This is a genomic window from Paenibacillus sp. FSL F4-0122 (assembly GCF_038002845.1).
Lineage (GTDB): Bacteria > Bacillota > Bacilli > Paenibacillales > Paenibacillaceae > Paenibacillus_AQ > Paenibacillus_AQ odorifer.
In genome coordinates this window covers 2,710,564-2,768,234 of the sequence record NZ_JBBODI010000001.1, presented here as the reverse complement: position 1 = coordinate 2,768,234, position 57,671 = coordinate 2,710,564, and the positions used below count along the sequence as shown (strand labels likewise).

The 57,671-nt window shown below is 45.8% G+C and carries 54 protein-coding genes and 1 riboswitch (2 of these 55 only partly in view); of the genes, 7 read left to right on the top strand and 47 right to left on the bottom strand.

Features of this window, described 5'->3' with window-relative positions; translation table 11 throughout:
• The 28 genes from fabZ to spoIIR form a co-directional block, all read right to left on the bottom strand.
• Positions 1 to 42, bottom strand: the start of a protein-coding gene (gene fabZ / locus MHH49_RS11840; RefSeq protein ID WP_036681536.1) for a 3-hydroxyacyl-ACP dehydratase FabZ. Its footprint begins 381 nt before the window's first position; the window shows 42 of its 423 coding nt (coding positions 1-42); the start codon lies at positions 40 to 42; its stop codon lies beyond the left edge, outside the window.
• A 263-nt stretch (positions 43 to 305) separates the two neighbouring features.
• A complete protein-coding gene (locus MHH49_RS11835) occupies positions 306 to 530 on the bottom strand; it encodes a DNA-directed RNA polymerase subunit beta (RefSeq protein WP_036681538.1) in 225 nt (74 codons plus the stop codon).
• 10 nt (positions 531 to 540) lie between these two features.
• Positions 541 to 1,362: a flagellar hook-basal body protein gene (locus tag MHH49_RS11830; protein ID WP_038573632.1), complete on the bottom strand. Its 822-nt coding sequence runs from the start codon at positions 1,360 to 1,362 to the stop codon at positions 541 to 543.
• Positions 1,363 to 1,414: 52 nt separating this feature from the next.
• Positions 1,415 to 2,293: a flagellar hook-basal body protein gene (locus MHH49_RS11825; RefSeq protein ID WP_038573634.1), complete on the bottom strand. Its 879-nt coding sequence runs from the start codon at positions 2,291 to 2,293 to the stop codon at positions 1,415 to 1,417.
• Between the two features lie 47 nt (positions 2,294 to 2,340).
• A complete protein-coding gene (locus tag MHH49_RS11820) occupies positions 2,341 to 3,339 on the bottom strand; it encodes a rod shape-determining protein (protein ID WP_036681546.1) in 999 nt (332 codons plus the stop codon).
• A gap of 129 nt (positions 3,340 to 3,468) precedes the next feature.
• Positions 3,469 to 3,756: a sporulation transcriptional regulator SpoIIID gene (spoIIID, locus tag MHH49_RS11815; RefSeq protein WP_036681548.1), complete on the bottom strand. Its 288-nt coding sequence runs from the start codon at positions 3,754 to 3,756 to the stop codon at positions 3,469 to 3,471.
• 272 nt (positions 3,757 to 4,028) lie between these two features.
• Entirely contained in the window at positions 4,029 to 4,772 is a 744-nt protein-coding gene (locus MHH49_RS11810) for a M23 family metallopeptidase (protein ID WP_036681550.1), read from the bottom strand.
• 61 nt (positions 4,773 to 4,833) lie between these two features.
• Positions 4,834 to 5,976, bottom strand: a complete 1,143-nt coding sequence (spoIID, locus tag MHH49_RS11805) for a stage II sporulation protein D (protein WP_038573638.1) — start codon at positions 5,974 to 5,976, stop codon at positions 4,834 to 4,836.
• A 216-nt stretch (positions 5,977 to 6,192) separates the two neighbouring features.
• Positions 6,193 to 7,569 (bottom strand): UDP-N-acetylglucosamine 1-carboxyvinyltransferase, encoded by a 1,377-nt coding sequence (murA, locus tag MHH49_RS11800; RefSeq protein ID WP_036681554.1) that lies wholly within the window; start codon positions 7,567 to 7,569, stop codon positions 6,193 to 6,195.
• Positions 7,570 to 7,768: 199 nt separating this feature from the next.
• The gene (locus MHH49_RS11795; RefSeq protein ID WP_036681556.1) at positions 7,769 to 8,026 is read right to left on the bottom strand and encodes a DUF1146 family protein; all 258 of its coding nucleotides are present in this window, start codon (positions 8,024 to 8,026) and stop codon (positions 7,769 to 7,771) included.
• A gap of 196 nt (positions 8,027 to 8,222) precedes the next feature.
• The gene (locus MHH49_RS11790) at positions 8,223 to 8,639 is read right to left on the bottom strand and encodes a F0F1 ATP synthase subunit epsilon (protein ID WP_036681559.1); all 417 of its coding nucleotides are present in this window, start codon (positions 8,637 to 8,639) and stop codon (positions 8,223 to 8,225) included.
• 102 nt (positions 8,640 to 8,741) lie between these two features.
• Positions 8,742 to 10,142, bottom strand: a complete 1,401-nt coding sequence (gene atpD / locus MHH49_RS11785) for a F0F1 ATP synthase subunit beta (protein WP_036681562.1) — start codon at positions 10,140 to 10,142, stop codon at positions 8,742 to 8,744.
• A gap of 239 nt (positions 10,143 to 10,381) precedes the next feature.
• The gene (gene atpG / locus MHH49_RS11780; protein WP_036681564.1) at positions 10,382 to 11,251 is read right to left on the bottom strand and encodes an ATP synthase F1 subunit gamma; all 870 of its coding nucleotides are present in this window, start codon (positions 11,249 to 11,251) and stop codon (positions 10,382 to 10,384) included.
• A gap of 150 nt (positions 11,252 to 11,401) precedes the next feature.
• On the bottom strand, positions 11,402 to 12,913 hold the full coding sequence (gene atpA / locus MHH49_RS11775; RefSeq protein ID WP_036681566.1) for a F0F1 ATP synthase subunit alpha: 1,512 nt from the start codon (positions 12,911 to 12,913) through the stop codon (positions 11,402 to 11,404).
• An 11-nt stretch (positions 12,914 to 12,924) separates the two neighbouring features.
• Entirely contained in the window at positions 12,925 to 13,476 is a 552-nt protein-coding gene (locus MHH49_RS11770) for a F0F1 ATP synthase subunit delta (RefSeq protein WP_036681568.1), read from the bottom strand.
• Complete coding sequence (gene atpF / locus MHH49_RS11765) at positions 13,473 to 13,961, bottom strand: F0F1 ATP synthase subunit B (RefSeq protein ID WP_036681571.1); 489 nt, start codon at positions 13,959 to 13,961, stop codon at positions 13,473 to 13,475. The genes MHH49_RS11770 and atpF overlap by 4 nt, the downstream gene beginning before the upstream one ends.
• 97 nt (positions 13,962 to 14,058) lie before the next feature.
• Positions 14,059 to 14,271, bottom strand: coding sequence for a F0F1 ATP synthase subunit C (gene atpE, locus MHH49_RS11760; RefSeq protein WP_036681574.1), 213 nt, complete (start codon positions 14,269 to 14,271; stop codon positions 14,059 to 14,061).
• A 105-nt stretch (positions 14,272 to 14,376) separates the two neighbouring features.
• Positions 14,377 to 15,144, bottom strand: a complete 768-nt coding sequence (gene atpB, locus MHH49_RS11755; protein WP_036681575.1) for a F0F1 ATP synthase subunit A — start codon at positions 15,142 to 15,144, stop codon at positions 14,377 to 14,379.
• Between the two features lie 29 nt (positions 15,145 to 15,173).
• Entirely contained in the window at positions 15,174 to 15,551 is a 378-nt protein-coding gene (locus MHH49_RS11750) for an ATP synthase subunit I (protein WP_036681578.1), read from the bottom strand.
• Positions 15,544 to 15,777: an AtpZ/AtpI family protein gene (locus tag MHH49_RS11745; RefSeq protein WP_036681579.1), complete on the bottom strand. Its 234-nt coding sequence runs from the start codon at positions 15,775 to 15,777 to the stop codon at positions 15,544 to 15,546. The genes MHH49_RS11750 and MHH49_RS11745 overlap by 8 nt, the downstream gene beginning before the upstream one ends.
• Positions 15,778 to 15,955: 178 nt before the next feature.
• Positions 15,956 to 17,116 (bottom strand): non-hydrolyzing UDP-N-acetylglucosamine 2-epimerase, encoded by a 1,161-nt coding sequence (gene wecB, locus MHH49_RS11740; protein ID WP_036681581.1) that lies wholly within the window; start codon positions 17,114 to 17,116, stop codon positions 15,956 to 15,958.
• Positions 17,117 to 17,174: 58 nt separating this feature from the next.
• Positions 17,175 to 17,804 carry a uracil phosphoribosyltransferase gene (gene upp / locus MHH49_RS11735; RefSeq protein ID WP_036681583.1) on the bottom strand — a complete coding sequence of 210 codons (630 nt, stop codon included), beginning with the start codon at positions 17,802 to 17,804 and terminating at the stop codon, positions 17,175 to 17,177.
• Positions 17,805 to 18,226: 422 nt separating this feature from the next.
• Positions 18,227 to 19,474 carry a serine hydroxymethyltransferase gene (gene glyA, locus MHH49_RS11730; RefSeq protein WP_038573642.1) on the bottom strand — a complete coding sequence of 416 codons (1,248 nt, stop codon included), beginning with the start codon at positions 19,472 to 19,474 and terminating at the stop codon, positions 18,227 to 18,229.
• Between the two features lie 115 nt (positions 19,475 to 19,589).
• Positions 19,590 to 20,174, bottom strand: coding sequence for a TIGR01440 family protein (locus MHH49_RS11725; RefSeq protein WP_076099682.1), 585 nt, complete (start codon positions 20,172 to 20,174; stop codon positions 19,590 to 19,592).
• Between the two features lie 74 nt (positions 20,175 to 20,248).
• A riboswitch (ZMP/ZTP riboswitch) is annotated at positions 20,249 to 20,331 on the bottom strand.
• A 48-nt stretch (positions 20,332 to 20,379) separates the two neighbouring features.
• Positions 20,380 to 20,967, bottom strand: a complete 588-nt coding sequence (locus MHH49_RS11720) for a low molecular weight protein arginine phosphatase (RefSeq protein WP_036681588.1) — start codon at positions 20,965 to 20,967, stop codon at positions 20,380 to 20,382.
• Positions 20,968 to 21,012: 45 nt separating this feature from the next.
• Complete coding sequence (locus MHH49_RS11715; protein WP_038573646.1) at positions 21,013 to 21,585, bottom strand: manganese efflux pump MntP; 573 nt, start codon at positions 21,583 to 21,585, stop codon at positions 21,013 to 21,015.
• 104 nt (positions 21,586 to 21,689) lie between these two features.
• On the bottom strand, positions 21,690 to 23,045 hold the full coding sequence (locus MHH49_RS11710; RefSeq protein ID WP_076099805.1) for an L-threonylcarbamoyladenylate synthase: 1,356 nt from the start codon (positions 23,043 to 23,045) through the stop codon (positions 21,690 to 21,692).
• Positions 23,046 to 23,149: 104 nt separating this feature from the next.
• Positions 23,150 to 23,893 carry a stage II sporulation protein R gene (gene spoIIR / locus MHH49_RS11705; RefSeq protein ID WP_076099806.1) on the bottom strand — a complete coding sequence of 248 codons (744 nt, stop codon included), beginning with the start codon at positions 23,891 to 23,893 and terminating at the stop codon, positions 23,150 to 23,152.
• A gap of 257 nt (positions 23,894 to 24,150) precedes the next feature.
• Between spoIIR and MHH49_RS11700 the strand changes: the two genes are divergently transcribed.
• Positions 24,151 to 24,753, top strand: a complete 603-nt coding sequence (locus MHH49_RS11700) for a hypothetical protein (protein WP_036681592.1) — start codon at positions 24,151 to 24,153, stop codon at positions 24,751 to 24,753.
• A gap of 264 nt (positions 24,754 to 25,017) precedes the next feature.
• On the opposite strand, the gene MHH49_RS11695 is transcribed toward MHH49_RS11700, so the two are convergent.
• From MHH49_RS11695 to fni, 7 genes are all read right to left on the bottom strand, one after another.
• The gene (locus MHH49_RS11695) at positions 25,018 to 26,205 is read right to left on the bottom strand and encodes an FtsW/RodA/SpoVE family cell cycle protein (protein ID WP_036681594.1); all 1,188 of its coding nucleotides are present in this window, start codon (positions 26,203 to 26,205) and stop codon (positions 25,018 to 25,020) included.
• A 139-nt stretch (positions 26,206 to 26,344) separates the two neighbouring features.
• Positions 26,345 to 27,334: a peptide chain release factor N(5)-glutamine methyltransferase gene (gene prmC / locus MHH49_RS11690; protein ID WP_076099683.1), complete on the bottom strand. Its 990-nt coding sequence runs from the start codon at positions 27,332 to 27,334 to the stop codon at positions 26,345 to 26,347.
• Positions 27,324 to 28,400 (bottom strand): peptide chain release factor 1, encoded by a 1,077-nt coding sequence (gene prfA, locus MHH49_RS11685; protein ID WP_036681601.1) that lies wholly within the window; start codon positions 28,398 to 28,400, stop codon positions 27,324 to 27,326. The genes prmC and prfA overlap by 11 nt, the downstream gene beginning before the upstream one ends.
• A 233-nt stretch (positions 28,401 to 28,633) precedes the next feature.
• Positions 28,634 to 29,734: a redox-regulated ATPase YchF gene (ychF, locus tag MHH49_RS11680; protein ID WP_036681604.1), complete on the bottom strand. Its 1,101-nt coding sequence runs from the start codon at positions 29,732 to 29,734 to the stop codon at positions 28,634 to 28,636.
• A 100-nt stretch (positions 29,735 to 29,834) separates the two neighbouring features.
• Positions 29,835 to 31,202 carry a S41 family peptidase gene (locus tag MHH49_RS11675; protein ID WP_143763750.1) on the bottom strand — a complete coding sequence of 456 codons (1,368 nt, stop codon included), beginning with the start codon at positions 31,200 to 31,202 and terminating at the stop codon, positions 29,835 to 29,837.
• A 168-nt stretch (positions 31,203 to 31,370) separates the two neighbouring features.
• Positions 31,371 to 31,841 (bottom strand): GNAT family N-acetyltransferase, encoded by a 471-nt coding sequence (locus tag MHH49_RS11670; protein WP_235219460.1) that lies wholly within the window; start codon positions 31,839 to 31,841, stop codon positions 31,371 to 31,373.
• Between the two features lie 36 nt (positions 31,842 to 31,877).
• Positions 31,878 to 33,017 (bottom strand): type 2 isopentenyl-diphosphate Delta-isomerase, encoded by a 1,140-nt coding sequence (fni, locus tag MHH49_RS11665; RefSeq protein ID WP_080742651.1) that lies wholly within the window; start codon positions 33,015 to 33,017, stop codon positions 31,878 to 31,880.
• A 388-nt stretch (positions 33,018 to 33,405) separates the two neighbouring features.
• On the opposite strand from fni, the gene MHH49_RS11660 reads away from it, so the two are divergent.
• Positions 33,406 to 34,836 carry a phospholipase D family protein gene (locus tag MHH49_RS11660; protein ID WP_063829806.1) on the top strand — a complete coding sequence of 477 codons (1,431 nt, stop codon included), beginning with the start codon at positions 33,406 to 33,408 and terminating at the stop codon, positions 34,834 to 34,836.
• A 50-nt stretch (positions 34,837 to 34,886) separates the two neighbouring features.
• Here the strand turns inward: MHH49_RS11660 and cls are convergent, their stop codons facing one another.
• Entirely contained in the window at positions 34,887 to 36,395 is a 1,509-nt protein-coding gene (gene cls / locus MHH49_RS11655) for a cardiolipin synthase (RefSeq protein ID WP_036681607.1), read from the bottom strand.
• Positions 36,396 to 36,622: 227 nt separating this feature from the next.
• Here cls and MHH49_RS11650 point away from each other — a divergent pair, with 227 nt between their 5' ends.
• Positions 36,623 to 37,540, top strand: coding sequence for a TetR/AcrR family transcriptional regulator (locus MHH49_RS11650; protein WP_036681609.1), 918 nt, complete (start codon positions 36,623 to 36,625; stop codon positions 37,538 to 37,540).
• A 115-nt stretch (positions 37,541 to 37,655) separates the two neighbouring features.
• Positions 37,656 to 40,814, top strand: coding sequence for an efflux RND transporter permease subunit (locus MHH49_RS11645; RefSeq protein ID WP_036681612.1), 3,159 nt, complete (start codon positions 37,656 to 37,658; stop codon positions 40,812 to 40,814).
• Between the two features lie 694 nt (positions 40,815 to 41,508).
• On the opposite strand, the gene MHH49_RS11640 is transcribed toward MHH49_RS11645, so the two are convergent.
• Positions 41,509 to 42,201 carry a TorD/DmsD family molecular chaperone gene (locus tag MHH49_RS11640; RefSeq protein ID WP_076123947.1) on the bottom strand — a complete coding sequence of 231 codons (693 nt, stop codon included), beginning with the start codon at positions 42,199 to 42,201 and terminating at the stop codon, positions 41,509 to 41,511.
• 416 nt (positions 42,202 to 42,617) lie between these two features.
• Between MHH49_RS11640 and moaA the strand changes: the two genes are divergently transcribed.
• Positions 42,618 to 43,619 carry a GTP 3',8-cyclase MoaA gene (gene moaA / locus MHH49_RS11635; protein ID WP_339188791.1) on the top strand — a complete coding sequence of 334 codons (1,002 nt, stop codon included), beginning with the start codon at positions 42,618 to 42,620 and terminating at the stop codon, positions 43,617 to 43,619.
• A 125-nt stretch (positions 43,620 to 43,744) separates the two neighbouring features.
• Here the strand turns inward: moaA and MHH49_RS31170 are convergent, their stop codons facing one another.
• From MHH49_RS31170 to MHH49_RS11620, 4 genes are read right to left on the bottom strand one after another with little or no spacing between them, the layout of a single operon-like run.
• The gene (locus tag MHH49_RS31170; RefSeq protein WP_081383200.1) at positions 43,745 to 43,849 is read right to left on the bottom strand and encodes an S-layer homology domain-containing protein; all 105 of its coding nucleotides are present in this window, start codon (positions 43,847 to 43,849) and stop codon (positions 43,745 to 43,747) included.
• Positions 43,850 to 43,882: 33 nt separating this feature from the next.
• Positions 43,883 to 44,935: a HAMP domain-containing sensor histidine kinase gene (locus MHH49_RS11630; protein ID WP_076192343.1), complete on the bottom strand. Its 1,053-nt coding sequence runs from the start codon at positions 44,933 to 44,935 to the stop codon at positions 43,883 to 43,885.
• Positions 44,932 to 45,609, bottom strand: coding sequence for a response regulator transcription factor (locus MHH49_RS11625; protein ID WP_076123953.1), 678 nt, complete (start codon positions 45,607 to 45,609; stop codon positions 44,932 to 44,934). The genes MHH49_RS11630 and MHH49_RS11625 overlap by 4 nt, the downstream gene beginning before the upstream one ends.
• Positions 45,539 to 47,395: an ABC transporter ATP-binding protein gene (locus MHH49_RS11620; protein ID WP_076192341.1), complete on the bottom strand. Its 1,857-nt coding sequence runs from the start codon at positions 47,393 to 47,395 to the stop codon at positions 45,539 to 45,541. The genes MHH49_RS11625 and MHH49_RS11620 overlap by 71 nt, the downstream gene beginning before the upstream one ends.
• Positions 47,396 to 47,757: 362 nt before the next feature.
• Between MHH49_RS11620 and MHH49_RS11615 the strand changes: the two genes are divergently transcribed.
• The gene (locus MHH49_RS11615; RefSeq protein WP_305953522.1) at positions 47,758 to 48,993 is read left to right on the top strand and encodes an MFS transporter; all 1,236 of its coding nucleotides are present in this window, start codon (positions 47,758 to 47,760) and stop codon (positions 48,991 to 48,993) included.
• An 85-nt stretch (positions 48,994 to 49,078) separates the two neighbouring features.
• Here MHH49_RS11615 and MHH49_RS11610 read toward each other — a convergent pair whose 3' ends face one another.
• On the bottom strand, positions 49,079 to 50,785 hold the full coding sequence (locus tag MHH49_RS11610) for a glutamine--tRNA ligase/YqeY domain fusion protein (protein WP_038574952.1): 1,707 nt from the start codon (positions 50,783 to 50,785) through the stop codon (positions 49,079 to 49,081).
• A gap of 230 nt (positions 50,786 to 51,015) precedes the next feature.
• On the opposite strand from MHH49_RS11610, the gene MHH49_RS11605 reads away from it, so the two are divergent.
• Positions 51,016 to 51,564, top strand: coding sequence for a GNAT family N-acetyltransferase (locus MHH49_RS11605; RefSeq protein ID WP_036681941.1), 549 nt, complete (start codon positions 51,016 to 51,018; stop codon positions 51,562 to 51,564).
• Between the two features lie 89 nt (positions 51,565 to 51,653).
• Here the strand turns inward: MHH49_RS11605 and MHH49_RS11600 are convergent, their stop codons facing one another.
• The 5 genes from MHH49_RS11600 to MHH49_RS11580 form a co-directional block, all read right to left on the bottom strand.
• Positions 51,654 to 52,298, bottom strand: coding sequence for an MOSC domain-containing protein (locus tag MHH49_RS11600; RefSeq protein WP_340011526.1), 645 nt, complete (start codon positions 52,296 to 52,298; stop codon positions 51,654 to 51,656).
• The gene (locus MHH49_RS11595) at positions 52,279 to 52,809 is read right to left on the bottom strand and encodes a GNAT family N-acetyltransferase (protein WP_076123959.1); all 531 of its coding nucleotides are present in this window, start codon (positions 52,807 to 52,809) and stop codon (positions 52,279 to 52,281) included. The genes MHH49_RS11600 and MHH49_RS11595 overlap by 20 nt, the downstream gene beginning before the upstream one ends.
• A gap of 68 nt (positions 52,810 to 52,877) precedes the next feature.
• Complete coding sequence (locus tag MHH49_RS11590) at positions 52,878 to 54,098, bottom strand: MFS transporter (RefSeq protein WP_076279115.1); 1,221 nt, start codon at positions 54,096 to 54,098, stop codon at positions 52,878 to 52,880.
• Positions 54,099 to 54,557: 459 nt separating this feature from the next.
• Positions 54,558 to 55,385 carry a formate/nitrite transporter family protein gene (locus MHH49_RS11585; protein WP_036681949.1) on the bottom strand — a complete coding sequence of 276 codons (828 nt, stop codon included), beginning with the start codon at positions 55,383 to 55,385 and terminating at the stop codon, positions 54,558 to 54,560.
• A 1,643-nt stretch (positions 55,386 to 57,028) separates the two neighbouring features.
• On the bottom strand, positions 57,029 to 57,671 hold the 3' end of the coding sequence (locus MHH49_RS11580; protein ID WP_076123965.1) for an FAD-dependent oxidoreductase. Its footprint extends 722 nt past the window's final position; the window shows 643 of its 1,365 coding nt (coding positions 723-1,365); its start codon lies off the right edge, out of view; its stop codon occupies positions 57,029 to 57,031.

Here is a 57,671-nt window from a genome sequence, read left to right as displayed (position 1 = left end):
CCGATGGGGGATGATTTCTTGAATTTGGTTGATATCCAGCATTATGACAAAACTCCTTTCGGATGTTGCACATTTTCTTTTATTCTTTGCCGAAATGCATAAAATTAGGCAGGTTCGGTAAAAACTATATTTATCCTTCACCAACTGCAGAAGTGGAGGTTGAGATAAGGGGCTTTCTCCACCGGATGCGGCAGCATGGCGGAGAGGGCCCTTTTTGCTGCCCGAGGCCCCCCACCATTATACATTTTTCAGCATAAAAAAGAAAACTCCCTTGTATAACAAGGGAGTGGTTAAATCATCTTCATTTATGGAGCAAAAACCAAATCATATACATGTCTCCACGTGCTCCACTGCAGAGCATCGCTTAACTCTTTCTTACCCAGGACAACGTAACCGACGGCCAGGCCGCCTCCAAGTGCAGCTACGAGAAGCAAGGGAATAAGAACCCATTGTATCATGGTCCATTTGGAGATCCCTCGTGGAGAGGGTTCTTTCTTCTCTTCCGATTTAACTTTTTCCTGTCGATCCATTCCTTCACCTCTACGCGCGCATGTTATTGGCTAGACCAAACATCTGATCACTGGACGAAAGTGCCCGAGCTACGAGTTGATACGTGCGTTGAATCTGCATCATTTCTGTCATTTCTGAGGTCATATCGACATTCGACTGCTCCAGCCATCCTGAGCGCACTCCAATTCCAGATGCCTCGCCTGCCGCTCTTTGTACAAAAGCCTGCTGTGCTGTAACTCCATCTGCAAGCATATAGAAATTCCCGTCGACAGCCTTTAAGGCATTCTGTGTCTTAGGTTCTACTATCATTATAGTACCCGCTACCTGAACAGGTCCATTCTCCGTCTTTTTCGTTAACACACGACCGGATTCATCGATAGCAGCATTCACACCTACAGGAACCGTTAGAGGTTTGCCCTCTGTATTTAAAACGGAGTTTCCTGTGTTATCAACCAATACCATCATCTTGGCATCAGTCGTGTCAGGAATAAAGTGAAAATCACCCTGACGTGTGTACGCCGTAGTACCATTGACCTGAACACCAAAAAGCCCGTTGCCCTGAATGGCTAAGTCGGTCGGACTCCCTGTTTCTTTAAGGGGACCCTCTTCCCAATTCGTTGAGATCGAAGGCACATAAGTCCCAAAACCCATATTAAAGCCTAGGGGTGTAGAACGGCCCGGTTGGTCATAATCATCCGATTGCTGTTGTACACGAGTCAGCACGTCCTCAAAAGAGCCCTGCTTGCTCTTATAACCATTGGTATCCATGTTGGCTAGATTATCCGCTATAATATCAAGCCGCTGCTGAAGGCTCGACATGGAGACTGCTGCACTAATCGTTGAGTTGTTCATAGATCAAACCTCCTATAAGCTCTACCTGTAAAGCTCATTTCCTAAGCACTGCCTAAACCCTGCCAACTTCACTTACAGCCTTCTGCAAGCTGCCATCATAATATTGAACAATCTTCTGGTTCGCTTCATAAGCCCGATAGGCGGCATTCAAATCCACAGTAACCTGAGTAGGATCTACATTGGAGCTTTCCAAGTAACCTTGGCGTACTTGCATGTTATCTGTTCCGTTAGAGAAACGGATATCTGCCGCCTCTACATCATCAGCGTGAAATACACCATTACCGTCACGTACAAGCTCCTGTGGCTTTGTTACTACACTCACACCAAGCTTGGTCCCTGTCGGAAGTCCTGTTACTGGATTAAGCAAATTACCCTGCCCGTCCACTTTAAGGGTGTCCTGATTTCCTGTCAAGACAAGGGGCTTGCCTGTGGAATCAAGAACCTTGAAGCCACCACTGCTCAGTACCTCTCCTGTAGCCGCGTTTATTGAGAAGCTCCCATTTCGCGTATACAGATTATTCCCTTCAGCATCCTGTACAGTAAAGAAGGCCTGTGGACGATAAACAACCTCACCCTCAGGGCTTACATATTTGCCCGAACCATCAAAGGAGATATTTTGACCTGTCACAGGATCAGCTACTTGCAAATCCGTAGATAAAGCAAAATCCATGGTCTTGCCGCTCTCCCTTAAATCACCCTGTAAATATTGGGATATCGACTGTTCTGCAAAAACCCCAGTGTTAAGACGCCCCACTGGCTTGGTATTGCCATTACTCATAGCAGAGATCAATACATCCGGAAAAGCATGATTGACACTGTCAACCTGCTTGTACCCCGTTGTATTCAAGTTAGCGATGTTCTGTGTTGCCGTATCATGTCTACGCTGCTGTGTAACCATACCTGCAGCGGCTGTATATAATCCTCTTATCATGAAGGTAGTCCCCTTCCGAATCTTTTGCTACCTTTTATATCGGCTGCTTAGAACTTTTTCTTAACGACCTTGTCCAAATTATCCAGCATTATTCCTGTTCCCTTAACTACACAATGCATCGGGTCTTCCGCTATCCACACCGGAACATGTAATTCTTCCGAGAGGAGCTCGTCCAATCCATTAAGTAAAGCGCCACCACCAGTTAGAACAACACCCCGGTCAATAATATCTGCTGATAGCTCAGGCGGTGTACGTTCCAGAACAGACTTAGCAGCTGCCACAATAGAAGAAACCGGATCCCATAGTGCTTCTTTTACCTCGCCTGAAGTAATAGTGAGCGTCTGAGGGAGTCCACTTACCATATCACGACCACGAATATCCATTTCAGCCTGCATCAGGCCTGGACGCACGGTGCCAATTGTAACCTTAATATCCTCTGCCGTACGTTCGCCGATTAACAGCTTATACTTTTGTTTAATATATCTTAAAATGGCCTCATCGAACTTGTCTCCTGCGACTTTAATCGAAGAAGCGGTAACGACGTCGCCCATAGAAAGTACGGCTACATCCGTCGTTCCGCCACCGATATCGACGACCATGTTCCCACTAGGCTGATAAATATCCATTCCCGCTCCGATTGCAGCGGCTTTTGGCTCTTCCTCCATAAAAACTTCCTTAGCCCCGCTCCGCTCCGCCGCTTCCCGTATGGACTTCTGTTCCACAGATGTAATATTTGTAGGGGCGCAAATCAGAATACGGGGCCGTGCGTACCAGGACCGGCCGCCAACGCGGTCGATAAAATACTTAAGCATCATTTCTGTGATTTCAAAATCTGCAATGACACCATCCCGGAGAGGACGGATTGTTATAATATTTCCAGGTGTACGTCCAACCATGCGACGTGCCTGTTCTCCCACCGCAAGGACTCTCTTCGTATCACTTTCAAGTGTGACCACGGAAGGTTCATCCAGAACGACTCCCCTTCCCTTAACATGTATGAGCACATTGGCCGTGCCGAGGTCGATTCCGATATCCTTGCTAAACATAATGAAAGAGCCCCCAAAGTGTTATTTTAATTGAAAAAACAGCAGTTAGTACTAAATTTAAAAATACCATACTTTAGGGGAAGTACACAATGTATTAAAGCTGAATATTTCCTTAAATTTCCGAAAATCTCATGGCTTTGATGCTACAGCAACCTCACGTTTTTTCCCCGTCGATTTTTTATATTTGATTTTTGTGGCTTCTCCCCCCCGAAGATGTCGGATGGACTTGTGATATTCGAGAATGTGCTTCACCTGATCGGCCAGATCAGGGTTGATCTCTGGCAGACGCTCAGTTAAATCTTTATGCACCGTGCTCTTTGAAACGCCAAATTCCTTGGCTATGGTCCGGACCGTATGCCTGGTTTCCACGATGCAGCGTCCGATTTTGATCGTACGTTCCTTGATGTAATCGTGCACGCTCCCGCCTCCCAACTGTGGATAGTTTGGTACATTATATGAGGGGCGGGCTTATATATTCGCGCTTTCAAGACATGACAAGCTATGGAGGGCTCATTTTATTTAATGGACAACCTAATAACCCGTGTTATTAGCATGATGAAAAGCCGTCGCTGTACCTTTAGGTCAACAACCGTTTCCCGCGTAAACAAAAGGCTCATCACAAACATAACCTTAAAAATCCCTATATACACAAAAAAATAGGGGGCTTTCGCCCCCTGCTATAGAAATTTTTATCGCTGTGGCAGTAAATCCGATGGATTGACTACTTTGCCATCTTCGTACACTTCAAAGTGTACATGATTTCCAAGGTTCTTTTCGATCTCACTGCGACCAGCTGTGGCAAGAGTATCTCCCTGCTTCACTACATCGCCTTGTTTAACTTTTGTTTCACCAAGACTTTGGTATACAGTCTTCAAATTACCTTGATGGGTAATTTCAATCACTTTACCTAATACCGCAACATCTTCCACTCTGGTCACTTCACCGCTGAGCGCTGCTTTGACATCGAACGTATTGTTGTCTTCACGGGCAATATCGATTCCGACATTAGGAATAAATTTGTCGTTATATTGCACCATAGCGGCAACGTGATTGTCCTCTGTACCATTCTCATCATAATACGGCTTAACTACTTCTACTTCACCTGGATTAGCTACTGGCCAAGTCATACTTTCCGTTGAAGCAACAACTTCAAGTGCATCTGGACCTCCGGTTGTTGTACCAGCTTCATTAGCGGAAGTTCCTACTTGCTGCGAAGTGGCGGCAGTGTCCTGGTTGAGCGGCTTTTGGCCGGCATCCTGATAGACCCACACCAAGGTTAGTATAATTGCCGCTGCCGCCGTGTAGACTGCTGGGAATACCCAACGTTTAGATACCAGTCTGTTCCATGAAGAAGGTTTTGCACCAGGTAAATCTCCCTGAGTTTTTTTGAGAGATTCATCTTGGTTTGTTTTGTTTTTGTCTTGTTCATTCATATGGTTATCACCTCAGTAACCAGTGTTACCGGGCTTTTCTCTTTTATACGTATCTTTCAAGTTATTTTTTCAGAAGAGTTGAGATTTGTGTAAATGAGATACCACTATAATAGTGTTTGAGAATTTGGGTAGCTGTTCCACCCTCTTTGGCCATCCCATTTGCCCCCCACTGACTCATCCCTACCCCATGCCCATTTCCGAAGGTCGTGATCAAGATCTTATTCCCCTTACGGCTCCAACTGAATTGGCTGGATCGTAGGCCTAGCTTCTCCCTCACTTCACGTCCAGTAAATATAGAGCCTCCAATAGAGATCTCTTTAATCCGATGTCCAGTGGTAAGAGACAACACTTCCATAGGTAATCTCGAAGATGATGAAATCTTCGTTGTAGTTCCTGAATTGGTAGTTTCTTTGGAGGCTGGAATGACTTTATCGTTCAGACCCAATCTAGTAAGTATTTCAGAAACAGTAAAAGTGTTAGTCACCGCATAGTTTGGGGTAATCTCTTTCTCCCAAGGACTCGTCACACTGCGCAGATAGGGAATCGCTGCATTCCAATACTCTTCTGAGTTCTCAGTATATCCTCCACTGGAGGCGAAAAAGGAGGCCGTTATCGGCTGCCCTTTATAAGTCATAATCACTCCGCGCGTCTCAAGGACCGCGCGCTGCAGCTTTGCGAGGTCGGCGCTTCTTCCGCCGAGCTTCCATTGCCGTTCCAGCGTGTCCTTAGATATGTAAGCCTGATGGCTTACCGTATCGGTTACATCCGCCTCCGGAACGGGTACGCCGCTTCTGTCGCCAGCCACCAGGCGGCGCATGATAAAGGTGCGGGCCGCTACGGCCTGCGCTTTGAGCGCTTCAAGCTCAAAGTCGGCCGGCATCTCGGCCGCTAGCACGCCGCGGACGTAGTCCTCCAGCGGCAATGTCTCTATTTGTCCGCTGTGCGACAAATAGACAGAGACGTTCGGCTGCGGCGCTTCCTGCGCAGCCGTCTCCGGCGCCGCCGGAGGGGCCGTGACCGCCGGCACGGCCACAGGCGCCGGTTGTCCCCGGTGTAGCGGGACAACCGCCAGCGGAATCAGCAGCGCCGCCAGGAAAGGCGCTGCGAGCCAGGCGACGGGAATGAGTCGCCTGCGCCGGGGAGCAAGGGGACGCGAATGCCAGCGCGTTGTCTTGTTTCTTCGCAAGTAGCGGAAATCTTTCATCTCTATGGCTCCTTCCGTGAATCACTGGTGATTCTTATAGATATGAAATTACAGCAACTGCTAGAACACAATTTGAGAGAAAGAGAGTTCCTGTCCTCAATCTATTACTAGACCGCAGGCTATTAAATTGCGCACAAAAAAATCCCCATCAGATGAGGATTCCATAAAAAAAGACCAAGCTGCAATCTGCAGCCTGGTCTCTCTTAATGAGTGATATTATACCCAAGTTGGTTGAACCTGAAAGCGTGGTTTAACCTCTTCGGTTTTAGTCGATTCACTCTTGGATACTTCCGGTTTAAGAACTTCATCCTTCACGGTTTGCGCTGAAGTATCCTCCATGGAAATGCGCCAAATTTCCGCACCCAGTCCGGACAACTTCTCAGCCAAATGAACATACCCGCGGTCAATATGATGAGTTCCGCTTACTTCAGTAGTGCCTTCAGCAACCAGACCTGCCAAAATAAGCGCAGCTCCCGCACGCAGATCCGTAGCACAAACCTTAGCTCCGACCAATTGTGCATTACCTGTAACGATCGCCGAGCGACCTTCGATCTTAATCTCAGCGTTCATATTGTGGAATTCATCCACATGCATAAACCGGTTCTCAAATACGGTTTCTGTAACGACACTGGTACCTTCAGAACGCAGCAATAATGCCATCATTTGCGACTGCATATCCGTAGGAAAACCTGGATACGGCAAAGTCTTCAAATCAACAGCTTTGAGAGGCTTGTCACTGATTACACGAATACCGTTCTCGTCGGGAATAATGGTTACACCCATTTCTTCCATCTTAGCAATAACAGGACCTAAGTGATCTGCAATTGCGCCTTCCACATATACATCGCCACCGGTAATTGCTGCAGCCGCCATGTACGTACCTGCTTCGATACGGTCAGGGATTACATGATGTTTGACCCCATGCAGACGTTCTACCCCTTCAATACGAATAACGCCTGTTCCCGCACCACGCACGATAGCGCCCATACCATTCAAGTAATTAGCTAGGTCTACAATCTCAGGCTCCTTAGCCGCATTCTCGATAACGGTCACGCCTTCAGCTAGTGTAGCTGCCATCATTATATTTTCGGTCGCACCTACGCTTGCTACATCCAAATACACTTTGGCACCGCGCAGGCGTCCGTTGCTTTTCGCTTCAATGTAGCCCTGGCCGAGACTAATCTCCGCACCCAGTGCTTCAAACCCTTTCAAATGCTGATCAATCGGTCGTGTACCAATGGCACAGCCGCCTGGCAGGGAAATTCTTGTCTGACCAAGTCTAGATAACAGTGGGCCCATGACTAAAAAAGACGCCCGCATTTTTCGAACCCATTCATAAGGTGCTTCACAGGAAGTGATGTTTGTAGCATCCACCTGGATAATATCGTTCTGATATGTAACCCCTGCACCCAGAGATTCCAACATTTTTGATATCGTCATCACATCATCAAGCGGAGGTGCGTCTACAATGACGCTTACTCCTTCTTCTGCCAATAGAGAGGCGGCTATGATCGGTAATACGGAATTTTTTGCGCCGCTAACTTTCACGCTCCCGGTCAATCTGTTGCCACCGCGGACGATAAATTTGCTCATTTTCGGTTTCCCTCCGCGTCCATTATTTCTTAAATTATTTTTTTAGATTAAAGTAATTGCAAAAAAGTTCTCTACTCCATCAATACGCCCATTTACTCGGGCATGTTCCTTAAAGTTCAGTGTTGACATAATAAAACCTTATTATTCGACACCTTTTGACCACTGCGACCTAAGACACTTATAACCAAACTACATCCCCTTAAAACATATATCGGATCATCCCACTCCAGCTCAGGTAATCCAGGAAGAACCCCGCTACAAAACGACCAAGTACAATGGCCAACAGCAAGTGCAGCAGCCTTCCCTGAGGACTCTTGGGATATCTTATGACCAAATCGAGCTTAAGGTTCTGCAATGCCCACCAAGATAATACAACACTGAGCAAAGATACAATCATTGAGACCATACTGCTGGTTCCAACTGCACTAGACAACCCACCCGACAATATATCCTCCATGCTAACCCTCCGTGTTCGTATTACTCGGAAATCGACTCTTATATCATACTTGTGAAGGGCAAAAGAATCCAGTACTTTTACAAATTTTTAAACAATTCAGCGCCATTATCCAAAATAATGAAGAAATTTTAACCTTTTTCAATAGATTACTATAATAAAAAAGCAGTCAAACCCATAAGGCTTGACTGCTTTTTTCCTACTGTTGTCCTTTTCCAGTGGACACTTTAATCCGTGTAACAGCGCGTTGCAGCGCCAATTCCGCACGGCGGTGATCGATATCATCTTGTTTGCTCCGAGTCTGGAGACGGCGCTGAGCCCGTTCTCTAGCCGCTTCGGCGCGCTCAACATCGATATCTGTTGGCAGCTCGGCACTTTCAGCCAGCACAGTTACTTTGTCCTTATGCACTTCAACGAATCCGCCATGAACGGCGATGGAGATCGTAACACCGTCCGATTTGACGGATAACGGAGCAACCTGAAGTGGAGTCACAAGCGGAATGTGTCCCGGCAAAATACCCAACTCGCCTTCGACCCCTCTTACAATCAAGCTATTCACTTGCTTGGAGTAAACGAGATGCTCCGGCGTGACAATTTCCAACAAAAAGGTATTCACTTCCATTCCTCCTTAAAGCTTTACATAGTAAAGCTCGCTTCGAAAGCATGCACTAAGCTTTACGAAGTAAAGCTTGCATCGAAAGCATTAGCTAAGCTCAGGTTACATCGATTTCGCTTTTTCTACTGCTTCTTCAATCGTACCTACAAATAGGAAAGCTGCTTCTGGAAGATCATCATGCTTACCATCCAGGATTTCCTTAAAGCTGCGTACAGTTTCTTTGATTGGTACATATTTACCCTTAAAGCCAGTGAACTGTTCAGCCACGTGGAACGGCTGCGACAGGAAGCGTTCAACTTTACGAGCACGAGCTACGATAACCTTATCATCCTCACTCAATTCATCCATACCCAAGATGGCAATAATGTCTTGAAGCTCGGTATAACGTTGCAACAATTGTTTAACACCTTGTGCTACGTTGTAATGTTCTTCGCCAACAATTTCTGGAGCTAGCAAACGCGAGCTGGAAGCCAGTGGATCAACCGCTGGGAAAATCCCCTTCTCGGAAATTTTACGCTCAAGGTTAGTTGTTGCATCCAAGTGAGCAAACGCTGTAGCCGGAGCAGGGTCAGTGTAGTCATCCGCCGGTACGTAGATTGCTTGAATCGATGTAACGGAACCTTTTTTAGTCGATGTGATACGCTCTTGCAGCTGGCCCATTTCAGTAGCCAAAGTCGGCTGATAACCAACCGCGGATGGCATACGGCCGAGAAGAGCGGATACTTCGGAACCCGCTTGGGTAAAGCGGAATATATTATCGATAAAGAGCAGCGTATCGCGGCCTTCCACATCACGGAAATATTCCGCCATGGTCAAACCGGTCAAAGCTACACGAAGACGTGCACCTGGAGGCTCGTTCATTTGTCCGAAGACCATTGCTGTCTTCTTAATAACGCCGGAATCCGTCATTTCGTGATAAAGGTCATTACCTTCACGAGTACGTTCACCGACACCTGCGAATACGGAAATACCACCGTGCTCTTGGGCAATGTTATTAATCAATTCTTGGATTGTTACTGTTTTACCTACGCCGGCACCGCCGAAGAGGCCGACTTTACCACCCTTAGCATAAGGTGCGAGCAAGTCGATAACTTTAATACCTGTTTCCAGGATTTCCGCTTGTGTTGACAATTCGTCAAATGTTGGTGCGAGACGGTGAATCGGGTTCTTTTTCTCAGCAAGAACTTCACCAGCGTTATCAATTGGATTACCAAGTACGTTAAATACACGGCCTAATGTCGCTTCCCCTACAGGAACCGAAATTGGACCTCCTTGATCGATCGCATCCAGTCCACGAACCAGACCATCAGTAGAAGACATCGCGATACAACGTACCAGATTGTCTCCCAAGTGATTGGAAACCTCAAGTGTTAGGTTAAGCTGACGACCATTGTCCAAGACGGTTTCAATTTTGATAGCGTTGAAAATCTCGGGCAACTGGCCGCGTTCAAATTCAATATCGACAACCGGACCCATAATGCTTACAACGCGTCCTTTGTTCATCTTCTTTTCCCTCCTCGAAAGCTGTTACATCAAGAAGAAACGACGTTGTCGTCATATAAAGATGACAACCGTTTCTCGTAGAAATATAAGCATTTCGTATAGTGTAAAACCTATACTTTCTTATATTGTAAGAAGAACTTACAGTGCCGTTCTTAAGGAACTATGTACCCTAAGCAAGCGGCACTGTTTCTCGTAAAATACAAGACAAGTTAAGCACTCGGTTTAACTTTTCTTGTATTTTAAGACTGCGCGTTCGCTCCGGCCACGATCTCGGTAATTTCCTGCGTAATTGCCGCCTGACGGGCACGGTTGTACGTAAGGGTAAGTTCTCCGATCATTTTCGACGCGTTCTTCGTTGCACTGCCCATAGCTGTCATTTTCGCACCCAGCTCACTGGCCTTGCCATCCAGAATTGCGCTATAAATCAAAGTTTCAGCGTACTTTGGAAGCAATACTTCTAGCACGCCTTCCGGTGAAGGTTCATATTCGTAGTTTGCAGAAGCTTCATGATGCTCTTGATTCCCTACTCCATCCATAGGCAACAGTCGCTCAACGGTTGGGATCTGGGTGATAGCATTGACGAATTGATTGTAACAAACATACAACTCATCATACGTACCATCTACAAACTGCTGTACTGCCGAATTCGCGATAGACTTGATGTCAGCAAACTTCGGCGCATCCGAAAGCTCAGTAACTTCCTGTACAATCGGATATTCACGGCGACGTAGAAAGTCACGGCCCTTACGACCAATAACAAACAATGCGTACTCATCTTTGGACTTATGCTTCTCCGCGATGAGCATCGTCACCTTACGCAAAATATTAGCGTTGTAACCACCTGCAAGCCCTCTATCAGAGGTAACGATTAGATAACCAGTCTTCTTCACAGGGCGGCTAACCAGCATAGGGTGTTGAACACCTTCTGTGCCAGCAGCAATGCTCGATACAACCTCTTTTAGCTTCTCAGCATAAGGACGGGCGGCAATTGCCTTCTCCTGAGCTTTTCTCAGCTTGGATGCGGCTACCATTTCCATCGCTTTTGTGATCTGTCTTGTGTTTTGAACACTCTTAATTTGACGTTTAATATCACGCATGCTTCTTGCCATGATTTCACCACCTTAAAGCTTTGACGGAGTCAAAGCTAACTTCGTAAGCATCATCTTAGCTTTGACGGAGTCAAAGCTACTTCATAAGCACAGCCTGAGCTTCGGCAGAGCCAAAGCTCACTTAGTAAAATCCGTTAAAGTCTATCTATATTAGCTAGTAGCGAAACCTCTTTTAAAGGTATCAATCGCTGCTTTTAGAGCGGCTTCGTTATCAGCTGTCAAATCTTTTGTATCCCTGATGGATTGAGCTACATCAGCAGCACTGCTATCCATGTAAGCAAGGAATTCCTTTTCAAAACGTTTTACGTCTTTAACTGGAATATCATCCAAATATCCTTTTACAGCTGTGTACAAGCTAAGCACTTGATGCTCAACAGACAACGGCTGATTCACACCTTGTTTCAGAACTTCCATCATACGTGCCCCGCGATTCAGACGGGCAAGTGTAGATTTATCAAGATCTGAGCCGAACTGTGAGAAGGCTTGAAGTTCGCGATATTGGGCAAGATCCAAACGGAGCGAGCCGGCTACCTTCTTCATCGCTTTGATTTGAGCGGAGCCCCCTACACGGGAAACGGAGATACCGACGTTGATCGCCGGACGTTGACCAGAGTAGAACAGATCGGATTCAAGGAAGATTTGACCATCTGTAATCGAGATTACGTTCGTAGGAATGTAAGCTGATACGTCCGATGCTTGTGTTTCGATAAATGGAAGTGCGGTTAATGAACCACCACCAAGCTCATCACTAAGCTTAGCTGCACGCTCCAAAAGACGGGAGTGCAAGTAGAATACGTCACCTGGGAATGCTTCACGACCCGGTGGACGACGAAGCAGCAAGGACAATTCGCGATAAGCCGAAGCTTGTTTCGAAAGGTCATCGTAAATGATCAGTACGTGCTCGCCCTTGTACATGAAGTATTCGCCCATTGCGCAGCCTGCGTATGGAGCAATATACAACAATGGGGACGGCTCGGAAGCCGATGCAGTTACAACGATTGTATATTCCAAAGCGCCATGACGGCGAAGAGTTTCTACAACCTGTGCTACTGTGGATTGCTTTTGACCAATGGCAACATAAATACATTTCATGCCGTTGCCTTTTTGGTTGATAATCGCGTCAATTGCGATTGCAGTCTTACCTGTTTGACGGTCACCAATGATAAGTTCGCGTTGTCCACGACCGATTGGTACCATCGCATCAATGGCTTTAAGACCTGTTTGCATCGGTTCATGTACCGATTTACGATCGATAACACCTGGTGCATTATTTTCTACAGGACGGAATTCAGTTGTAGCAATTGGGCCTTTGCCGTCAAGCGGCATACCAAGTGCGTTAACTACACGGCCGAGCAGAGCTTCACCAACAGGAACTTGCATAATTTGTCCTGTACGTTTTACTTGATCGCCTTCACGAATTTCCTTGTACTCACCCAGAATAACAACACCGACGTTGCTTTCTTCCAGATTGAGCGCCATGCCCACTACTCCGTTGGAGAACTCTAGCAATTCGCCTGCCATTGCGTTTTCCAGACCGTAGACACGGGCGATACCGTCGCCGACTTGAATGACGGTGCCGACTTCGGCAACTTCGATATCGGCTTTATATTCCTCAATTTGACTTTTGATCAAAGTGCTGATCTCTTCAGGTCTGATGCCCAATATCCTCACCCCTATCTTCTATGCTTATCATTAAAGGATTTCTCGAGACGCTCCAATTTGTTAGACAGACTGCCGTCATACAGCTTATCGCCGATATAAACTTTCAGTCCTCCCAACAGGCTTGGGTCCACCACATTCGTAATCCGGATTTTACGGTTTACGAGTTGGCCGAATTCTGCAGCTACAGCTGCTTTTTCTTCTTCACTTAAAGAATAAACAGAGTATACCTTAGCATCACCAATGCCAAGAGCGTCTCCTTCAATCTTGATATACGTATCCAGCAGATCGGCAAAAATATCGGTTCTGCCTCGCTCTACTAACAATTCTACAATGTTCATCACGATGGGAGAGAGCTTATCTTGAAGCGCTGTGCGCAGCACTTTCAGCTTGTCGGACTCCGAGATGCGCGGTGCAAGAATAAACCGCTTTATCTCTTGGTCGGAATGTAATAACCCAACCACTGCCTTGAGCTCTTCTTCTACTTCAAGGGTAATCCCTTTCTCTACCGCTGCACTGTACAATGCTCTAGCGTAGCGCTTGGCAACTACCGTATCGCGGCTCATGATTGGCCTCCTACCTCTTTGAGGTATTGGTTCACAAGTTGCTCCTGCTCGCCGCTAGCACTAACTTCTTTCTTAAGAAGTTTGGAAGCAATACGAACAGATGCCGTTCCAATTTCGCTGCGCAACTCTTCCACTGCTTTGTTCTTTTCGTTCTCGATATCGCGCACAGCCTCTTCTTTGACACGTGCTGCATCTGCTTTGGCTTGTGCCAAAGTTTGTTCTACCTGTAGATTGCTTGTGATTTGCGATTGTTGAATAATCTGTTGAGCTTCCTGGCGTGCACTGTTCAGCGCTTGCTTCTGCTCTTCCACATACGCGACCGCTTGTTCTCTAGTCTTCGCAGCTTCGTCCATTTGCTGCATTACCAGCTCACGGCGCTTCTCCATAACTGCAAAAAGTTTGCTGAACGCATACTTGCTAAGCAAGAAATATAAAATCCCAAAGGCGACAATTGAAAATACTATGTTTGTCCAAACAATATCCACTGAGGTCACTCCCTTCCGTTACCGCGTCATGCGGACGTATACAAAAGTAAGGCGCGGATGGCATCGGCCGTCCCCGCCAAACCGTAACTACGGTTTATTAAGTAAACATAATCAGGAATGCGATAACTGTTGCTGCCAACGGAATAACTTCGACGATACCTACACCAATAAACATTGTTGTTTGCAAAGCATTTTTCGCTTCTGGTTGACGAGCGATGGACTCAACTGTTCTACTAACGATCATACCGTTACCAAGACCTGCGCCAAGTGCACCCAATCCAACCGCTATTGCTGCTGCTAAAAATTCCATTTGTAAATATCCTCCTTTAATTTCGGTTCATATTTGTGTTTAATGATATAAGATATCTCCCACGAAGGAAAATCAGACGATAGCCGTTCTCTTCGCAGCAGTTCATTAATGTGCTTCTTCTTCGTGAATCGTCATCTGTGCGATATAAACCATCGTCAGAATCGTAAAGATAAACGCTTGTAGTGCCCCGACGAAAATACTGAAGCCCTGCCATACAGCCAGGAACGGAATACTGAGAATCCCCAGCTTCAAAATGACTGTAATTAGTACTTCTCCGGCGAAAATGTTAGCGAATAGACGAATAGCCAACGCTACAGGTTTTGCCAGGTTTTCGATAATGTTCAGTGGCAAAAAGATTGGAAACGGCTCGATGTAGTGTTTGAAATAATGTTTGCCGTTGAGCTTAATGCCCAGAAAGTTCATCAGTACAAATACTATGATTGCCAATCCTGCAGTGACATTAATGTCAGCAGTTGGCGACTTGTACCATAAAATTTCTGCATGCTCACCATTCGCCAAGTTCTTAGTTGCTTCAATCACGTGGCCAAACACTGTTACAGGTCCATGCGCCTCAGTTACAACGGAGAAAGGCAATCCAAGTAGATTGGAAACAAAGATAAACAGAATCAATGTCAACCCTAAAGATATGTAAGGTTTTCCTTTCTTCAGATCCATGGCACTGCTTATGACACCCTCTACAAATTCCACAACCCATTCCATGAAGTTCTGAAGCTTGGATGGATTTTCAACGGAAAGCTTACGAACCGAAAGCATAACCAGAACAAATACCACTGTACAACTGATCAGAAGCATCAACACGGCGGATAAATCTATCGGTATTCCCCCGACAAATATTTTCGGCATGTCATGCATAGTATCATCCCCCTTTCTCTTTAATCTGGTTAAAGCTTATTCTTCACACTCAGATATATCCCCGCAGGAATGGCGAGAAGCTGAGGAATGAATACGCCCGAAACAGTTGCTACCAGGGAGAAATGCTCAATCTTGACCGAGAACATGGTGACCAAAATTGCGAAGCTAATCCGTGTAACAAAACCGAGGCTGAAGGCATTCCCTTCGTTGCTCGCAATCGACTGCGTAACCCGTCGAACCTTGACGGCCAGATAACGAAAGTTTACCAATCCCGCCACCAGACCCAGAGTCATGCCCAGTGTAATTGCCCGGGTCTCATGATGAAGCACCCAGCCCATTAAGAGTCCTGCCATAAGGACGAGCGTAACTCTAGTGACGGTATTGATCATGGGAGTCATATTATCCATTCTGCTCCCCCAAAAATTTTTTAATTAACAAGGCGACATTCACAATTCCCAGAATCATTCCAGTTATAGTGCCAATGGCGAGCCAATATTTTGGCCCCTCCATCAGGTCTTTCAGCCATCTTGCCGCAAAAAAACCAATAAGAATGTAAGCGGCAAGCAAAGTGCCTGCACTTCCAATGACAAGCGCGGTCTGTAACAAGCTGTCCTTGCTATTTTGTTCTTTCATGGGCTACAATCCCAACTAATTTTACTGAATTTCCTGAGTCTTTGTCAATTCATTGAACATTGCCTAAAAACCCTTGAAAACATGAAAATAATCACAGCAAAACGTTCCAAAACCATATAAACCGTACAGTTTCACTGTATGTTGATTTTAATCAGATCAGATATTAGTTTAATTGAAATTATTTATTTTTTGTGAACATTCTGTGAAACTCTTCAGGACGTTCCTTATTAACACCAAAATGGTGCAAAATCGCATTGACAATCCGTTGGGAAGCCTTGCCATCTCCATACGGGTTGGCGGCCCGACTCATCGACTGATAGAGCTCATTATCAGTCAAAAGAGCATGTGTCCGTTGATACACCTTCTCCTCGTCCGTGCCCACAAGTTCCAGCGTTCCAGCCTCTATCCCTTCGGGACGCTCCGTTGTATCACGAAGCACAAGAACAGGCACTCCATAAGAAGGAGCTTCCTCTTGCAGACCGCCGGAATCGGTCAATATCAAGTGGGTATGCGGATAAAAATTATGCAGGTCCACGACATCCAGCGGATCAATCAGCTTAATTCTTGGATGTCCTCCCAGTATCTCATGTGCAGGTTCCTTAACGGCAGGACTCGGATGCACAGGGTAAACAATGGCGACATCTTCGAATTCATCAGCGATTCTTTTAATAGCTCGGAAGATATTACGATGCGGTTCACCTTGAGATTCTCTGCGGTGAGCAGTCATCAAAATAAGTCTTTTTCCTGAAGCAAAATCCAAAACAGGATGCCGGTAATCCGGCTGTACGGTATATTGAAACACATCAGTTACGGTGTTGCCTGTGATATAAATACTTGATTCTTTTTTGTTCTCGTGTCTCAGATTACTAGCTGACCAATCGGTTGGAGCGAAATGCAGATCGGCTAATACACCTGTTAATTGACGGTTCATTTCTTCAGGATAAGGAGACAATTTGTTCCATGTCCTAAGTCCTGCTTCTACGTGCCCAACCTGAATTTGCTGCAGGAAGGAAGCGTAACTAGCTAAAAACGTTGTTAAGGTGTCCCCATGCACCAGCACGAGGTCAGGCTTAACCTCCCTCAGTACAGGTTCCAAACCTTCAAGCACACGAATAGTAATCTCGTTCAAGGTCTGACGGTCCTTCATCACATCCAAATCGTAATCAGGGGTGATATTAAACACTTCCAACACTTGATCGAGCAGTTCTCTATGCTGCGCTGTTACACATACTATTGATTCGATATGCTCAGGATGCTTCTTCAGTTCAAGAACCAGAGGAGCCATCTTGATCGCCTCGGGGCGCACTCCGAAAATAGTCATTACTTTGATTTTGGACATAACCCCTACCCTCTCATCAAATATTCTCGCATTACTATACTTAATACTTAATTACTTATTACTTGGTTCCATAAAGACGGTCACCAGCATCACCAAGGCCTGGCACGATGTAACCATGTTCATTCAAATGATCATCAAGCGCTGCTACATAAATATCAACATCCGGATGAGCTTCCTGAACTGCAGCAACACCTTCTGGCGCTGCAATCAAGTTCATCATTTTGATCTGTGTACAACCACGGTTCTTCAGTGAGGTAATCGCAGCAATTGCAGATCCGCCTGTAGCAAGCATTGGGTCAATCACTATCAACTCACGTTCCTGTACATCAGTTGGAAGCTTGATATAATACTCCACTGGTTGAAGAGTGTCTGGATCACGGAAAAGCCCTACATGTCCTACTTTAGCCGCAGGTAGAAGCTTCAGTACACCTTCAAGCATACCTAAACCCGCACGAAGAATAGGAATAAGCCCCAGCATTCTTCCCGAAATCACTTTGCTTTCCGTCTCAGTGACCGGTGTCTGTACCGTAATTGTCTCTAGTGGAATATCACGTGTAATCTCATAAGCCATCAATGTGGCAACTTCGTCAACATGTTCTCTGAAATCCTTCGTGTTTGTTCTAACGTCGCGAATAAATGTTAGTTTGTGTTGAATTAAAGGATGATCGCAAATCACCAATTTTCCCATTTACTGTCCCTCCGGTAATTGTAAGTCTTGTCTATAGCCATAGAAAGCGCTTTGCTTCTCAGTGGCTAAATCCTGTCTATTATAGCACTCCCGCCGCTGCATTTCACCTCAGAATGGTACTTGAACTCACATTGAACATATTCCCTTGTATTTCCTTGTTTTTAAAGGTAATGATTGGCTTAATTAGGAAACCAATCACTTATAAAACCTAGATTATGTTGTGCAACTTTGGCTTTTTCATACTATTCACATTATTTTCACTAATTTTATTGAAAGTTCCATGAACTTTCAAGATTAATTTCATTCAATTTCATCTATTAACTGCAGTAATATTTGTGAACAATATGCAACAAAAAAGCCTCCATCAAACCCGGAAGAGGGTATGAATGGAGGCAGAATCATTTCTTATTGGAAGCAAAAATTTAGTATTTCAACTCTGGATAAAGAGGGTATTGGTCAGTCAACTCAGCCACTTGACGGGCAGATTCTGCCAAGTTTGCCTCATCCTTCGGATTCTTTAGAACATTAGCAATGATACGTCCAATAGTGACCATTGCCTGCTCGTCCATACCACGGGATGTGACTGCAGGTGTACCAATCCGAATACCGCTTGTTACAAAAGGACTTGTAGGATCAAATGGAATTGCGTTTTTATTCACAGTAATCCCGATGGAATCTAGTACTTTTTCCGCATCTTTTCCGGTAATGTTCAGATTACGGGTATCCAGCAGCATCAAGTGGTTATCTGTACCTCCGGATACAATGTTAACCCCTTCACTGATCAACGTTTCTGCAAGAACATTAGCGTTCTTCACTACATTTTGAGCATAAGTCTTAAAGGATGGCTGCAATGCTTCACCAAATGCGACTGCTTTTGAAGCAATTACATGCATCAAAGGTCCACCTTGGGAACCAGGGAATACCGCTTTATCAATAGCAGCTGCCCACGGCTGTCTGCACATAATCATACCTCCGCGGGGACCGCGCAAAGTCTTATGCGTAGTAGTTGTAACGAAATGAGCATGAGGAACCGGGCTCGGATGAAGACCAGCAGCAACCAATCCTGCGATATGGGCCATATCTACCATAAATAGCGCACCCACATCATTGGCGATAGCGCCAAGTTTTTCGAAATCAATAATACGCGGATAGGCACTGGCACCAGCTACAATCATTTTTGGACGGTGCTTGAAGGCTGCTTTACGTACTTCATCATAATCAATTAGGAAAGTATCTTCTTGTACTCCATAAGCAACGAAGTTATAAAGCAATCCTGAAGCATTAACTGGGCTACCGTGTGTCAAATGACCGCCGTGAGCCAAATTCATTCCAAGAACAGTGTCGCCAGGCTTAAGCGCAGCCAGATAAACTGCCATATTTGCTTGAGCGCCGGAATGTGGTTGTACGTTGACATGATCCGCGCCAAACAATTCTTTTGCACGATCACGAGCAAGGTTCTCAACGATATCTACATCTTCACAGCCACCATAATATCGTTTGCCTGGATAACCCTCTGCATATTTGTTCGTAAGCACGGAGCCCATAGCTTCCATTACGGCTTCGCTAACGATATTCTCTGAGGCAATAAGCTCAATGTTGGCACGCTGACGTTTCAGTTCCAGTTCCATCGCTTCCAGTACTGCCGGGTCACTCTTACGCAATTGTTCCATGTTCTTATTTCCTCCCTAGTGTGTGTAGATATGTTGTATTTAAGTAGAAACGATTTGCCCGCCATAAAGTGACTTAGGTCTACGTTTCTGCAAAAAATATAAAAACTAAAGTTCGTTAATCACAAAACTGTGAACCACTTTGTTCTGGAGCACGATATACCGCACGTTCCCCGCCAATTAGTGGGGGTCTGGTCCATGCCGCATTCACTCTGGCTGCTCCAATGTAGCGTAGAGTCGGACGGAAAGGAACGGCTACCCGCCGTAAATGCATTCCTATCAGAGTCTCGCCAATATCTAAACCAGCATGAGCTTCTATCGTTTCCGCCAAAACAGGATCTTTCATAGCGTGATAAGCAGCCGTAGCCATCGAACCTCCAGCACCTCGTATAGGTACAGCTGATACTTCCTTCAGACCAAGTGACTCTAGCAGAGAGCGTTCCATTACAAGTGCACGATTTAAATGCTCGCAGCACTGATACACCGGATGAAATCCTTTTTCCGCTGCTACTAAACGAACACCTTCAAGCAATTGTTCTGCAACTTCAAGTGCACCACCAGTTCCAATCCGGACACCAGCAACTTCACTTGTGCTCACTCCGACGACAACAATTTTGCCTGACCCAAGGTTACCAGCCTCCGCCAACTCTCTTAACACAGTGACGGTGGCTTCAGTTAATGATAGCTCTACAACTTCGTCCATCACTCTACCTCCTCAAACTTCAAACAAGCTTATTTTAAACAAAAAAGAGCAGTCCGCAGGTAGCTGCGGATTTGCTCTTTTGCCCAGGCGACCGGCCGTTTATTCCGATGCTCCATCGTGGTTTGATCCACATTTGTCGCCAGTTACATCGGAACCGATTATTTGTAACTTCATCTTAAAGCAAAGTGAACTGAAAATCAACCATTTACAAATGGCGGAAGGTTTCCAGCTTATCCAGCAAACTGAATAGCGCAGTGCGAATCTCAGCAGCAGTTAGCTCATAGTCCTCACGCGTGCCACCAAATGGATCAGAAATATCGAAGCTCGGAATACGCTGGCGAATCTCAATCATCCGCTGCAGATCCGTTGCATTCGGTTCACCACCAAGGGCTAAGCTCAACTCCGCATCTGCGTAAAGGCTGTCCAATTCCTTGATATCTTCCGTCACCGCATCTTCATCATGCACGTATTCCTTCAATGTATAGGTTTTCGTTACAGCATCCGGAAAATACTGCAGCAAATGCTGCTTATGCCCACCCGTCAAGGTCAGCACGAGGTCGGCCCAAGCGACAGCTTGACCTGTCAATTGTGACGACTCCATTGAATCATGAATTCCTTCTTCCTGCAGTATAGCTGCAGCATGTCTTGATATAGAAGTACCGGAAATGGCGGATACACCTGCAGACCGCACTTCCAGGTCGATTCCACGTTCCTTCGCGAGCTTTCGTAAAAGCCCCTCAGCCATAGGACTTCGGCATGTATTTCCGGTGCAGACGAATAAAATATGCAGCATGTTTTGCACCCCCATGAAATTAAATATTCTAATGCCGTTATTGTATCAAAAGATGAATAGCAAGCCAAACCCCAGAAGTATTGCACCGCCTAGTGCTTCTCCATAATCCCCGAGACCACGACTGACATGCCGTCCTATTAGCAACCCTAGAATCGACATTAGTCCCCCGCAGGCACCGAAGGCTAAGATGGTCAAAAGCACTCCATTCACAAACATCCCCAGTGATACACCCACGGAGAAAGAGTCAATACTCACACTGAGCGAAAGAAGTATCATCCCCCACAAGGTTCGATGATCCATAGCTCGCGAGCTTCCCGTATCCGGACGAAAGGAGTTGTACACCATATGCCCGCCCAAAAGAACTAGAAGACCTCCAGCAGCATAAGTCGTTACTTGACCTAACAAGTGTCCGACATAACTTCCTGTCAACAAACCCAGGAGAGGCATCAGCATATGAAAAACAGCAATGAGCAGACTCATTTGCAGAACATGCAGCAGACGAATACCTTTCATACCGATCCCTACACCGAGCGAAAAGGCATCCATCCCTAATGCAACCGCCATTATAGTAATGGTAACAATCTGCCCCCATTCGGTATATACATCTCCTAAGCCCATGCTTAACCCCCCAAGTCCGAAATATCTTGTACAACAACGATATGCGGACAAGGGGGTAATCATGACTTCATATAGGAGTCATATACGAAAAAGCAACGCCGTGGTTATCCGGCGTCGATGACGGATCCACCGGCGGCTTTCATAAGCCGGTTCATGATGGCAGCGCCGAGGCCCGTATACGGGCAAGCCTCGGCTAAGATGTAAGTCGCTCCCGCTTCATCGAACCGCCGCAAAGCGGCATATAGGGAGCGGGCCCCTTCCTCCGGCGAGGATAACGAGCCAAGGGAAAGGACACAGGCGGCAGGGTCGGCGGGATAAAGGGCCTTATGCTCCTCAAAGAGGAGCAGGCCCGTGATCTCGCCGTTTAGCTGCGCCGCCTGAAGTTGACTTGCGGCTTCGTCCGCCACGCGTTGCGGGGAAGAGCCGCGCACTACACCAAGCCAGCCGCGCGGCGCGTAGTGCGTGTACTTCATGCCCGGCGCGCGCGGCGCCGAAATGCCGCCAGCAGCATCCGCACCATGCTGCTCAATAGATGCGGATGCCCTTTCGAAAGGCTCACGATTGTTAACATTCAGGCAATCCGCTGAAGATTGTGCTGTAGTTGCTTTAGCTGTGATTGGCTCAGCAGTACTTAAATCAACAACAGAGATTGTCGTCCCCGAATCAGCCATGACAGTAGTAGTAGAGGCAGCAGTTGCCTCAGCATTACCGGGCTCTGAGCTTACAGCTTCTGCTCCCACCACTGCAGCCAATTGCTCCGAAGTAATCCCGCCGGGGCGCAGCACAGCAACTTTTCCGTCAGGCTGTACCTGCACGACTGTTGACTCTAGTCCCACTCCAGCAGCACCACCATCAAGGACGCCATCAATGTATCCAGCCAAATCTTCCATCACATGCGAAGCTAATGTCGGGCTCGGGCGACCCGAACGATTAGCACTGGGCGCCGCAACCGGACAACCTGCGGCACTTATCAGCGCCAGAGCTACCGGATGATCCGGCATCCGCACACCAACCGTATCCAAACCCGCCGTCACACAAGGCGACAGTACACCTTCACGAACAGGAAGCACAACTGTCAGCGGACCAGGCCAATAAGCTGCCATCAGCGCGGCCGCCTTAGGATGCACCTCTGCAACAAGCTCGTCCAAAGCTGCCGTATCCGAAATATGTACAATTAACGGATTGTCAGAGGGCCGTCCTTTTGCTGCAAAAACAGCCTCAACTGCCGACGTATTTCGGGCATCCGCCCCTAGCCCGTAGACGGTTTCGGTTGTAAAAGCCACTGTTCCGCCTTCGCGAAGCATTGTTGCTGCCTCCGCTATCGCCAGCTTGTCAGCTTCATTCGGCTGAAATACCTCAGAGTTCGTTCCCTCAACAGAATTCAACTTCCAGTATACAGTCTCAGCTCTATTTCCACTCCGCCGCTGAACGGCGAATAAAGGATTATTGTGTTCATTCATTCTCATCACAGGCTTTCTAGAAGATATAATTTATCTTAGCAAAAAACGGCCCCAGTAGGGAGCCGTGATAGATCTGCTTATAAAATAGTAACATATCTGGGGTCTTACGACCATAATCCACTGATCCAGTTCCAAAGGTTTTGCAGCAGCTCCCAGACGAAGAACCGTACCTCTGGCTCAGCAGCAGTTTCTCCTGATGAAGCACTTCCTGCCGAGGAATCAGCCTGCACTGTTTTTGCAGCTGCCGATTTCACCTTAGCACTGTTATCCGCACCAGCAGCAGACACTGTTTTTGTACCTTTGTCAGCAGCAGGTGCTGCCGCATCTCCAGAGCCCGCATCGATAAAGCAAAGCGGAGGAAACAGTACACACCACCAATTTTGTCCCTTGCCTGCACCAAGCGTGACCCGTACAGCTTCATACTCCCCAGCAGGATAGACGGTACCACCGTATAATTTGGTTGGAAAAGGGACTACGCCCAGCTCCACTTTATAGGAATATTCAATGCCCCGTTTCTCGAGCTCTGATCCAACCAAAGCGTTAAGCTCCGGCAGATGATTTCTAATCAGAGCACGTGCCTGCTCCAAGCTCTGCGGATCCTCAAGAGCAGATACCCACTGGTTCATTTGCTCCACAATTTTATCGCGAATTTGCCGTTTCACCAGCTGATCTTGCGCTCCGTCAGAATTAGCTAGAATACGTAACCGGATAGATTCTTGGGGAATAGATACTTCAGCTACTGCAGCATCGGTTTTTTGACCTTCCCAAGCCATCATGAGGACCATAAAAAAACAAATTAAAATGGCAGTATACTTAAAAGTTACACGTAAGGAATCTCTTTTATCCATATGATTATCGTTCATTTGTTGCAGCCCCTCTCCTCTTAACTCTCATGCTAGTAGTATGCCCGGAGATAAGAGACTGCAAACCTATGAATCTATGATTTTAAGAAACGAGCAGTTTCAGTGAGATCTTAACAGTCCTATAAAAGAAAATAAAGGGAATATTTTACTTTTTTAAATCATTATGATATAGTGGGTATATTCGGTATATTGCTTATATTTTTCTTTAATATCCAATTTATATAAATTTAAGGAGGTTCATTATGAAACTAGTAAAAACTGTATCTACTCTGACTTTGGCACTCATTGCTTCAACTTCCATTTATACTACAAGCTCATTTGCCGCAGAAACCTCTTCTAATCAAGTTGAACAAAGTGCTACGACCTCAGTCACCTCATCAGATACTACTTTTGTAAAAACAGTTACTGCTGATGAGATTGAATCGATTAAAGAAGAAGCAGCTCTAACTCAAAATATAAACCAGCCAAATTTTAATGAAAATAACAATAACTCATTAGGCATATTCTCCTATACGGAAGGTTTCACTTTTACAATGGATGGATGGGCTTCAGGCACACAAAAGAGAACGAATGGTGAAATAACTTTCACCTCAAATTCTGATGTCTATGCAACGATACATCAAAGAACTTCCTTTCCTACCGAAGCAGTTCCGATCATCTCTTATGAATTGATTAGCAAAAGTAGCGGTAAATCGGCAGGGGTTAGAAACGTGTCTTGGCCTTATGCAGAAAGCAGCCCGTATACTATCGGTTGGAGTAATGTTCTTCCAGGAACTTACTATTTACTAATCACTAATCTGGGACCCAATCAAATATTCGGCGGAGGATTCCTAAACGCTTACTGATAAGCGAAATTGAATACAATAAAATCGAGGCAGATTCCATGGGTGCTTCCATATTTTAATCCGACGGAAAGTAAGGCATAGAATTCCTGTAGCATTATTCATTAAAGCGAGATATATCCTATTGTAATATACCGAATTTAATAACTAACTAACAAAAGCGCATGCTGATAATCAGCATGCGCTTTTGTTAAGTTTCAAAAAATATTATCTCATTACTGATCTTTTTAGTATCAGGCTTCTTTCGGGTTCTCACCCTTGACTATTCTAAACACCTTTAACCGATACATGATTTATGACCGGGTCTGGAAGATCTTCTTCCTCTTGCTGACCATGCAGACGTACACTCATTACCAAACCAATGCTGGCCATGTTGATAAGCAGGGATGTACCTCCAAAGCTGATGAAAGGTAACGTGATACCTGTCAAAGGCATCAGACCAATAAACGCGCCAATATTCTCAAAAATCTGATATAGCATCATGGCGACAATTCCGACAATCAAGAACGGCCCGGCTCTATCCTTACACTCCAGCGCAATCAGAATCATTCGGTGAATGAGGATAAAGTACAGCAGCAGCAGCAGCGCCGCCCCCACAAAACCGAATTCCTCGGCAATTTGCACGAAAATGGAGTCCGAGTAGGTATATGGCACACGATTCGTTTGAACGGAATCTCCCTTCATATAGCCATCACCACTCATTCCTCCAGAAGCAATAGCAATTCTAGCATTGGTGGTATGATACTTAGCCTTTTCTGTTGCCTTTTCGGGAACAAGCCAAGGATCAAAACGTTCAATCCAGTGAGATCGCCCAATATCCGTAAGAAAGGTTTTAATTTCATCGTGATAATGGATATAACTCATAATTCCCGCAATCGCAGAACTAGCCACGATGACCAGCCCGATTAATGCATGCGTGTATTTAATATTGCCAATCCACAACAGACCCGCAAGAATCACAACGTAAGACAAGGCATTCCCAAGGTCATTTTGGGTAAGAACAATAAGAAATGGAAACAAGGTCAGAAGGCCGAGTGGCACAACATCCCGCCAGAACAGAAGCTTACTCTTATTCTTGCGGACAAGCATGGCCGCCAGAAAAAGAATTAATATCAACTTGAACAGCTCAGCAGGCTGCAGACTCAGTCCTCCAGGCAGGGTCAACCAGCCTTGTGCATTATTTTTAGTCTCGCCCAAAAAGCTGACGAGCACCAGCATCCCTATCCCAAACAAATAAATATATATCGCATATTTCACTAATATTCTGTAATCCAAAAAGGTCATTCCAATAAAAGCTACAAAACCAATAGCATAATACATCATCATACGAATATGATGTCCGTCCAGCTTCTCTCTTCCATGAGTAACACTATATATGGCGAAGATGCTGACCACCATGAGTAATAACAGAACGACTACAATAGCACCATCAATCTTTTTAATCTTCTGAAGCACGCTCTGCCTCCCTACTCTATATCCGGTCTTTCTTTATGATCCCCTGAGAAATCCTGCTAAATACTATTATAAAGGAAGTCGGATTGAAAATACAATTTCTCTACCCTGGACAAAGGAACCCTCTGCAAAGTAGGCAATATTATTTCGTTATGCCTAGCACATGACGCGGGATTCCAGCCAGATCATTAATGGTGATAATCTCCGTCCAATGGCCCGCTGCCGCAAGGAGTGCAGCGACTTGCTCAGCTTGACCGAAGCCAAGCTCAAAGCCGATCAGGCGCGGCGGTGCCGGGAGCAGCGTCAGCTGCTCCATCATGCGGCGGTACGGGTCCAGCCCGTCCGCTCCGCCATCCAGCGCAGTGCGCGGCTCATGGTCGCGCACCTCACGCTGCAGCCCGGCGATATCCTCGCCGGGGATGTACGGCGGGTTGGAGACGAGAATATCCGTCTCCATCCCCGCGAACGGCTCGAGCAGATCGCCGAGCCGAAAGTCCACAGCTGTGCCATTGCGCAAAGCGTTGCGCTCGGCCACAGCCAGAGCCGCCGGCGAAATATCGCCGGCGCAGACCCTCCACGCCGGCGCTTCCGCCGCCAACGTGACGGAGATCGCTCCGCTGCCGGCGCCGATGTCGACGGCGGTCAGCGGTCTTGCGGCGCGCACGTCCCCCGCGCCGCCTCCGCTGCGGGCCGTATCTCCGCCCGCGCTATCCAGCGCCGCTTCGCCCGGCGTTACAACGCCGTTCGGCCAAAGCTCCGCGCCGTAACGTAAAATCGCCTCGACAAGCAGCTCCGTCTCCGGCCGCGGAATAAGCACGTCAGGCGTCACCTCAAAAGGCCGCCCGTAAAATTCTTGCTCGCCGATGATATACTGCACCGGCTCACCAGCGCCCCGGCGGGTAACTCCCGCCTCAAATGCTTCCTTAACCGCTGCTGGAAAAGGATCTGCCAACGCCATGTAATAAGCTGCGCCAGACACTCCAAGCACATGCTCCAGCAGCAATTGTGCACTGCGCTGCGGTTCATTGCAGCCGCTCCGGCTCAAAAAAGAAGAAGCCTCCGCAAAGGCTTCCCGGATGCTTTTGACTTCCGACATGACATATACGCCATCGTTCAAAGCATTATTCTCCATTATCCATATTATCCATCAAGTCAGCTTGTTCAGCGATTGAAAGGGCTGAGATAATTTCAGTGATTTCTCCGTTCATAACCTGCTCCAAACGGTGCAGTGTCAGGCCAATACGATGGTCTGTAACCCGGCTCTGCGGGAAGTTATACGTCCGAATGCGCTCACTACGGTCACCCGTACCTACTTTACTCTTCCGTTCACCAGCATACTTCGCTTCTTCTTCCTGCCGTTTCATATCAGAGATACGGGCACGAAGCACTTGCAGCGCTTTTTCTTTATTGGAGTTCTGTGACTTACCGTCCTGACAGGTAGCAACGATGCCTGTAGGTACATGGGTTACACGTACTGCAGACTTGGTCGTATTTACAGACTGTCCGCCTGCACCACTTGAACAGAAGGTATCTACGCGAATATCTTTATCATGGATCTCGATCTCAAAAGCCTCAGCTTCCGGCATCACAGACACCGTAGAAGTAGAGGTATGAATACGACCTCCGGATTCGGTCGCTGGGATACGTTGTACGCGATGCGCACCACTTTCGTATTTCAGCTTACTGTATGCACCACGGCCGTTAATAAGGAAGATTACCTCTTTGAATCCACCAAGATCACTCGCGTTAACATCCATTAACTCAACGCGCCATCCTTGTGCATCAGCATAACGAGTGTACATCCGGTAAAGATCTGAAGCGAACAATGCTGCTTCATCTCCACCCGCTGCACCACGAATTTCAACGATTACGTTCTTATCATCATTCGGGTCTTTAGGCAGCAGCAACACGCGGATTCTCTCTTCCAGCTCCACTTGACGTTTGGAAAGGTCATCAATTTCCATCTTGACCATTTCTTTCATCTCATCATCAAGCTTTTCGCCTTGCATCTGCTTAGCAGCTTCAAGCTCTTCCATTACGCTCTTATATTCAGTATACGCCTCAAATGCAGGCTGTAGGTCTGATTGTTCTTTGGAATAGTCCCTCAGTTTCTTACTGTCGTTTGCAACATCCGGATCACAAAGCAGTTCACTGAGCTTCTCATAGCGGTCCGCCAGGGATTGCAATCGGTCCAACAAGGGAATTCACCTCTCCTGATTCAATTTCAAATTCGCAAATATAACATCAAATTTGTACTGTCATAAAAATAGATATACGACTTTATATTATACCAAAGATATTGTGAAATGGCTACAGTTCCGTACGCACAATACCTTAATAAAAAGCTTATATTTTTAAAAAGGATCATCCCAGCAATAGAAACTCCCACTGCTCGAGATGACCCCTATATCATTCGTACACTTAAACCTTCTTAAACGTTAAAACGGAAATGCATTACGTCGCCGTCTTGCACCAAATATTCTTTACCTTCAAGACGCAGTTGACCACGTTCCTTCGCACCGTTCATGGAACCAGCTGCCACAAGATCCGCGTAAGCCACTACTTCAGCACGGATAAATCCCCGTTCGAAATCTGTATGAATCACACCGGCAGCTCCAGGTGCTTTGGTGCCGCGGCGAATCGTCCACGCCCGAACTTCCTGAACGCCTGCTGTGAAATACGTATACAAGCCAAGCAGTTTATAAGCCGCTTTAATCAACCGGTTAAGCCCGGATTCTTCCAGTCCCAGCTCTTCCAGGAACATAGCTTTATCTTCACCTTCAAGCTCAGCAATTTCTGCTTCCACCTTAGCACTGATCGGAACAACTTCTGCACCTTCAGTAGCTGCAAAATCGCGAACTTGCTGTACATAAGGATTGTCCTCAGCACTTGCCACTTCATCTTCACTTACATTCGCCGCATACAGCACTGGCTTCAATGTTAACAAATGAAGATCACGGATAATAAGCTTCTCGTCATCAGACAATTCTATACTGCGTGCAGGTTTATCTTCGTAGAGCACTTCTTTGACGCGTTCTAGCAGCTCAACTTCTTGAGCGTATTTCTTGTCGCCGCCTTTGATATTCTTACGGGAACGCTCAATCCGCTTCTCAATGCTCTCAATATCAGCAAGAATCAACTCCAGATTAATGGTCTGGATGTCGCTGATCGGATTTACCTTTCCATCAACGTGGGTAACGTTCTCATCTTCAAAACAACGAACCACATGCACGATAGCATCTACTTCACGGATATGGGCCAGGAACTTGTTGCCTAGTCCCTCTCCTTTACTGGCACCACGCACGAGACCAGCAATATCAACAAATTCAAAAGCAGTAGGTACGGTCTTGTTCGGCTGTACCAGCTCAGTCAGTTTATCAAGACGTTCGTCTGGAACTTCAACAACACCAACGTTAGGGTCAATGGTACAAAAAGGGTAGTTAGCGGATTCTGCTCCCGCTTGCGTTATCGCATTAAACAATGTGGATTTTCCTACGTTAGGAAGACCGACGATTCCAGCTTTCAAAGCCATTTATATGACAACTCCTATTTTCAGCTAAATTGATCATCCGAATAAGCTATACGATCTAAACCATTATATATTAGAACATATTCGCCAGCAACACCGGATGTCAGGCAGATGTGTCCGAACGCGCAAGCTCTAATACCTTTTTTATCGCCGGCTGGTCCAGTAATGGCTTAGATTTATCCGGATCAACCTCCACATCAGGCACAGTCTTTACCTCTTCATTACAACTTCCATCAGAATTCAGACCCATTTCAAAGGAAAACCTGAAGAGATAACCGCTATTAGGCAATGCAACAACAAGCGGATCTATCCCTAGTCCATCCCCACCTGTCCTGCCGCCTACAACCGTTGCAAACCCGGTGCCTTTTACAAAGGCTGCAAGACCTTCCGATGATGAATACACAGAGCTATCTACCAGCAAATAGATTTTCCCTTTAAATCCAACAGATTTATTAGGGGTTACTACATCATTTGTTTTTCTATATGTCTTAAACATCTTTAAAGCTTCGGTTGGCAGCTTGGGCAGTTGCTCATCTTTGATGCCAGCAATAGGTTGTTGCCCCTTTGTAATCTGACGTGCTTGCATAAAGGTCTCCGCATATTTGCCTCTTGTATAAAGTAAGTATGTATTGTATTCGATAGGTTTATTGATCAACATAGGGACAAGATGAATTCTCCAATAATTACTGTTTCCTCCCCCATTTCCGCGGATATCTAATATTAATGTCTTATAGTCCTTTACCTCTATTAAAAAATCATGGATCTCGGAGCTGTCCATCTCCATGAGACTCCCGTCAAAGCTTTGCATGCCGAGATAAGCGATTCGATCGGGCTCTATAATGACTTTTTTTACATTCCCAGAAGTCTTTTTTGTTACATCTCCTACTCCATCTCCACCATTATGCATATCGTTATTGATATCATTAGAGCTTTGCTGCTCCGCTAAAGGTTTCTGGTTGTAACGGGCCAATACGTTAGGCTGCTGAAACACGTTGACCCAAGGCTCAAAACCAAAACCTAACTGAGCATACGTATGTAGATACCAGGGGTATTCTTCCTTGGATATAAAATTTGTATGCCCATTGTTTAATCTGCTAAGGACAAATCTCATACGTTTCAAAAACTCATCATCCGATTTCACGGCTGCTATTTTATTGCGGTATTCCTCTTTTTTTGCAAGCCAATCCTCTCCATTGAGACGTTTATTCACCTCTAAGAAAGGATAGTTCTCCTCAATAATCTTCCACATGTAATCAAAATCCTCTAGCCTTTGTTCTACCGTCAATGAAGGCAAAGCTATTTCTGATTGATCTTCAACTACAGCTGAAGAGGCTAGCGGTGCAACCGGACTTGCCTGGACTTGCTCAGACTCAGATTTCTTCTTTCCTGGTAAATCGCCACTGTTGCAGCTGACCAGTAATAGTAATACTACTGCAGAAACAACCACCCACGATACAGTCCTTGGCCTCACCTTAATCCCCCCTTTTCTCTCTTTATGACTTAATCCATTTTCAGGAATTTATTTTTTAATCATATTTTCCTAATCATCCTAAATCAAATATATTTATCACAATTATTTACATAATAATTCAGTAGAACAACAAAAAAGGACCTCTTTCGAGGTCCTCACACTTATGGACTATAGATCTTTAGACATTGTGATGTCAGTTACGATATATCCCATTTTTTTGTATAACTCAAATGCGCGATTGTTCTGGCCGAAGACGTGTAACCCGATTTTGGTAACATTCATCTCCCGGGCTTCTTCATCGAGTGCGATCATAGCCTGCTTGCCATAACCCTTACTCTGGAACGGTTCAAAAACATAAAAATCATAAATGAAAGCCTCGCGGCCGCCTCGGCCTTCACTTACGTTAAACCAGATATAACCAACCTGTTCATCACTGCTTATTTCTACTATAGAATATAGATAAGCACCATCTGTGTGCAGCCCTTTTGGCAAAGAGCGTGTTATGGCTTCCTCAGACAGCTTCATCGCGATCTCCGGATCCCAAGCACCGGCGCTGATCTTATCTTCCGCATAATCCCGGGTAGCTTGACCTAAGAAAAATTGAAAGGCCGACTCATCCATATGGACCAGTTTAATCATAATCTTACTCACTTCCTCGCTTCAATATTTACCATCCTATTTACGTATTAAACGGGAAGTACCACGTAAAGTTGCTAAATCTGGAGCGCCAATACCAAACATTGCTATTTTTAGCTCCAGCTCAACCTGTGCCAATGCAGCATCCAGCGCCTCTTCAGAATCGACAGCCGGCCCTAACAGATTGCGGCCAAAGCCTGCCAGATCAGCTCCAAGTGCCAGTGCTTTCGCTGCATCCACGCCATGTTTTAGTCCGCCGCTGCCAATCAAAGCGCCCTGCGGGGAAACTGCGCGCACCTCTGTGATACAATCAGCTGTTGGAGTACCCCAATCTGCGAAAGCCTCCGCCGCTGCCCGCCGTATAGGATCTACACTGCGGAACTTCTCCACCTGACTCCAGGATGTCCCGCCTGCACCCGCAACATCAATAAAAGCCGCACCTGCATTATAAAGACGTGCAGCTGCATCTCCATCAATGCCCCAGCCTACTTCTTTCACACCTACAGGGACTTCAAGTGCACGGCATACCTTCTCTATCTGGGATAGCAAAGAGGCAAAACCAGTGTTCCCTTCCGGTTGAAAGACCTCTTGCAGCCCATTCAGATGCAGTACAAGAAAATCAGCACCTGCGATATCCACAGCCCGGCGACATTCCTCAATCCCAAAACCATAGGACAGCTGTACAGCACCAATATTGGCGATAACCGGAATATCAGGTGCTTGATCCCGCACATAAAAGGTCGCCGTAAGCTCAGAGCGCTCCACTGCCGCCCGGACCGAGCCTACACCCAGCGCCCAACCACGACGCTGTGCAGCTGTGGCCAACCGGGCGTTAATCGCTCCTGTAGCTGCGCTGCCACCTGTCATCGAGCTGATGAGCAGCGGTGTACGCAGCTTGCGATCCAAAAACGTAGTCTGCAATGATATATCGTCAAAATTCAGCTCTGGAAGAGCATTATGCTGAAATCTGTAATGTTCAAACCCTGTAGTCACACCGACGCCACCTACTTCTTCATTTAGGCAAAGGCGTACATGTTCAATTTTGCGTTCGCCTGTCTTCGATGTAGGCAATAAAGATCTTTTGTCAGAAGCCTCTACAGCCGGCAGGTCCTTGCCATGATCTGCGCCAGACTGCCTAGTCGCATCATATGGCACGGCCTCTTCTGGCGTATGATTCATGCTGCGTTCCTCCTATTCCCAAACTCGATTTATTATAACATATCCCTACAGATGAATTTACAATATGAGGTTAGCGATTACAATTCTCCGGCTTAGTAATCATTAATTTCATAAACTTCGTACTAATCGTTCAAACTCATTATAGCTAGCTGAATGTTATTTATTAATGTTAAGGATATTTGGGCTGCTTCATTTCGCTCCACTAGGTGTTAATAGGTTGGTAATACACCGGAGCATAACAATCACAAGGAAGTGCTCTGCAATAATTTCAGGAGGAACTTCCATGAATTCAGATCGTCAGCAACCCGTTCACCCCTATAAACCTAAAGAAATAAACTACGCTCCCGGTTTAACTACGAAGAAACGTTCCGGTTCACGCCGCCGCACAATGGCGTTATGGACTGTCTTCATTCTAATCCTCTGGCTAATCGGCGTAATGACTTACCAGACGCACAAACCTTTACCCAGCGGCATTTCCTATGAAAGCCCTATATACAGAACGAATCATGTATCCTTCTGGCACGACCTAACCTATTCGGACGGTACAGCCACGGGCACTCAAGAGAGTCAGATTCTTTCGAGGATTCTACAAATTATCGAGGAGTCCAAAGAATTTTTGGTGATTGACCTCTTCCTTTTCAATGATTATACCCATAAAGATCAGTCATTTCCTCCGGTCAGCCGAATGTTGACGGACAAGCTTATCTTACAAAAAACAACTTATCCCGAGATGGAGATCGTCTTCATTACGGATGAGGTTAATACCAATTACAACTCTGCACCCAACCATCTTCTGGAAGAATTGAAGGCTGCGGGGATTAAAGTGATTTTGACCGATGTAAATGCTCTACGCGATTCTACGCCTGCTTATTCCGCTGTCTGGCGTACCTTTATTCAATGGTTCGGACAGTCGGGCGAAGGCCGGATTCCCAATCTTATGGCCAGCGGAGGACCGGATATTACCGCACGTTCTTATTTGAAGCTACTTAATGTGAAGGCTAACCACCGTAAGGTGGTTATTAGTGAGAATACCGCTCTAGTCTCCTCAGGAAATATCCATGATGCCAGCGCCTATCATTCCAATATCGCTCTGGAAGTACAAGGCCCAATTATTGCTGATATTCTCCAGACGGAACAAGCCGCGGCCAATCTTTCGGCTGCAGGGCCACTACTCACTTATGAGCCAGACTTCACCAAGGAGAAGGATCAGCACTCTGAAGAATCTATGGGAGTCCGCTATTTAACGGAAGGAAAGGTATATAAATATGCAAGACAAGCCCTCCAATCTGCACAGGAGGGTGACACCATTTGGATGGGTATGTTCTACCTTGCCGATGATGCAATTCTCGATGAATTGGTAGAAGCTACCGAACGAGGGGCTACGGTAAGATTGATACTGGACCCCAATCAGAACGCCTTCGGTCGTGATAAAATCGGCATTCCTAACCGTCCAGTTGCCATGAACCTGAACAAGCGCACGAACGGAAAAATCTCTATTCGCTGGTACAACACGACCAAAGAACAATATCACTCGAAGCTGCTTTTCATTGCCAAACAGACTGGAAGTTCCATCATTCTTGGCGGTTCCACCAATTTCACGACACGCAATCTGGATGACTACAACCTGGAGAATAATCTGTGGGTATCTGTAAAACAAGATCAGCCTCTTTATGCCCAGATGGAAGCCTACTTCAATCGACTGTGGAATAACGAGGACCATGAGTATACCCTACCTTTTGAGGCTTATCAGGGCGAAGTGACCTGGTTCAAATATATCCTGTTCCGGTTGCAGACCACCTTGGGCTTAACTACTTTTTAAAGCAAAAACCACCGCAGATGAGGCACAACACCCTCTGAGGTGGTTTTTGGTTATAGTAACGGCGACATAAGTCGAGCAGCAGATTCCAGTATACGGATCACCATACGCTTATTCATAAATTCCTCATGCTCAATTAAGCTGGTAGATAATAAATCCCGCTCAAAATCAGCCACAATACGAGCAACACTCTCCGTCTGAATCAGTAATGCATTCACTTCAAAATTAAGGTGGAAGCTGCGCATATCCATATTGGCCGTACCGATTGTTGCTATTTCACCATCGACGATAAGCAGCTTAGAGTGGATAAATCCCTTTTCATATTCATAAATCTTCACGCCAGCTTCCAGCAACGCCGGGAAATAAGAATGTGAAGCCAGAAAAGGAATCCATTTATCCGGCTTAGCCGGGAATAACAATCGCACATCTAAACCAGAAATAGCGGCTACACGCAGTGCAGTTAAGATGTCCTCATCAGGAATAAAATATGGACTGGCAATCCACACCGATTTCTCGGCAGAAGTGATCATGGAGAAGAAAATGTTTTTGAGCGCACGACGTTCGTTATCCGGTCCGCTAGCAATAATCTGTACGGCTCCATCACCTGTCATAAAGCGAAGTTGTGGAGTGAGGTAGTCTTGCTCCAGTATTTTTTCACCCGTAGTGTGCATCCAATCTTGCAGGAAAATAATTTGCATCGTCCGTACCGCTTCGCCTCTAACCAACATATGTGTGTCACGCCAAAATCCATAAGTCTTACTGCGGCTTAAATATTCATCGCCTACATTGAGACCACCCATGAATCCGACATCTCCGTCGATCACAACAATTTTACGGTGATTCCGGTAATTCACACGGCTGGAAAAAAAGGATGTTGAATTTCCGTAAGAAGCCACCTGAACTCCGGCGTCACTCATTTCCTTCAAAAAAGCTTTGGAAAGCTGAAAACTGCCAACGGCATCATACATAAATCTGACTGCAACACCGGCACGAGCTTTATCGATCAGAATTTGTTTAATGCGTGTTCCAATGTGGTCCGCCCGGAAGATGTAATACTCCATATGAATGTGATGCTTAGCTTGACGAAGCTCCAACAATAACGTACCAAACGTCTCTTCACCATTAGTGAGGATACGAGTTTCTGATGCAAAGGAAATAGGAGTACGTGCTAAAGTCTTGGATAACAGCAACAGTTTTTGGCGCGAGGGATCAAAGACTGACCAATCTTGGTGCGTACGTAAAGCGTCATTCTCAATTCTTTCGTAGGCCATAAGGTCTCTTTGTGCCTTTTTATCATATTTACGGCGTTTGAACACATTTTGCCCAAATAGAAAATAGAAGACCAGTCCCAGCACTGGGATCAACGCAAGCAATAAGATCCATGACATTGTTGTAGAAGGATTACGGTTCTCCATAAAAATAGCCAAGCTAATCGAAATAACTGTCAGAGTGGAGAAGATACTAATAATCGTTCCCGCAGTACTCCCAAAAATGCCGAAACCAAAATAATAAAATGCTATGAATGCCCCAATGATAATTATAGATTGAAGTCCTCTTCTCATACTCTACCTACCTTCTTATTCATACAAGCAACACGAAATTGACACATTTTATATATTACATGAAGAACCCTTTTCTTCCTAGCTAATTACTGTGCAAAAGTCTATTTACGACAAAACTGTAACCCTTCAGTTCCGATATTTGTATTGCCTGGTTGGATGGAATATAATAATTTTGACCAACTAGTCAATTATAGAACCCAGTAGTCAGAAAGGAGGTTAATCCTTTAATGAATGATAAAACTATTGACAAGCAGGAACAAATTATTAAGATCGCCATGCAGTTATTCGCTGTGAAAGGCTCCTCGTCCACATCCATGCAAGAGATCGCTGAATTATGTGGGATTTCGAAGGGCAGTTTGTATCTGGTATTTAAATCAAAAGAAGAACTGGAGCGCAGTATCTTCCTTTATTGTTATCGGATGATTCGTGATCCCTTGTTACGTGAAGAACAGGAAACCCGACGAACACCACGTGAGAAGCTTAGGAATCAGATAGAAATTCTGCTAAGTCACGTGTACGAATTGCGCGAGTTCTTGCAGCGTCAAATTCAGGAGGTTGCGGGCAAAGGATTTGATACTGAAGTCCCGGACTGGCTGCGGAGAAACAACGCTTCCTTCTTAAGATGGTTCCAGGTGAAGATGGAGTTGCTCTATGGAAAAGACGTCGTTCCCTATACCGGAGATTTATGTATGATCGGACATGGTCTCATCAAGTCTTATATTGCGGTTATTTTTCGTAAGGATACGCAGGTACCCATTGCCGATATGGCAGATCATCTAATGAATCTAATGGATATGATTGTGTCTGGCTTACTCACTAGTAAACAGGTTCCACTAATCAACTCTGCTACTTTAGCGAACTGGATGGCGGAGAATGAGGAGAATAAACGAAAGAATCCATTACAGCTCATTAAAGAAATGAAGACTGTGGTCAGTAAATTAAATAGTATAGAATCCGAAGAAGCAGCCGATCTGCTGGAATCGCTCAATATTCTGGAAGGTGAGGTGCTTATACCTCACCCACGAAAAGCAATCATTCAGGGGATGCTGTCCAACCTCCAATCCTGCTCTGAGCTCACAGCAGAATTAGAAGAGCTGAGGAAGCTAATTGCCTCAATTCCGCACAATTCATGTGTATTTCGTTAATTGACTCTAAGAAGAGTTCGGTAGAGAGAAAGTCATGGATAGTGAGTATTATGAATTTTTATAATGGCGCCTTATTTCGTAAAGAAAAGGGCCGAGAGGAGCAGAAACGAAACTTATGAAAAGCTTAATTAATTTCTCGCTCAGGAACAAATTTGCCATTTGGCTTCTGACGATAATTATTGTGTTTGCCGGTTTATATAGCGGACTGACGATGAAGCAAGAAACCTTGCCTAATATTAGTATACCCTATCTTAGCGTAACAACCATTTATCCGGGGGCCGCACCAGAAGGCGTCGTTAATGATGTCAGCAAACCGTTGGAGCAAAAGCTCCGCAATGTGGATGGTGTAAAGACGATCACCTCCACTTCTCTGGAGAATGCCTCCAGTATCCAAATTGAATTCGATTACGGAACAAATCTGGATAATGCTACAGCAGCAGTGCGCGAATCGCTAAATGAGGTCTCATTGCCAGACAATGTGCAGAAGCCTTCCATTTCCCGTTTTAGCCTTAGCTCAATGCCTGTCGTTTCGCTCAGTCTTTCCAATGGAGATACCCAGGACCTTGAGGAATTGACACGTATTGCTGAGAACGATATTCGCCCAGCCCTAGAGGATGTTGAGGGTGTGGCTTCTATTCAAATCTCTGGTCAATACGTCAAAGAAGTATCACTTAAATTCAATCAAGATAAGCTCAGCCAATATGGACTGACTGAAGATACCGTTAAAGGTATCATTCAAGGCTCTTCCCTCCGTGTTCCACTAGGACTATTCGAGATGGACAAGGCTCAAAAAGCAGTTGTCGTGGACGGCAACATCACTACCGTTGAAGATCTTAAAAATGTGACCATACCGGTAATGCCAACTGGCGCTAACGCTGCAGGTGCTGGAGCTACCGGCGCTGGTGCTGCTAACGGAGCTGCTGGTGCAGGTGCTGGAAATGCTGCTCCTGGCGGAGCTGCAAGTATGGGACTTCCAACCGTGAAGCTCGGAGAGTTGGCCACGATTGAGGTTGTGGGGAATTCCGAATCCATCTCCCGTACAAATGGTAAAGAATCGATCGGTATTCAGATTGTCAAAGCCAATGATGCCAACACTGTTGATGTTGTAAATGGCGTTAAAGACAAAACTGAAGAATTAAAAGCACAATATAAAGGCATTGACCTTACTGTTCTGCTTGACCAAGGTAAGCCCATTGAGGACTCCGTAAATACGATGTTGTCCAAAGCTGTGTTTGGTGCCTTATTCGCAGTAATTATCATTTTGGTGTTCCTGCGGAATATTCGTTCGACGATTATTTCTATCATCTCTATTCCATTATCACTGCTGATTGCAGTGCTGTGTCTGCGGCAGATGGACATTACGCTTAATATGATGACACTTGGAGCGATGACGGTCGCGATCGGGCGGGTAGTCGATGACTCGATTGTAGTTATAGAGAACATATATCGACGGCTCTCCTTATCTGGTGAGAAACTGAAGGGCAGAGAATTAATCAGTGCAGCCACGCGTGAAATGTTCGTGCCTATCATGTCATCTACAATTGTAACCATCGCGGTGTTCTTACCACTTGCTTTGGTTAGTGGTATGGTTGGTGAGCTGTTCTTGCCTTTCGCTCTAACCATGGTCTTCGCCCTGCTCGCTTCATTAGTAGTTGCGATTACCCTAGTTCCTGCAATGGCTCACTCGTTGTTCCGTAATGGATTGAAAGGTAAAAAAACTCACAGCGAGAAACCAGACAAACTTTCTGCTGGTTATCAAAAGATTCTGAACTGGTGTCTTTCTCATAAACTCGTTACGTTTGGAGTTGCCGTTCTTCTCCTTGCGGGCAGCTTATTCTTAATCAAGCCTATTGGTGTAAGCTTCATGCCATCCCAAGAGGATAAAACTGTAATGCTTACTTATTCACCAAAGGCTGGACAACGGATTGAGGAAGTTCAAGAACAAGGTCTGAAAGCTGAAAAATACATTTTAGCGCAGAAGCATATAGACAAAATGCAATATTCCATCGGCGGTGGAAGCCCGATGGGTATGGGTGGATCCAGCAATTCAGGACTATTTTTCATCGTTTATGATAGTGATACTCCTGATTTCGAAGCTGTTAAAGAGAAACTTATTGAAGGTTTGACCGCAGAAGTGCCAGATGGTGTATGGGGTGACATGTCCGCTCTGATGAGTGGAGGCATGGGTGGAAGCACTCTGACCGTGAATGTATTCGGAGATGAACTGGATCAGCTGAAGCCAGTCGCGGATGAGATTGCCTCAATCGTACAGGCTGACACCACTAATTTCAAAGACGCGGAAACAAGTCTCAAAGAAGCTTACGATCAATATACGATTGTAGCGGATCAACAGAAGCTTAGCTCCCTTGGACTTACAGCCGGACAAATTGCGATGAAGCTGAGTCCAGCAGGCACACGTCCAGTGCTCACAGAAGTAGAATTGGACGGCAAGAACTACAAAGTCTATATCGAAACAGATAAAGAAACGTACAAGAGCATTAAAGAAATGGAAGAGGCTACTTTGACATCGCCACTAGGCATCTCCGTGCCAATCGGGCAAGTCGCTAAAATTGAAAATGGCTCCTCCCCTGACTCGATTACTCGTATGGACGGTAAAATGAAGGTAGATGTTACTGCCGAAATTATTTCGAGTGACGTGAATAGCGCTTCGAACAGCGTGAAAGAAAAAGTAGACGCTATGGAATTGCCTGATGGTGTAACTGTTACCTTCGGCGGTGTAACCGAGCAGATCAATGATACGTTTGGTCAATTAGGAATTGCTATGGCGGCCGCTATTGCCATCGTATACTTCGTGCTTGTGGTTACATTTGGCGGTGGATTAGCACCATTCGCTATCCTGTTCTCACTTCCTTTCACAGTGATTGGGGTACTCGTTGCCCTGCTGATCGCTGGGGAAACCTTAAACGTGTCCTCGCTCATGGGTGCGCTGATGTTGATTGGTATCGTAGTAACGAATGCGATTGTCCTCATCGACCGCGTTATTCATAAGGAAAAAGAAGGACTCACTACGCGTCAAGCCTTGCTTGAAGCAGGTGGCACACGTTTACGTCCAATCCTGATGACTGCCCTTGCAACGATTGGTGCATTGCTGCCATTGGTTACTGGACTTGAAAACAGTGCAGGAATTATCTCTAAGGGGCTCGGCGTGACCGTAATCGGTGGTTTGGTCAGCTCCACGCTGCTGACACTTGTAGTAGTGCCAGTCGTGTATGAATTCCTGATGAAATTCCGCAGCAAAAAGGTAATTGATTAGAACTATGATGTGAACAAGTAAATTAGATTTAAACAAGAGGCTGTCTCCAAAGTAGTGAATTCTACTTATGAGGCAGCTTCTTTTTTTAGAAAATAGGCTGTACATTGGATTCTTACTTTAGCAAATAGACTGTGCGCCACGCCTAGTGGTGTTCTATGCCATTAGGTTGAACGGTGTGTGGAGAGCGGTGGATGATGTGCGTTTGTGCGTAGCGGAGGGCGATATACCGTGAGCGCTGGATGATATATGAGGAGCGGTGAGCGGTGAACGATGTGCAATTTATGGTGGGTGTTTGCGATGTGTGATATACGGCGGTGATCTGCGTTGGTCGTTTGGACGGCATACATTTGTGTTTACTGCGTTCTGTGTTTGTACGATGTGCGGAGTGGATCTTAAACTAATTAGGGAAAAACTCCCTGAAAAAAGCTGATATTCGCTCTAAATGCACGAAATTAGGGAATTCCTCCCTGATAATAAGGGGAATTTCTTTAATTACCATCGAAACAGCTAAACTTAAGGGAGCTTTTCCCTAATTATTAGTCTGATGACTGAAAACCCCAGAATTTCAGGGAGAAATTGCCCAATTAGTCTATCGGTGCTTCAGTTAATCATCATTTAGTGCTTCACAACGATTCTTTTCCCCATGCTCAGCACGCAAAAGCCCGGCCTAATGGATAGGTCGGGCTTTCTAATATTAAATGCTTGTAGCTGCACTGCTCTCCAATGAAGCTCTCCAGGAACGAAGCATTTGCAGATCAAGTGGCAGAAACTCCTCAAGCATATGAGAGAGGCCTAGATATAGCGGACTATCTGTTGCTGCATTTAGTTTCTGACAGAACTGCGGTGTCCATTGAAGTAGATGCTTTTCCAAAAAGGACTCCTGAATATCAAGCAGCTCCATAGCACTTCTTATTGAAAAACTATTGTAAAGCATACGCTCATGCATGACTGCCATAAATTCGAGCTCAATAGCAATATGATCATCGGCTTCACCATTACACTTATTGAATACAATTCCAGCGGAGGTGTACACATCTGCAAGCACGTTGCAGAAATCCTCCGAACGACCTAAAATCGCTGCTTCGCGCAATTTAAAAGAACTAACGGACTGTTCTTGCATAAGCCGTTTATATTCTTTGCTCTCTTTCTCGCATATCATTGGCAGCTTGTTCGGTTCCTGACTCAAATAGCGCTTCAGCTCCCGACCGCCTTCCGTCATCTCAGCCGCTACACTCATCTGGCGATTGCGGCTCCATTGAGCCACTAGAGAGAGTGATGGTTTTCTACCCAAAAAATCCACTAAAAGCTGATATATTAATCCCCGACTTTCCAACCAACGGCTAAAAGCCTCCGGAACGGTGAGCGATGGAACAGTATGTGTACTCATTTTGCAAATCCTCCTCAATGGTTTCCCGGTCACTCTCCGTCACATTACCGACGTGCGGTTTCCGGTATCCTATCTGTTTTCGCAAAAGTGAACGTTAAAACTAATCCGCACCTAGATTATATCGGATATTAAAAGCGCTTTCCGTGAGCATTCTATGTCTAAAAACTTTATTTGTCGTACTTTTGTCACACTTTCCGTTGTTCAATATGCGTTATCTTCTTATCTAGTTTGTCCAGTTTTATGTAATGAAACCCTGTCGTCCAGAACTTTGCTCATTGACGTGAAACCAAGCGATCTTTAAAATTCTAAACAAGTATAAACAACTTTGCGTTCTGTCCTATTAGGGACGTTATGCGTGTATACGAGAAAGTATAAGAGCAATTTATCAGCCAGATTTAAAGGAAGGGAGCAACGCCATGGAGCCGCTGACGGACCCTTTTGGACGTTTACACGATTACATCCGCATTTCGGTTACCGACCGCTGCAACCTGCGTTGCATCTATTGTATGCCAGCGGAAGGGATGCAATTCCAACCGCAGGACGAGATTCTGAGTTACGAGGAAATTACCGCAGTCGTTAAGTCACTAGCCCCTCTTGGATTACGTAAAGTACGACTAACTGGTGGAGAACCTCTTGTCCGCAAAGATCTGGAAAAGCTTGTTGCTATGATATCTGCGATCCCAGGTATAGAAGATATTTCGCTGACTACAAATGGTTTAATGCTTCCAGCCAAAGCAGCACAGCTAAAAGAAGCCGGTCTGTCACGGGTAAACATCAGCCTAGACTCCTTACGGCAGGATCGATTTTCTATGATTACTCGTGGCGGCGAAGTCGCCAAGGTATTAAAGGGGATCGAGGCCGCACAAGCCGCCGGACTTCAACCGATAAAGCTTAACGTTGTATTGATGAAAGGAATTAATGACGACGAAATCAAAGACTTCATCTCCCTTACGCTGGAGAGTCCTCTAAATGTACGCTTTATAGAATACATGCCGATTGGCAGTGCTACTGATGCTTGGCGCCAAACTTATCTGCCTCTGGAAAGGGTTGTAGAAGCTTGTACTGAGGCTGGTTGGGAAACGGAAGCGGCAGAAATGCCCTCCGGGAATGGCCCTTCCCAGAATCGGCGGGTTGTCGGAGCCCCTGGTACATTCGGCCTGATTCATCCGGTGAGCGAGCACTTCTGCGATAATTGCAACCGCCTGAGACTTACCGCAGATGGGCACATCAAAGCTTGCCTATATTGGGCAGATGAATACAATGTCCGCCCTTTGATAAGCGATCCTGCTGCTGTGCAGGCCTTATTCCGGAAAGCGCTGGGCAACAAACCCCATAATCATGAAATGGCCTTAGCTCTGGAGAAAAAAGCACAGAGCCACACGCCGACAGCTCGGCGCATGTCTCAAATTGGTGGATAAACGTCCATCCCGGTATTATAGTTCCTCTTTTAATTGCATAAATACAAAAAACGCCGCTTTCCCACTGAACGATCTGGGAAAGCGGCGTTGTGCTTAAAGCTTAGCGATGAGCTATTCAATCACTATTAGAGAGATAGAGCTTCGAGCAGCTTAGAAATAGTCGCCGCCGCCTCGGCTCTTGTAGCCTTTTTCTCAGGACGGAAGGTATTGTCTTCGAATCCACCCAGAATACCGGCTTCAGCTGTTTTTCACATACAGCAAGTTTATTTCATTCGTACTGGCAAGCTCACCTTGAACGCTGTCCCATCCCCCGGGCGACTATTTGCAGTTACCTTACCTTCATGCAGCTCAACGATTTTTTTAACCAATGACAGACCTAGTCCACTACCGCCACCACTTGCGGTTCTAGCTTTATCTGCCTTATAGAAACGCTCGAAGATCCGAGGCAGATCTTCCTCCGAGATGCCAATCCCACTATCTTGAATCTCCACCTCTACCTGCTCATCGACCATGCGAAGGCTAATATGGATGCAACCGTTCTGCGGAGTAAACTTGATACTGTTATGCAGCAGATTAGTCCAAACCTGACTCATTAAATCTTTTACAGCAGATACATTCACTTCTTCCAGTTCAGCCTCTACCTCTATTTTTTTCTCCAACCACTGTGGTTCAGAAGCCAGAATCGTATCTCTAAGCTGCTTATCCAGGCGGTAAATCTGATTTTCAAACGGAAAATTGCCCGATTCAAGCGCGGACAGCTTCAATAAATTATCACTGAGCCCAGATACGCGGGTACTCTCAGCCACTATAATATTAAGGTAGTGCCTCCTGCTCTTCACACTCAGAGTTTCATCCTGCAGCGCAAGAGCAAACCCCCGAATAGAGGTTAGCGGAGATTGAATTTCATGCGATACATTAGAGATAAAATCCTGACGCATGGTCTCCATCTGGCTCAGTTCGCTGGCCATTACGTTGATACTCTCTACAATCTCACCGAAATCACCGTAGTCCTTTGTATTATCCAGTACCACATTGAAATCACCCTTAGCAATCCGCCCTAAACCTTCGATAATTGATTTATAAAAAACACGTTCCCAGCCCCGGAATAACTTGGAGGTTACCAATGCCATCAAAAACAAAATCACAATTCCGACCATCACGCCGATTAACTGGGTCAAATACTCCGAAGAGGGGCGTCCAACCCTGCCATATATCCAGTTCATCAAGAAATAAGCTGCACTCCAGCTAATCCCAACACCACCGAAGTAAATAAAAGTCATCCCAATCCGCTTAAGAAGCTCCTTAAACCGGTTCATGCCTCTGCCTCCAGCCGATAGCCTAATCCGCGGATGGTGCGAATAACAAACCCGTATTTATCAGGAGCGAACCGTTCGCGCAAACGGTTGATATGCACATCGAGCGTCCGCTCATTCCCTTCAAAATCATAACCCCATATCTCTTCGATTAGCCTGTCTCTAGTCAATGTCTGCCCCGGATAGCTGCCCAGCTTAAATAACAGCTCAAATTCCTTAAGTGGCAAAGTGACTTCTCCATACGCTGAGGATACCTCGTAGGTTTTACGATTCATTCGCAGCCGGCCAATCCCCACACTTTGTGCAGCAGAGATTTGGTAACGTTTGAGCAGCGCCTTTACTCGCGCAATAAGCACCACTGGCTCAAAGGGTTTGACGAGATAGTCATCACTTCCCAGCTCAAAGCCCTTCACAATTTGTGAGGTCTCTCCCTTAGCCGTCAGCATCAATATCGGAAAATCATAGGTTTGGCGCATCTTCCGGCACAGCTCCCAGCCATCCAAATTGGGCATCATCACATCAATAATGGCTAAGTCTATGTTATGGCTCTCCAGAATCTGAAGAGCCTCCAGTCCATCAGAAGCTCCATAGATGTCATCCATCCCCTCAGCTCTCAGAAATACTTCTACCAATTCGCGGATGTGCGGATCGTCGTCCGCTACTAGTATTTTTGTCATGTATCACTGGAGCCTCCTCTTTATTGTCTTGAATCTCAAGGTTATTCATCTGCAGCTGCTGGGTGGCAAATTCACGATATAGCTCATGGTTTTCCAGCAGTTCTTCATGTCTTCCCATCCCGGTAATCTGGCCCTTTTCCATAAAAATAATCTGCTCAGCATTTACAACAGTAGCCAAACGGTGCGCAATTACAATCGTAGTCCGGCCCTTCATCAAATTGGACAGTGCCTTCTGCACTACGGCCTCTGATTGGCTATCCAGACTGGAGGTCGCCTCATCAAGCATAAGAATCTTTGGATTCCGCAGCAGCGCTCTAGCAATAGCAATCCGTTGCCGCTGTCCACCCGAGAGCTTCACACCTCTCTCACCGACATCCGTATTATATCCTTCAGGAAGCTCATCGATAAAGCCATCTGCATAAGCCATTGCTGCTGCTGCGCGCATCTCCTCCATGCTAACGTCTCGATCCAATCCATAGGTTAAATTCTCAGCAATCGTACCTGCCAACAATGGGCTTTCCTGTGAGACGTACCCGATCAGTTTCCGCCATGAGCGTAATGAGAAGGTTGACACTGGTTTATCGCCTAGCTTAACCATACCTTTCTGAGGCTCATAGAATCGTTCGAGCAGTGAAAATAATGTAGTCTTGCCTCCCCCGCTCGGTCCAACAATAGCCGTCACCTGACCCGGAAGCATCCGGAAGCTTACATCGGTTAGCACATTCTCACCATTTTTATATCCAAAGCTTAGATCTTCTACCGAGATAGGACCCTCTGCACCGTTCGCCTCTTCCTGGCCCTCATATACCTCCTCTTCTGCTGCCAGGGTTTCAATAATGCGCTCTGATGCCCCTTTAGCTTTCTGAATCTGTGTAAAGAACGTGGTCAATTGAGTAAGCGGCATAATAATCTGAATAAGATACAGGATAAAGGCTACCAGCTCTCCAGCTGTCAAAGCACCGGATGATACCTGCATTCCGCCATAACCGATAATGACCACAAGTAACATCATAAAGACAAAAGAGACCAGTGGGCTGATCATAGCGCTGATTTTGCCTTCACGAATACCAAAGGAGAGCAGGTTCATAATTCCGGTTTTGCCTGCTTCGTACTCTTTTTTCTCTGCACCCGAGGATTTCACCAGACGGATCTCTGACAATACACCACTAAGTGTGGCGGTAAAAGAAGCTGTTTCGTCCTGCATGCCTTTGGAGATTTTGTACATCTGCCGTCCAAGTGGCACCAAAATCAACGCAGATAGTGGAAGAACGGTGAACAGAACAAGGGTCATCTTCCAGTTTAAAAATAACAGCACAGCAATGGAGCCCACAATGGAAATCACTCCGGTAAATAAGCTGGCCAGATGTTCAGAGATCAGCGTTTTGATGATCCCTGTATCATTCGTCATCCGGCTGACGCTTTCTCCTGTCCGATTATCATTGTAATAAGCTACTGGCAACACTAAAAATTTACGCCATAACCGGTCACGAAGACCTGCAACCATCTTCTGGCCTACATAATTCAGCAGATAGATAGAGATTCCCCCGGCGATCGTCTGCGCGATAAAAGCACCCGCTATGCCTGCAATTTGCAGCTTGCTGACAGAAGCCAAAGAAAAGCCATCCACCAGATTTTTGGTAAACATTGGGATCACCAGACTAACCAATGTCGAGATCATGCTTAGTGCAATGGCTATTGCCAATAAGCCGTATGAAGGCTTGGTTTCTTTTAATAATGTGAGGAATGGCTTCAGCGCCGTTTTCCCCTTAGCTTCGGATTTTTTCATGCAAAAACTCCCCTTTTCTTGGTGAATCTGCGAGAAGAATGTATCTTCTCTGTTTCGCTTAACCCCATCCTAGCCCTGAATTGTAAACTGAAGTTAAACCCATTGATTCTCTTTTATACAAACGTAGATAGGATAATCCTCAGGCATATTCCTAATAAGGAGGAGCGAACTCTTAACATTTCTACCACCTGCAAACTTGTTATATGCGTTTTTTGTCACTTAGCGGATCAAATTTAAATAAACGTTAAAAAAATGTAAAAAAGTAAAAAAGGAAGTTTGTATCCCTTTTCAACACGTGTTACAGTGATAGAAGGGCCTAATATTGGTCAGTATATCCATGCAAGACATCTAGTGGGAAAGGAGTGACGCATTTGCGGAAAGGCGTTAACTATCCATCTTCTTTCACGTCTTTAAAATGGTTCAATTTTTTTGTATACGGAACCATGGTCCTCTTCTCCAGCTTCTTTCAACTATACCTGCTGGATGTAGGGATGAACAAATTAGAGATCGGTGCCGTATTTTCTATGGGTGCGCTAGTATCCATCTTTGCAAATCCATTCTGGGCAATCTGGACTGACCGATACCAGAATATCCGGAGAATCGTTTTGCTTATGTTAATCGGAACGTTAGTGTTATCCCAGCTTATGTTTCGGGCAAATACATATGAGATGATCTACATCTCCATTCTTTTGTTCTATTTCTTCCAAGGACCGTTATTTGCTCAGAGCAATACGATGATTCTCAGCTATATTGACGGAACTAACTATCGCTTCCGTTCTTTTCGGCTTTGGGGTTCATTGGGGTGGGCACTAATTGCAATTGCCGCCGGATTGGTCCTTGATTGGGCTGGTGTATCTATCTTGTCCTATCTGTTTGCAGGCTTACTATGTGCATCAATGTTATCCATTCTTGCATTACCGAAACTTAACCATACCATTGGCATGGCTCCTATGCCGTATAGAGGCTTCAGCAAACTAATTTATAATCCCTTTTTCTTGTGTTTCATATTGTTTGGTATCCTAGTTTCCATACCGAACACCATGAACACTACATTCATGTCTTTGTATATTACGGACCTAGGCGGCTCCAAGGGAATGATTGGTCTCGCAGTATTCCTCTCCTCTATTTTGGAAGTGGGTGTATTTGTTCTCTGCGACCGATTCCTTAAACGTAAAATATCTGTTCTGCTCGGCTGGCTTGCGCTGGTTAGCGCTTTATTCGTACTACGATGGTGGTTCATGGCGGACGCGACTACAGCCCTCCAAGTAGTGCTCATTCAAATTTTACACTGCATAACATTTGGTGGTTTCTTCTATGTAGGCACTCAACTGACTATGCTTCTTATTCCAAGACCTTACCGTGCTTCAGGACAAGCGCTCTACACACTGACTTGGAGCGGTATAGCCGGTATTGTTGGAGGAGTTCTCGGAGGTTGGATGTATCAAAATCTAGGGGCACAGAGCATGTATCAAGCGGGTGTCTTCTTGACACTGTTTGGAACGCTAGGCTTTACTTTCATGTGGCTCTTTGTAAACCGTGGAGGCTACCGGCCCCCTACAGAGGATGAGGAAGAACTCTCTCACATCGAAATATTATAAGCGAAAATATAAAAAACAGGCTCAAACGTACCTTAACGGGACGTTTGAGCCTGTTTTATTATAAAGAACCTGAACGAATCAAGTGTTAGCCTTGTTTTGGAGGCTGAAATGAACTCTTCAGTGAAACGATAAGATTGAATACGAGATGCCCAGGCGCCGAATATTTGCTATCTACATTAAAATAGCCATGACGGAAGAACTGGAATTTATCCTGAGCCACACTGTCCTTAAGCGCGGGTTCCACAAAACCTTGTAAGATTTCAATGGATTTAGGATTAAGCTGATCCAAGAAGCTAGGCTCCGCTTTCTCTACCGTGGAATCCAGACCTTCAACTTCTGCAGCTTCATCTACTTCTTCAGCAGAAATCAGTGGCTCGTATAAACGGAATTCTGCAGGCACAGCTTGACTAGCTTCTACCCAGTGCAGAGTACCTTTTACCTTACGGCCTGTAAATCCACTACCACTCTTTGTTTCCGGATCATACGTACAATGCAGTTCAACAACCTCGCCATTCTCATCTTTAATGACTTCATTACATTTGATGAAATAAGCATGCTTCAGGCGTACTTCATTGCCGGGGAACAAGCGGAAATATTTATTGGGCGGATTCTCCATAAAGTCGTCGCGCTCAACATAAATCTCACGAGAGAACGGAATTTGGCGTACACCCATTTCTTCATTCTCTGTATTATTCTCCGCTTCAAGCCATTCTGTTTGGCCTTCCGGATAATTGGTGATAACAACCTTAAGCGGACGAAGTATAGCCATGGTGCGAGGCACAGTTAACTTAAGGTCTTCCCGGATAAAGTGCTCCAGCATTTGCAGGTCCACTAGACCCTGACTCTTGGAGATCCCTGCTTCGTACACGAATTTACGAATCGCTTCCGGCGTATATCCTCTGCGGCGCAGGCCGGAGATCGTTGGCATCCGCGGATCGTCCCAGCCATCCACATGTTTTTCGTCTACCAGCAGCTTCAGCTTACGTTTACTAGTCATAGTTTGAGCGAGATTCAGACGGCCGAATTCATATTGATGCGGAACTGAAGGCATCTCACATTCCGCTACGACCCAATCATAAAATGGGCGTTGATCTTCAAACTCAAGCGAACAAAGGGAGTGAGTTACTCCTTCAATGGCGTCCTCAAGTGGATGAGCGAACGTGTACATCGGATAGATGCACCATTTATCCCCTGTATTATGGTGATGCGCATGAGTAATCCGATAGATGACAGGATCACGCAGATTAATATTTGGTGATGCCATATCGATCTTGGCACGAAGAACCTTCTCACCATCTTTGAATTCCCCTGCCCGCATACGGCGGAACAGATCCAAATTCTCTTCGATGCTGCGCTCACGATGTGGGCTGTTCTGTCCTGGCTCCGTCAGCGTTCCCCGCAATTGGCGAATTTCATCCGCGCTGAGGTCATCTACATAAGCTTTACCTTTAGTAATTAATAATTCGGCACGTTTGTACATTTCCTCAAAATAATCCGATGCAAAACGCAGCTCTTCCCATTCATAGCCCAGCCACTTTACATCTTCCTGAATGGAGTTCACATATTCCGTATCTTCTTTGGCAGGATTCGTGTCGTCAAATCTTAGGTTAGTCTTGCCACCGAACTCGTCCGCCAGTGTAAAGTTAATCCAAATCGCCTTGGCATGTCCGATATGTAAGTAACCGTTCGGCTCCGGCGGAAAGCGTGTGACAACTTCTTTTACTTTACCCGTACGGAGGTCTTCGGTAATAACATTTTTAATAAAATTGGAGGGGGTAGTACGGTTCTCCACAGCTATCAACCTTTCGTTCTGTAGTGTTACACTACTTCTTGTATAAACATGTTTCCTACTAATATACCCGTTAACTGTAGATTGTTCAATAAAAGGGGGCACATGGCCTGGATCAATTTTTAGCATCTTTAGACCTTTTGACTTCTCTGCGGGCGATAGAGTAGCATGATAATCATAAGAAAAAATCCATAATCATACATAAGGCCTTGTGCCGAAAAGGAGGCAACTGCTTGTTTAATTATGTCATCGACGAAGAGCTTATCTTAAAGCCACTCATGCCTGAGCATGCTAGGCACATATTCGCGTTAGTGGAGCGCTCGCGGGAACGACTTAGGCAATGGCTTCCTTGGGTTGATGCCGTTACGGAACAGGATCACACCCTTAATTTCATTAAAAATGCTATAAAACAAGGCACCGACAATGGCGCCTTCACTGCTGGACTTTGGGTCCGCGGCGAGCTCGCTGGCGTCATTGGGTATCACCAGATTGACTGGCATAACCGTTCCGTAGGGATTGGTTATTGGCTTGGTGATGGATATGAAGGCAAAGGTTATATGACCAGTGCCTGCCGAGTTCTAGTAGACTACGCCCTGCTGGAAATGGAGCTGCAGCGGGTAGAAATTCGCTGCGCAACCGCCAACGTAACTAGCCGGGCAATTCCTGAACGGCTTGGTTTTGTGCTCGAAGGTGTGATCAGACAGGCAGAAAAGCTGCCCGATGGCTACGTGAATCACGCCGTATATGGTTTATTGCGTAGTGAGTGGCAACTGCTCGGCTAAGTTGATTAAGGAAAGTTATACAAACACGCAAGCAGAAATAAACCTGGCCGGCATACGCCCCCAGGTTTATTTTATTGTGCAGACCAAGATTAGATCTCTGGCATACCCAGTTGTTTTCGAAACTTGTTCCGTACTACGGCTGAGAGAGCTTCCAGCTCCACAAGCTCTGCCAGAGCAGCTTCCTCTTGCAGCCCAACCTGCATTAAATGCAGTACATGCGCCACGGAAGCATTGCTGTCTCCGTTTTCTTTTTTGACAATTGCATCGCCGGTTGAAATCATTCCTTCACGAAGTACACGTAAGTAAAATCCGCTATACCTTGTATCCAGAACTTGAGCCGGTAGATCTGCGGGTCCATGCTTTTGTGAGATTTTGAAGCAAGGGTATCGTGGTTGGCTAACCTGAAGCAAAGTGGTGCCTATTTCATATACATCGCCAATACACACCTCTGTCTCCAGTAGACCCGTTGTGGTGATATTTTCTCCAAAAGCCGAGTACTCCAGTTTCTTTCCCATCTGCTGTTCCCAATACGGATAGTGCTCAATGGGATAGGCGCATACCGCCTTGTCAGGACCTCCATGATGTTTAAGATCTGCCTGGCCATCTCCAACAAATCCATTGGTATGTAGCTGAACTGATCCATCTACAGGCGTTTTATAAATTCCGGTCTCCAAAGGTTTTCCCCGATAATCCACCGTCACCGGCCGACCGACATTAAGCGAGACGATCTCCATATCCATTTCCTCCTGTCAGCATGCAGCTCATAAATATCTCATCCACATAACGACCGCCAAGATAAAACTCCTCCCGCAGACGCCCCTCTTCCACAAAACCGCATTCCCGGTAAAAAGAAATCGCTGATTCATTGCAGGATAATACACGCAGACGAAGCTTACGAATAGCATGCGCCGCAGCGTGTTCCTTAATGGCTTCCATGAGCTGCCGGCCGATGCCTAAACGTTGATAGTTCGGATGAACAGCAATATTAACCTCGCACACATGCCGGTTGCTCTCCATTCTACTAGGGCAGCCAAACCCGACATATCCACATAGCTTGTCATCTTGCAGCGCTACGAGCTGTGATCCCGGGGGAGCATTCAGTAAGAAATCTTCTTGTGAGCGCCACAACATAGGTCCCGGGCTAGTATCCTCTGTCCAAATCAGATGGTCCAGATCAATCAGTTCTCGCACGTCTTTAATCTCTGAGGGTCTAATAGTTAACCTTGCCTTGTTGATTTGTTTCATAAGATGTACACCCCTTGCCTTGCACCTCTATAGAATTCACAGCAGATGTTGGAATCCACTGTGTATAGTTATCCTAGGGACCGCTCTAACGAATGGCCTTTACGATTGAATAAAGCATGGATGACGAAAAATCCTACAGACAGCAGCGCCATCGCACAGGCCAGCCAGGCTGTTGGTGCCAAACCACCACTATCATACAGTCTGCCCATGAAGTAAGGGCCAATGACTCTCCCGACTGCACCAATCCCTCCGCTTAGTCCCAAATAAAACGGTGCGCTGCGCCCCGCATGATCCGAGATAAAGGATGGCATCGCTGGAGAAATCAGCATTTCTCCCAGTGTAGCAAGCACCATTCCAAGAACTAAGCCAGGATAATTAGGCATCCACAAAAGAAACGCATAGCCACCCAAATAAAACAGGGCACTTGCAGTCATTTGCGCCGTTGAGGTAGACGCGAACCAGCGCTTAATCATTGTTACCAATGGCTGAGCTGCAAAAATCAAAATACCGTTCAGTGTCCAGAGAAAACCATAAGTTTTCTTAGGCCAGCCCTCTGAAATAATGAACGGAGATACCCCTGTATTCCAGATAGAGTTACCGAGAAGCAGGAACAAAGAACCGATCCCCATATAAAGATAAATACGAGTATGCCCCATTAGCTTCCACGTGGATTGTTTCTCTGGTTCATTCTTCTGATGCCCCATTACCTCATGCGCAGGTTCTCCACCGATTTTCTTCAGATATATAAAAAAGAAACCCGCAAATACCGCCGAAGTTACACCATTCATTACAAAGCTTAGCATATAGGAAATATCGGCCAAAAACCCGCTTAATGCCGTCCCCAGTGCTACACCAATATTATTGGCGACATAAATAACATTAAACAGCTCACCACGCTGCTTCGTGAAACGAAAGCCGATAAATGCCTGAATGGCAGGTAATGATAAGGAATTAAATAATCCTACCAGTCCCATTGCTACCATAAATAACGTCCAGTTGTTACTAGCTGCCGGCAAGGTGAACAGTGCCAAAGCATTCATGGCGAGCGCTCCGACAATCAGCCGGTTAACGCCTACCTTATGATAGAGTGAGCCCCCGAGTAGTTGACCCACGATCCCACCAACCGATTGAATAAGAATCACCAGTCCAGCATCTGACATGCTGCGTCCAAGCTCATCAAATACATACATCGTAACGAGCGGCCACATCAGCGCACTACCTGTTGCGTTAATTAGGCTGGCAATTAGAAATATTTTCACTTCTTTTGGATATGCCTGTAAAAACTTCATAAGTAGTGTACATCCCCTGTTATATATGTGTCATTAATTCATCCAGTATCATCCCAAAACAGGGCTATGAGCAAGCATACACATTGACGTTTTATCGTGATAAAGTACGCATGAAATCTAGAGGATAAGACGCACATATCGCATGAAATATCCCGTCTCCCTTGGGGTTCACGTCCGCAGTCCTCCCTAGTTCTAATATCTATTCTTATTTTAAAGCCGTGGCTGTCGTCCGTAAAGCAAACTAAACAAGAAGAAACTGATTCGCTTTTAGAAAGACGGGGTAATAGAGCCTAGAAACACTCCCCCTTCAAAATTCGCCGTGATCCGATTTCGTTCCCCCGAGCGCGGATAAATCACGGCGGATTTTTTGTGTCTACATAACAAAAAGCACCCCTAAAACATTAACGCCACCAATAAGGCAGACCTTGAATGTTCTATGGAGTGCTCTATAAGACGAGCTTAAGCGTGTTTTTTGACACTGCTGCCGGACATGCTATCTACGGATTGAATAGCCGTAGGTGCTTTACGCAAGTATGCCATCCAATAGGCAGCTGCGACAAATATTGCCCCACCCGTTAGATTTCCGAGCCAGACGGGAACAAAGTTAGTGAAGTATTGCCCCCATGAATAGTAACCTTCAAAAATAGCTGCTGGAATTAGGAACATGTTAGCTACAACGTGCTGGAATCCGATCGCAACAAAGGCCATCGTTGGGAACCAAATACCAAGGATTTTGCCGCTGAAGTTATCTGCTCCATAGGAGAGCCATACGGCCAGCGCAACGAGCCAGTTACAGCCGATACCCGAAACAAATGCCGGAAAGAATTCTGCATCGATTTTATGACCAGCCATATCCACCAATTTTTCTAAATACACACCCTCTGAAGTTAAACCCACCACATGACCGAAGAAATAAGCTACAAATAATGCCCCTGCCAGATTACTAATCGTAATGAGCAAAAGATTCTTCACAACTTCCCAGAAAGAAATCTTCTTAGCCATAAAAGCAAGCGGCACGGCCATCATATTCCCTGTCAGTAGTTCTCCACCTGCAAGGAGTACCATGATCAGCCCAACGGGGAAGACTGCGGCTCCGATAAAGTTAGCAATGGAACCCCATTCCTGTGGTGCGCCAGCAATGACGCGAATATCTAATAAAAACCCGAGCGCAATAAACGCTCCTCCCAAAAAGCCCAGAATAAGTACGGTACTTAGCGGATTATGAGCTTTTTTTATGCCGTTCTCTACAGTTACTTCGGCAATTTGCTGCGGTTTGCTATAAGCCATGGTTCCTATCCCCTTCATCTATTTACTTCAAATTTGTTCCTTTATGACCATTGTAGCGTGTCGTAAAACACATTAACGTGATAATTATCACTTTGAGAAAACTAAGTGAAAGTTTTCACTGACATGTCAAATTTACTGCGACCTGTGCACAAATAGAAGTTTGTGTATGACCGGCTAAGCCAGCATATCTTGTTTCGTTGGATTACATTTGAGCGTACGCAGCAGCTATCGGACACCGTTGACCCTATATGCAGCTATATCTCACTGGAGCTATACCTAACTGGAGTCATACCTCACTATAGTCATACTTCACTATCGGCATTCTATCGGACTCGGATGACTCTAATCGTAGCTTTTGAGCATATTTGGCCCACACCCGGACATTGGACCGAGATGACCCTAATCGTAACTTTTGAGCACATTTGGCTTGCTATCGGACCCCATAGTCGCTATTGGCACGAAAAACACACTAGTTTTACCTCGTTCTATGTAATAGCTGCACTGGAGTCCGAAATCACGCTCAAAAGGCGATTATTTGCTAATTAGCGGCTTCTGAGTCCGAAAAATTCTGAGGAGGGCGGTGACTCGGCACGATCGGACTCAGTTGACCTTATACGTAGCTTTTGAGCACATTTGGCTCGCTATAGGACCCCATAGTCGCTATTGGCACGAAAAACACACTAGTTGTACCTCATTCTATGTAATAGCTGCATTGGAGTCCGAAACCACGCTCAAACGGCGATTATTTGCTAATTAGCGGCTTCTGAGTCCGAAAGCTTCTGCGGGGGGCGATGACTCGGCACGATCGGACTCAGTTGACCCTATTCGTAGCTTTTGAGCACATTTGGCTCGCTATCGGACCCCATAGTCGCTATTAGCACCAAAAACACACTAGTTGTACCTCATTCTATGTAATAGCTGCACTGGAGTCCGAAATCACGCTCAAACGGCGATTATTTGCTATATAGCGGCTTCTGAGTCTGGAAAATTCTGAGGTGGGCGGTGACTCCGCACGATCGGACTCAGTTGACCTTATACGTAGCTTTTGAGCACATTTGATTCGCTATCGGACCCCATAGTCGCTATTGGCACGAAAAACACACTGTTTGTACCCCATTCTATGTAATAGCTGCACTGGAGTCCGAAATCACGCTCAAACGGCAATTATTTGCTAATTAGCGGCTTCTGAGTCCGAAAGCTTCTGCAGAGGGCGATGACTCGGCACGATCGGACTCAGTTGACCCTATTCGTAGCTTTTGAGCACATTTGGCTCGCTATCGGACCCCATAGTCGCTATTAGCACCAAAAACACACTAGTTGTAACTCATTCTATGTAATAGCTGCATTGGAGTCCGAAACCACGCTCAAACGGCGATTATTTGCTAATTAGCGGCTTCTGAGTCCGAAATCTTCTGCGGAGGGCGGTGACTTACCACGATCGGACTCAGTTGACCTTATACGTAGCTTTTGAGCATATTTGGCTTGCTACCATCACCGAAGCCATTGGATTGCATCTACCCAAGCAGCTATTCAGCACCTAACAAAAAAAGCAGCGATCCTCCCGTAACAGGAGGATCGCTGCTTCTCAAGCTTTATAAGGTTGTCTTTTTCGTCGATAAATCACTCAGGAACAACGTCCCTTTTTAAACCGTTACAGCCTCTTTGCTTGGTACTGTTGTCGGCAGCGCTTGAAGACCTACTGTATTCAGGAAGTTCCAAGGTTTGTTGTAATGCGGTTGGAAGAAGAAATCGATAAAGGCAAGTTGGTCGATTGTCATTTGATTTTGAATACATACAGACACTGTGTTGATCGATTGCGTCAGATCCATCTTGGACATAATTTGAGCCCCGAGAATACGGCGTGTGGCGCGATCAAACACTACTTTTAACTGAACCTGCTCAAAGGTGGGCATAAATTCTGGACGGTAGTTATCAATAATCATGGCGGTTTCTACGTCCATTCCTTCAGCCTTAGCTCCTTCTTCAGTAAGCCCTGTTGCAGCGATATTGTCTTCATAAATCTTAATGCCCGAAGTTCCTTGTGTACCCATATAAGGAATGGTCTCTGTTACCAAGTTGCGCGCAACTAAGGTTCCCATCCGTACGGCATTGGTTGCCAGTGGGATATAGGCGTGTTTGCCTGTAGGGTTGTAATGAATCGCACAGCTGTCGCCAGCGGCATATACATCCGGGCAGCTAGTCTGCATATAGTTATTGACTACAATGGCACCATTAGGCAGCATATCGACTTGACCTTTTAAGAGTTCAGTATTAGGACGGAAACCA

Coding starts and splice junctions, on each gene's coding strand:
- MHH49_RS11835 (WP_036681538.1), bottom strand. CDS start 530: ATGGATCGACAGGAAAAAGTTAAATCGGAAGAGAAGAAAGAACCCTCT.
- MHH49_RS11830 (WP_038573632.1), bottom strand. CDS start 1,362: ATGAACAACTCAACGATTAGTGCAGCAGTCTCCATGTCGAGCCTTCAG.
- MHH49_RS11825 (WP_038573634.1), bottom strand. CDS start 2,293: ATGATAAGAGGATTATATACAGCCGCTGCAGGTATGGTTACACAGCAG.
- MHH49_RS11820 (WP_036681546.1), bottom strand. CDS start 3,339: ATGTTTAGCAAGGATATCGGAATCGACCTCGGCACGGCCAATGTGCTC.
- MHH49_RS11810 (WP_036681550.1), bottom strand. CDS start 4,772: ATGAATGAACAAGACAAAAACAAAACAAACCAAGATGAATCTCTCAAA.
- spoIID (WP_038573638.1), bottom strand. CDS start 5,976: ATGAAAGATTTCCGCTACTTGCGAAGAAACAAGACAACGCGCTGGCAT.
- murA (WP_036681554.1), bottom strand. CDS start 7,569: ATGAGCAAATTTATCGTCCGCGGTGGCAACAGATTGACCGGGAGCGTG.
- MHH49_RS11795 (WP_036681556.1), bottom strand. CDS start 8,026: ATGGAGGATATATTGTCGGGTGGGTTGTCTAGTGCAGTTGGAACCAGC.
- atpD (WP_036681562.1), bottom strand. CDS start 10,142: ATGAACAAAGGACGCGTTGTAAGCATTATGGGTCCGGTTGTCGATATT.
- atpG (WP_036681564.1), bottom strand. CDS start 11,251: ATGGCAAGAAGCATGCGTGATATTAAACGTCAAATTAAGAGTGTTCAA.
- MHH49_RS11770 (WP_036681568.1), bottom strand. CDS start 13,476: ATGAGCCGCGATACGGTAGTTGCCAAGCGCTACGCTAGAGCATTGTAC.
- atpE (WP_036681574.1), bottom strand. CDS start 14,271: ATGGAATTTTTAGCAGCAGCAATAGCGGTTGGATTGGGTGCACTTGGC.
- atpB (WP_036681575.1), bottom strand. CDS start 15,144: ATGCATGACATGCCGAAAATATTTGTCGGGGGAATACCGATAGATTTA.
- MHH49_RS11750 (WP_036681578.1), bottom strand. CDS start 15,551: ATGGATAATATGACTCCCATGATCAATACCGTCACTAGAGTTACGCTC.
- MHH49_RS11745 (WP_036681579.1), bottom strand. CDS start 15,777: ATGAAAGAACAAAATAGCAAGGACAGCTTGTTACAGACCGCGCTTGTC.
- wecB (WP_036681581.1), bottom strand. CDS start 17,116: ATGTCCAAAATCAAAGTAATGACTATTTTCGGAGTGCGCCCCGAGGCG.
- upp (WP_036681583.1), bottom strand. CDS start 17,804: ATGGGAAAATTGGTGATTTGCGATCATCCTTTAATTCAACACAAACTA.
- glyA (WP_038573642.1), bottom strand. CDS start 19,474: ATGGAACAATTGCGTAAGAGTGACCCGGCAGTACTGGAAGCGATGGAA.
- MHH49_RS11725 (WP_076099682.1), bottom strand. CDS start 20,174: ATGGACGAAGTTGTAGAGCTATCATTAACTGAAGCCACCGTCACTGTG.
- MHH49_RS11720 (WP_036681588.1), bottom strand. CDS start 20,967: ATGCTGCATATTTTATTCGTCTGCACCGGAAATACATGCCGAAGTCCT.
- MHH49_RS11715 (WP_038573646.1), bottom strand. CDS start 21,585: ATGGGCTTAGGAGATGTATATACCGAATGGGGGCAGATTGTTACCATT.
- MHH49_RS11710 (WP_076099805.1), bottom strand. CDS start 23,045: ATGAATGAACACAATAATCCTTTATTCGCCGTTCAGCGGCGGAGTGGA.
- spoIIR (WP_076099806.1), bottom strand. CDS start 23,893: ATGGATAAAAGAGATTCCTTACGTGTAACTTTTAAGTATACTGCCATT.
- MHH49_RS11700 (WP_036681592.1), top strand. CDS start 24,151: ATGAAACTAGTAAAAACTGTATCTACTCTGACTTTGGCACTCATTGCT.
- prmC (WP_076099683.1), bottom strand. CDS start 27,334: ATGGAGAATAATGCTTTGAACGATGGCGTATATGTCATGTCGGAAGTC.
- ychF (WP_036681604.1), bottom strand. CDS start 29,734: ATGGCTTTGAAAGCTGGAATCGTCGGTCTTCCTAACGTAGGAAAATCC.
- MHH49_RS11670 (WP_235219460.1), bottom strand. CDS start 31,841: ATGATTAAACTGGTCCATATGGATGAGTCGGCCTTTCAATTTTTCTTA.
- fni (WP_080742651.1), bottom strand. CDS start 33,017: ATGAATCATACGCCAGAAGAGGCCGTGCCATATGATGCGACTAGGCAG.
- MHH49_RS11660 (WP_063829806.1), top strand. CDS start 33,406: ATGGCGTTATGGACTGTCTTCATTCTAATCCTCTGGCTAATCGGCGTA.
- cls (WP_036681607.1), bottom strand. CDS start 36,395: ATGAGAAGAGGACTTCAATCTATAATTATCATTGGGGCATTCATAGCA.
- MHH49_RS11650 (WP_036681609.1), top strand. CDS start 36,623: ATGAATGATAAAACTATTGACAAGCAGGAACAAATTATTAAGATCGCC.
- MHH49_RS11645 (WP_036681612.1), top strand. CDS start 37,656: ATGAAAAGCTTAATTAATTTCTCGCTCAGGAACAAATTTGCCATTTGG.
- MHH49_RS11640 (WP_076123947.1), bottom strand. CDS start 42,201: ATGAGTACACATACTGTTCCATCGCTCACCGTTCCGGAGGCTTTTAGC.
- moaA (WP_339188791.1), top strand. CDS start 42,618: ATGGAGCCGCTGACGGACCCTTTTGGACGTTTACACGATTACATCCGC.
- MHH49_RS11630 (WP_076192343.1), bottom strand. CDS start 44,935: ATGAACCGGTTTAAGGAGCTTCTTAAGCGGATTGGGATGACTTTTATT.
- MHH49_RS11625 (WP_076123953.1), bottom strand. CDS start 45,609: ATGACAAAAATACTAGTAGCGGACGACGATCCGCACATCCGCGAATTG.
- MHH49_RS11620 (WP_076192341.1), bottom strand. CDS start 47,395: ATGAAAAAATCCGAAGCTAAGGGGAAAACGGCGCTGAAGCCATTCCTC.
- MHH49_RS11600 (WP_340011526.1), bottom strand. CDS start 52,298: ATGGAGATCGTCTCGCTTAATGTCGGTCGGCCGGTGACGGTGGATTAT.
- MHH49_RS11595 (WP_076123959.1), bottom strand. CDS start 52,809: ATGAAACAAATCAACAAGGCAAGGTTAACTATTAGACCCTCAGAGATT.
- MHH49_RS11590 (WP_076279115.1), bottom strand. CDS start 54,098: ATGAAGTTTTTACAGGCATATCCAAAAGAAGTGAAAATATTTCTAATT.
- MHH49_RS11585 (WP_036681949.1), bottom strand. CDS start 55,385: ATGGCTTATAGCAAACCGCAGCAAATTGCCGAAGTAACTGTAGAGAAC.